Origin of the sequence: Shimazuella kribbensis DSM 45090 (assembly GCF_000428065.1) — a bacterium.
GTDB lineage: Bacteria > Bacillota > Bacilli > Thermoactinomycetales > Thermoactinomycetaceae > Shimazuella > Shimazuella kribbensis.
Map to the genome: position 1 here is coordinate 115343 of NZ_ATZF01000011.1, position 55204 is coordinate 170546.

The window sequence follows — 55204 nt, forward strand, 5'->3', positions numbered from 1 at the left end:
TAGTCGATGGATATAACATCATTCGTGCGAATCCAAATTATAGCGAGAATTTTGAATTGGCACGAGACGAATTGATACATGACCTAATGGAGTATCAGGCTTTCTCAGGGATGAAAACATTTGTTGTTTTTGACGCTTATCGCATAAAAGGGCTACGAAATAAAGATCCAGAAAAGCGAATAAAGGTCGTTTTTACGGATAAAGAAGAAACAGCAGATGCTTGGATAGAGCACTTTGTTCGTAAATACAAAGATGAAAAACGTCATATCTATGTTGCTACATCAGATTTTCTGGAGCAACGTATGATATTTGGACAAGGTGCTTATCGTATATCAGCGAGAGAATTTATCGAAAGGCTTTCTAAATCTAAGGAAATTATTACAAAACAACTCAAATATAAACATACTTCAAAAACGGCAAAAAACCCTCTCTGGGAAAGTATTCCTGAAACCCTTCGCCAAAAATTGGAGAATTTGCGAAGAAAAAAATAGATCAAAAATTGACGTTTTTGTTTCAATTCAATATAATAAGAACTGCCATTTTGAAATGCGACTTGGTCAGGGGGAAATATTTTGAGCATTGACCTACTATCTAGCAGTCCTAAGGATTTGGATAGGAGAGTCCTTTACCATCAGTTGGGCGATGAGGAACTAGTTAGAGATATACGTGTAGGAGACCAGGAAGCTCTAGAGTATCTCATTCATAAGTACAAAAACTTCGTTAGAGCAAAAGCCCGGTCGTACTTTTTAATTGGTGCGGACCACGAGGATATTGTGCAAGAGGGCATGATTGGCCTATACAAAGCCATTCGCGACTTTCGAGGGGACAAGTTAGCTTCTTTTAAAGCGTTTGCAGAATTATGTATTACAAGACAAATCATTACCGCTATCAAAACGGCAACAAGACAAAAACATATACCGCTTAATTCTTATGTATCACTGGACAAGCCAAGTCACGACGACTCCGATCGGACGCTTTATGATACTTTAACAGGTGGGCGTACCAATCCAGAGGAAATATATATAAATCGAGAAGAGCATAGCGACATCGAAGATAAGATTTCCCAGATTTTAAGTGATTTAGAGCGTAGAGTGCTTATGCTATACTTAGATGGTCGATCCTATCAAGAAATCGCTGTCGATTTGAATCGACATGTAAAGTCGATCGATAATGCTTTGCAACGGGTCAAGCGTAAGCTAGAGAAGTATTTGGATATTGAAGAGATTTCACTCTGATGGATTGATTCCGTCATTCTACACATTCGACAAAAACGGACAAAATCCTTTTCGACAGATAAGAAACTTATGTTATCTTATTTGATATTTTATACCTCACTTTAAAATGGCAAAGCACATGCCATATTTTCTTTATCTTAATAAAAAAATTACTTAAACAGTTAAATTTGGAGCGGAGACGAGAGTGAGATGCTATGTCTCCTTATTTTTTTAAAAATAAGGAAATGTATATCTGCATTGTTAGACTTACATGTATTTGACCTGAGAACGCTATTATGTTAACCTAATTTGGGTATTTTCTATCGATATCACTGATTTAAATACTATATAAAGGAGGTGCCATAATGCGAGTTAATGTTACACTTGCATGTACAGATTGCCGCGAACGCAATTATGCGCTAACCAAAAACAAACGGAAACATCCTGATCGGATGGAGCTCCGCAAGTATTGCCCCCGTTGCAACTCACATACGCTACATCGGGAAACGAAGTAAATTGGGGTGGGAAGATAGATGGCTGTACTCACAAATATTGGACGCGGAATTAAGAGAAGCGTAAGTGGAACAACTGGCTTCTTTCGGTCTAGTTACCAAGAGTTTAAAAAAGTAAAATGGCCTACTCGCAAGGAAATGGTCAAATATACGACTGTTGTGATTGCCGCTGTTGTAATCCTAACCATCTTTTTCTTCCTTGTAGATATGGGAATCGCACAGTTGATTCAATTGGTTACAAAGTAGTAAGATGGACGCCATAAGGGGGGACAGGGGTTTTTTTCCCTAAAAGTATGGAAAAGAATTGGTATGTGGTTCACACATATTCCGGCTACGAAAACAAAGTAAAAACCAACTTGGAGAAACGACTAGACTCCATGGGAATGCAAGACAAAATCTTCCGTGTCATGGTGCCAATGGAGGAAGAGATTGAGCACAAAGATGGCAAGAAGAAAACTGTCATGCGAAAGGTTTTCCCAGGTTATGTACTTGTGGAAATGGTAATGACAGATGACTCGTGGTATGTTGTTCGTAATACTCCAGGTGTAACAGGTTTTGTCGGTTCAGCTGGTGCGGGCTCCAAGCCAACTCCTCTCTTGCCTGATGAAGTCCAAACGATTCTAAAGCAAATGGGAGTCGAAGAAGTTCGAACTGTCGTCGATTTTGCTATAGGCGAAAGTGTGAAAGTAATCGAAGGATTATTTGAAAACTTCGTTGGTCAAATCGAAGATGTTGATAGCAATCGAGGGAAGCTCAAAGTTTTGGTCGACATGTTTGGGAGAGATACACCCGTAGAACTCGACTTCGGACAAGTGGAAAAACTTTAGCATCCAAAAAAACTTTCCTTTTTGCTTGGAATATGTTATTTTAGTAGATGTTTGCCTGATCGGTTTGTTGTTACCGTGGGAGGGTGAAACCCGCGACCCTACTATCCCATTTTATATGGGTGGGGCTACCACATTTGAAGGAGGTAAGAAGCATGGCCAAAAAAGTGATTAAAGTGGTCAAGCTACAAATCCCAGCTGGTAAAGCGAATCCAGCACCACCTGTTGGACCTGCTCTAGGTCAAGCTGGTGTGAACATCATGGGTTTTTGTAAAGAGTTTAACGCACGTACTTCAGAACAGGCTGGTTTGATCATTCCTGTAGTGATCACCGTTTTTGAAGATCGTTCATTTACTTTTGTGACCAAAACTCCTCCAGCTGCCGTTCTTTTGAAAAAAGCAGCAGGAATTGATTCTGGTTCTGGCGAGCCAAACACCAAAAAAGTGGCGACACTTTCACGTGATAAAGTTCGTGAGATAGCAGAAACAAAAATGCCTGATCTAAATGCAGCTGATGTAGAAGCAGCAATGCGTATGGTTGAAGGTACTGCACGTAGCATGGGTATTGTTATTAAAGACTAATGATCCAAGCCGCGAATCATTAGTCTGGTGGGAGGATTTTCCGCTATCACCACATAGGGAGGTAATTGAAGTGGCAAAACACGGTAAAAAGTATCAAGAAGCGATTCAAAAAGTGGATCGTGAAAAAGTTTACGAACCAGTAGAAGCTTTGGAACTGGTTAAGTCTATCTCTACTGCTAAATTTGATGAAACAGTAGAAGCTGCATTCCGTCTTGGGATCGATACCAAAAAAGCGGATCAGCAAGTAAGAGGGGCAGTGGTTTTACCTCACGGAACAGGAAAAACCAAACGCGTACTTGTTTTTGCTAAAGGCGAAAAAGCAAAAGAAGCAGAAGCTGCTGGAGCTGACTTTGTTGGAGATGAAGAGCTTGTTGCGAAAGTTCAACAAGGTTGGTTAGATTTCGATGTAGTAGTAGCTACTCCTGATATGATGGGGCAAGTTGGTCGTCTAGGACGAATCCTTGGACCAAAAGGCCTTATGCCAAACCCAAAAACAGGTACAGTTACGTTTGAAGTAGAAAAAGCAGTGAATGAAATTAAAGCTGGTAAGATTGAATATCGTGCGGATAAAGCAGGAAATATTCATGCAGCAATCGGTAAAGTGTCTTTCTCTATCGAACAACTTTCCGAAAACTTGCAAGCATTGTCTGATGCGCTTACCAAAGCAAAACCAGCTGCTGCAAAAGGAACCTACATGAAAAATGTCAGTGTTTCTTCCACCATGGGACCTGGTGTGCAAGTAAGTTCCGCTACTTTAAGCGCTCGTTAATCAATAACTGTTCTTAATTTAAATAAGAAGATGTTCTCATCTTTCTTACCGTAGACAGTAGGTGCACATGTTGCTTAATTTCCTACCGAGGTGAAAGCCACTGGCCTTCGTCCGTCTACGAAGGCTTTTTCTTTTGGTTTTCACCCGTCTGCGAGTTTTTACTCCACCCAAGGAGGTGTCTTGAATGTCCAAAGTACTAGAAAAAAAGCAACAAGTGGTAGCAGATGTAAAAGAAAAATTGACTGCTAGTGTAAGTACAGTAGTAACTGATTATCGTGGTCTTTCTGTTGCTGAGGTAACAGAACTACGAAAACAACTACGTGAAGCTGGTGTAGAATATCGAGTATTGAAAAATACTTTGGTACGCCGTGCTACTGGTGAAATTGGTCTTAGTGATATGGATCAATTCCTTACCGGACCTACAGCTATCGCTTTTAGTAAAGACGATGTGGTTGCTCCAGCAAAAGTTCTTCATAACTTTGCAAAAGAGCATAAAAACCTTGAAATCAAAGGGGCTATCGTTGAAGGTGCAATAGTAGGACCTGAAAAAGTGGAAGAGATCGCATCTCTACCTTCACGTGAAGGTCTGCTATCTATGTTGCTTTCCGTACTACAAGCTCCAGTTCGCAACTTCGCTTATTCCGTAAAAGCAGTTGCAGAGCAAAAAGAACAAACCGAAACTGCTTCCGCAGAGTAGGAATTCAAAAGCTAGACTTATTTTTCTAGCGAAATAGTTGTAACTTGAAATAATTAAAATTTAATCATAAACCTTTTGGGAGGTTCTACTATGTCTAACGAACAAATCTTAGAAGCGGTAAAAAATATGACCGTTCTAGAATTAAACGAATTGGTAAAAGCAATTGAAGAAGAATTTGGAGTAACCGCTGCAGCACCTGTTGTACAAGGTGGCGGAGCAGGAGCTGGAGAAGCAGCTGCTGAGAAAACTGAATTCGACGTAATCCTTACAAGTGCTGGTTCTTCCAAAGTTGGAGTTATCAAAGCAGTACGTGGTATCACTGGTCTTGGCTTGAAAGAAGCAAAAGCTCTTGTAGATGGTGCTCCATCCCCAGTTAAAGAGGGCGTATCCAAAGAAGACGCTGACAAAATCAAAGAAGAACTCGAAGCTGCTGGTGCTAGCGTAGAAGTGAAGTAATCGAATGGACTCGCCTGATACTGGCGAGTCTGTTTTCCTATTAGGGGGTCAAAGGTGTCTAATCATTACTATTCGTCGAAACCGGAATCTAAACACGAGAATCGAATGATTAAAGCAGAATTATGTGGAAGTGAACTGGCTTTTCGATCAGATGCTGGTGTTTTTTCTAAAAAAGGAGTCGATTTTGGAAGTAGGCTTTTAATCGAATCTGTTGTACTACGTGGTGATGAATATATCTTGGATCTAGGCTGTGGTTATGGTCCTGTTGGTATTGCTCTTGCTAAAGCAAATCCAAAACTCAAAGTACAGATGGTGGATATAAATGAACGGGCTACAACATTAGCAAGAGAAAATGCGAGATTAAATCATGTCACGAGTCAAATAGAAGTAAAGATCAGCGATGGCTTTGAACAATTACAAAATCAAAAATTTGATGCGATTCTATGTAATCCTCCAATTCGAGTAGGAAAGGCGTTTATCTTTGAATTATTTGCAAAGGCTCGGAATCATTTATCAGCAGATGGATCATTGTGGATAGTGATCCGAAAACAGCAAGGTGCAGCATCAGCAAAAGAAGAGTTAAGCCGATTATTTGGTACGGTTGAACTGGTTACTCAAAAAAAAGGTTATTGCATATTTCTTGGTAGGTAAGAAATTATTAATTTCTACCTTATCTGAGGTGCATAAGTGCAACTAAACCTCTGTCTACGCCTGATGGCTTGCCAATCTCCAAGTTTTCTTTACAAAAAACAATTGACACGTATAGAGGCTTGTGCTAGTGTTATAACTTGCAGAAATCCTTTTAAAACGTTAAACAGTTTTGTGTTGGTTTATTTTTCCTTTTTTATGGTTATGATAGGTTAATAGGTTTTCTTTTAAGGTATCATCCGAGGTAATTTTTTTACCCATTTTCTTTTGGTTCTCTTGGATAGGGTATGAGGGGGGAGCTCATTTTGCTAGGTAAACTTGTCCAGTACGGTCGACGTAACCGTAGAAGTTACGCTCGAATTAATGAAATACTAGATTTGCCGAATCTGATAGAAATTCAACAACAATCATATGAGTGGTTTCTAGAGGAAGGCTTGCGTGAGATGTTTCAGGATATTTCTCCGATTGAGGATTTTACGGGGAATTTAGTACTTGAATTCATCGATTACAAATTAGGCGAACCAAAATATAACTTGGAGGAATCAAAAGACCACCAAGTTACTTATGCTGCTCCACTGCGTGTAAAAGTGCGTCTAATCAACAAAGAGACAGGCGAAGTAAAAGAACAAGAAGTATTTATGGGTGACTTTCCTTTGATGACGGAAACAGGCACCTTTATTTACAATGGGGCGGAACGTGTTATTGTTAGTCAGCTTGTACGTTCTCCTAGTGTGTATTATAGCACGAAATTAGACAAGAATGGTAAACCAACATATACTGCCACAGTAATTCCAAATCGTGGCGCATGGCTAGAGCTTGAAACGGATGCAAAGGATATTATTTATGTTCGGATTGACCGTACCAGAAAGATTCCTGTCACGGTTCTTTTGCGCGCCCTAGGATATAGTTCGGATGCAGAAATCATTGATCTTCTGGGTGAAGATGAATATATTCGCAATTCATTGGATAAAGACAATACAGGAAACACCGAAAAGGCACTCATCGAAATCTACGAGCGCTTACGTCCAGGTGAACCACCAACAGCTGAAAATGCTCGCGATCTACTATACTCAAGATTTTTTGACCCAAAGCGCTATGATCTTGCGAATGTAGGTCGTTACAAGATGAATAAAAAGCTACATATCAAAAACCGACTTTTGAATCAAAAACTTGCGGAGCATATTGTAGACAGCGAGACGGGTGAAGTATTAGCAGAAGCTGGACAAGTGTTAGAACGTCGTCTATTGGATAAAGTTATCCCTTATTTAATCGGCGAAGCACCGTACGGTCTGCAAGAATATACAGTTCGCGGCGGAGTACAGATGGAACCAAAAGCGACGGAAGGTTTGGTTCGCCTACAATCTGTAAACATTCACTCTGCTAAAAATGATGACCAAATTATCAAAGTTATTTCGAATGCAGAAGTAGACCAAGAAATCAAGCATATTACACCAGCAGATATCATTGCTTCTATCAACTATTTCATTAATTTATTGCATGGTGTTGGTCTGACAGATGATATCGATCACCTTGGTAATCGTCGCCTTCGTTCAGTAGGAGAGCTTTTGCAAAACCAATTCCGTATTGGTTTATCTCGTATGGAACGAGTAGTAAAAGAGAGAATGTCTATTCAAGATGCAAACGCAATTACACCACAGGCACTGATCAATATTAGACCTGTTATTGCATCTATTAAAGAGTTTTTTGGTAGCAGTCAGCTATCCCAATTTATGGACCAAACCAATCCATTGGCTGAATTGACTCATAAACGTAGATTGTCAGCTCTAGGGCCTGGCGGATTGACTCGGGAACGTGCAGGGATGGAAGTGCGTGACGTTCACCACTCTCACTATGGAAGAATGTGTCCAATTGAAACGCCAGAGGGACCTAATATTGGTCTGATCAACTCTCTATCTTCTTATGCACGAATTAATAACTTTGGTTTTATTGAGACACCTTATCGCCGGGTTGACCCAGAAACAGGTCGGGTGACGGCTCAGATTGATTACCTAACAGCTGATGAAGAAGATAACTATTACGTAGCACAGGCAAATGCACAGATTGATGAAGAAGGAAACTTCCTGCAAGATTCCGTTACGGTTCGTTATCGAGATGAAACAATTGCTGTTCCAAAAGATCGAGTGGATTATATGGATGTTTCTCCTAAGCAGGTTGTATCTGTAGCGACTGCATGTATTCCGTTTTTAGAGAACGATGACTCCAACCGTGCTCTGATGGGATCAAACATGCAACGTCAGGCTGTTCCACTCTTAAAACCTGAGTCTCCATTTATTGGAACGGGTATGGAATACAAATCTGCTCGGGACTCTGGTGTTATGGTTCTGGCTCGTCGTGCTGGTATAGTAGAACGAGTAACAGCAGATGAGATTTTAGTTCGCCATGAAGCAGAAGTCGAGGGTCGTACTGTCAAAGGTGACCTTGATCGCTATCGTTTGAGTAAGTTCATTCGCTCCAACCAAGGTACCTCTGTGAACCAACGTCCAGTTGTGAAAGCAGGAGACCGTGTTGAGGTTGGGGATACCTTAGCAGACGGTCCGTCTACCGAACAAGGCGAAATGGCATTAGGACGTAATGTGGTTGTTGCCTTTATGACTTGGGAAGGGTACAACTACGAGGATGCTATTCTACTAAGTGAAAAACTAGTGAAAGAGGATGTTTATACCTCTATTCATATCGAAAAACATGAGTCAGAAGCAAGAGATACCAAATTAGGACCAGAAGAAATCACCAGAGATATTCCTAACGTTGGGGAAGAAGCTTTGAAAAACTTGGACGAGCGCGGAATTATTCGTGTAGGTGCAGAGATCAAAGCTGGGGATATCCTTGTAGGAAAAGTTACTCCAAAAGGAGTGACAGAACTCACAGCAGAAGAAAGACTTCTTCATGCGATCTTTGGAGAAAAAGCTCGTGAAGTAAGAGATACTTCCTTGCGAGTTCCCCACGGTCAAGATGGCATCGTGGTGGACGTAAAAGTATTTACCAGAGAAAATGGCGATGAACTACCACCTGGTGTAAATCAACTTGTTCGAGTATACATCGCTCAGAAAAGAAAGATTTCCGAAGGTGACAAAATGGCTGGTCGACATGGTAACAAAGGGGTTATCGCCCGGATCATGCCAGAAGAAGATATGCCATTTTTACCAGATGGTACACCAGTTGAAGTTGTCTTGAATCCACTAGGGGTTCCATCACGGATGAATATTGGACAGGTTTTAGAAGTTCACCTTGGTATGGCAGCCAAAACATTAGGTTTGCATATTGCAACTCCAGTATTTGATGGCGCCACGGAGAATGACGTATTTGAGACTTTGATCGAAGCTGGTTTAGAACCAGATGGTAAATTTGTTTTACATGATGGCCGGACAGGCGAACCAATGGAAAATCGTGTAACCGTTGGTGTGATGTATATGATTAAATTGGCTCACATGGTTGACGACAAAATCCATGCCCGTTCAACTGGGCCATACTCCCTTGTTACGCAACAACCTCTTGGTGGTAAAGCGCAGTTTGGTGGACAGCGTTTTGGAGAGATGGAGGTATGGGCACTCGAAGCGTATGGAGCTGCATATACATTGCAAGAAATATTGACAGTGAAGTCGGATGATGTGGTAGGTCGTGTCAAAACTTATGAATCGATCGTCAAAGGTGAAAATGTACCAGAACCGGGTGTTCCAGAGTCATTCAAAGTATTGATTAAGGAGCTTCAGAGTCTCGGGATGGATGTTAAAATTTTGGCCGAAAACGAAGAAGAGATTGAAATGCGTGAGTTAGATGATGAAGATGAGCCATCTAATGATCGACTTGGTTTTGAACTGGATGAGCAGGAAAATCGCTCTACCATGGAATCCTAAGGGAGGAATGGCCCGATGCTCGATGTTAACAACTTCGAATATATGAAAATAGGTTTAGCCTCTCCCGAAAAGATCCGGTCTTGGTCTCGCGGGGAGGTCAAAAAACCAGAAACAATTAACTACAGAACATTAAAACCAGAAAAAGAAGGGTTGTTCTGTGAAAAGATTTTTGGCCCACAAAAAGATTGGGAGTGTCACTGCGGTAAATACAAACGTGTCCGTTACAAGGGCGTTGTTTGTGATCGATGTGGTGTAGAAGTTACTCGTGCAAAAGTACGTCGTGAGCGTATGGGGCATATCGAGCTAGCTGCTCCTGTTTCACATATTTGGTACTTTAAAGGTATTCCAAGCCGCATGGGATTGGTCTTGGATATGTCTCCACGGTCTTTAGAGGAAGTCATTTACTTTGCGTCTTATGTTGTAGTAGACGCAGGTGCTACTCCTCTGGAAAAGAAACAACTCTTATCCGAAAAAGAGTTTCGTAGTTACCGTGAGAAGTATGGTAATGGTTTTGTAGCGATGATGGGAGCAGAAGCAATCAAACGCCTTCTTGCTTCTATCAATCTAGATAAAGAAGTAGACCAATTAAAAGAAGAATTAGTCACAGCACAAGGACAGCGTCGGAATCGTGCAGTCAAACGTCTGGAAGTATTGGAAGCTTTTCGTTCTTCAGGAAACAGTCCTGATTGGATGATCATGGATGTACTCCCTGTTATACCACCTGAAATTCGCCCTATGGTTCAATTAGATGGTGGACGTTTCGCTACTTCTGATTTGAATGATTTGTATCGCCGTGTAATCAACCGTAACAACCGTCTCAAACGATTATTGGACCTCGGTGCTCCAGATATTATCGTGCAAAACGAAAAACGTATGTTACAAGAGGCTGTAGATGCGTTGATCGACAATGGACGTCGTGGACGCCCTGTTACAGGCCCTGGAAACAGACCACTAAAATCTCTTTCTCATATGCTCAAAGGGAAACAAGGACGTTTCCGTCAAAACCTTTTGGGTAAACGTGTTGACTACTCTGGACGTTCCGTTATCGTCGTAGGACCTAACCTAAAAATGTATCAATGCGGTTTACCGAAAGAGATGGCTTTGGAACTATTTAAGCCTTTTGTGATGAAAGAGCTAGTAGCAAAAGGTTTAGCACATAACATCAAGAGTGCGAAACGCAAAGTAGAACGTATTCATCCAGAAGTTTGGGATGTCTTGGAAGAAGTTATTAAAGAACATCCTGTGTTACTGAACCGTGCACCTACACTTCACCGCCTTGGTATTCAGGCGTTTGAACCAATTTTGGTGGAAGGTAGGGCGATTCGTCTACACCCACTAGTTTGTACAGCTTACAATGCTGATTTTGATGGTGACCAAATGGCTGTTCACGTACCGTTGTCAGCGGAAGCACAAGCAGAAGCGCGTCTACTTATGTTAGCTGCACAAAACATCTTGAACCCAAAAGATGGAAAACCAGTTGTTACTCCTTCTCAAGACATGGTACTAGGTTGTTACTATCTAACCATTCAAAAGACAGGAGAAAAAGGCGAAGGCAGTGTTTTCTATTCGATAGCAGAAGCGATTAGTGCTTATCATCATGGTTATGTTTCCTTGCACACTCGCATTGCAATACCAGTGAAATCATTACAGAAAACCACTTTTACTGAGGCACAACAATCTTCATTACTTGTTACAACGCCAGGTAAATTGATCTTTAATGAGATTCTTCCAGAGAATTTCCCATATATCAATGAGCCAGGGAAGAAAAACTTTACCGCTACACCTGAGAAATATTTCATCTATGAAAAAGGTGTGAATATTCCTGAGTTTATCCAAACTTTGGAGGAACCTGGAGCACTGACCAAGAAAGATCTAGGTGCTATTATTGCAGAGTGTTTCCGTCGTTTTGGCACGATGATGACTTCTGTTATCTTGGACCGCGTGAAGGCGCTTGGATATTCATACTCCACCAAAGCTGGTATCACCATGTCTGTATCAGACGTTATGGTTCCAGAAGCGAAGAAAGATATCTTGGCAGAAGCAGAAGAACAAGTTAAAACTGTCGTTAAGCAATATCGTCGTGGTTTGATCACCGATGATGAGCGATATGAGCGTGTTATTTCCATCTGGAGTAAAACGAAAGATCGCATTACGGAAGTATTGATGGGCAACATGGGTAGATACAACCCAATCTATATGATGGCATTTTCCGGTGCTCGTGGTAACGTCTCTCAGATCACTCAGCTTGCTGGTATGCGGGGTCTGATGGCCAACCCAGCTGGTAAAATTATTGAGCAGCCTATTCGTACTAACTTCCGTGAAGGTCTGACAGTATTGGAATACTTTATTTCCACCCACGGTGCACGGAAAGGTTTGGCGGATACCGCACTACGTACCGCTGACTCAGGTTACTTGACCAGACGTTTGGTTGACGTTGCCCAAGATGTTATCGTTCGGGATGAAGACTGTGGGACGGATAAAGGGTTACTTGTCAAACGTATCCATGATGGTAACGAAATTATCGAAGATTTGTATGATAGGATAGTAGGGCGTGTTAGTTACCAAACTGTTCGTCATCCACAGACAGATCATATCATCATTAGTCCTAACGAATTAATTGATGAAGAAATAGCTACCGAAATAATGGAAGCAGGAATTGAAACAGTTGTTATTCGTTCCGTTCTATCTTGCCGTACCAAACATGGTGTATGTAAAAAATGCTATGGTCGTAACTTAGCACTTGGAACACCTGTAGAGATCGGAGAAGCAGTAGGTATTATTGCGGCTCAATCAATTGGAGAACCTGGAACCCAGTTGACCATGCGTACCTTCCACACTGGAGGGGTAGCAGGAGACGATATCACCCAAGGTTTGCCCCGTATTCAGGAGCTATTTGAAGCGCGTAATCCGAAAGGTCAGGCTATCGTTGCAGAGATCGACGGGAAAGTCATTGAAATTCGAGAAGTAAAAGATCGTCGTGAAGTCGAAATTGAAGGCGAAGTTGAGAGCAAGACGCACACGATTCCTTATGGTTCTCGATTAAAAGTGATCGAAGGAGACGAAGTTTCTTCTGGGGATGTTCTGACTGAGGGATCCATTGATCCAAAAGAACTACTGCGAATCAAAGGTGTCCAAGGTGTACAGGCATACATCCTGCAAGAAGTACAAAAAGTATACCGCCTACAAGGGGTAGAAATTAATGATAAACACGTCGAAGTTATGATTCGACAAATGATGAGAAAAGTTCGTATCACAGATGCTGGTACTACGGATCTCCTACCTGGTTCTGTTACAGATATTCATGACTATGAATCCTCTAACAGAAAGACATTACTAGCTGGTGGAGAACCTGCTGTAGCAAGACCAGTGTTATTGGGTATCACCAAAGCATCATTGGAGACAGAGTCATTCCTATCTGCTGCTTCTTTCCAAGAGACTACCCGTGTTCTTACGGATGCAGCAATTAAAGGGAAGGTAGATAAGCTTCTCGGATTGAAAGAGAATGTTATCATCGGAAAATTGGTACCTGCGGGTACTGGTATGACTCGCTATCGCACACTGGATGTTCAATTAGCTAATGAAGTAGCTGAGACGGTTGATGAAAAAGAAACAGTTTTAATTGACTAATTATTAGTGAACAGAGGTTCGTTATGAACCTCTGTTCTTTTTTATGAATTGGTTCAACAATAGAAGAGTATTTGTATGTAAAGCAATGCAGATAGTCTTACTTGTCTTAACTTTTCTTTCGTATTACGATGGAGCTGTTGATTTTCTTATATATAAAAAGAAAACTTTATTTCGAGTCATTAAATTCCTTCTATAATTTTCAATTCAACTCCTTGCTTTACAAATAAATTAGGGAAAGAGGTGTAAAGTGGTAGATGAGGATTAAAATACTTTTAGCAGATGACAATGCATTTATTAGGGAAGGTATGAAAATTATATTAACTACCTATGACGAGTTTGATATCTTAGGCATGGTTAAAGATGGGCAAGAGGCATTTGAATATTGTAAAAACCATGATGTTGATATAGCATTGTTAGATGTTCGAATGCCAAATATGAATGGTGTGGAAGCAACGAAATTAATTGCCGCACACACCACAACAAAACCGTTAATTTTGACAACTTTTGATGATGATGAGTATATTTTAGAGGCTATCAAAAATGGGGCTAAAGGATACTTGCTGAAAAATACTGATCCTGAGCATATTCGTGATGCTATCAGAAGTGTCTACAATGGTCATAGCATTATACAAGATGTGATATTAGAAAAAATAAAGAGCAATTTAACTGTAACAAATGAAGAAGTAACGAAGATCGATACAAGCTCTTTTACCCAAAGGGAACTTAGTATTCTAGCACTCATTTCAAAAGGATACTCCAATAAAGAAATTTCCAAACAAATATTTATCTCAGAAGGTACGATTGCGAATAATGTCTCTTCTATTTTGGGGAAAACAGGGCTAGAACATAGAACACAGCTCGCCATTTATTATTTGACAGGTAAAGTAAGTAAATGAGGAACATTATCGAATCTAGAATTATTCTCAATAAGCTTCTATTACTTGGGTACATTGCCTTTAGCGAAATTGGTTCCAAATCAGTCCAGACATCAGTAATCGTACTCTTGTTACTTTTATATTTTTCGATAAATATGACAATTCCCATCACCAAATGGGAATTAGGTAAAAAATCTTTGGTGATCCTATCCATGGTTTTCATTGGTGTTTGTTTTGTTTTTGTTGACAGTTTTTTCATCATTCTTTTACCCATCAACTTATATGAATATATTGTATATTATATCCGTAAAAAGTGGATTGTTTTGGCGTTGACACTCCTACCGGTGTTATTTGTAACAGAAAGTGATCGGTTAATCTATGTATTGGTGAGTGTGTTTAGTTTTTTGGTGTTTGTTATGGAAATACAGGCGATGCAGAGATTAGAAAATTATGAAGTGCAAAATGACCGAATGAGAATAAAAATACAGAAACTGCAAAAACAGTTACATGATAATGATGAATATATCAAGCAATCAAAGTACACTTTTCAATTGGAAGAAAGAAACCGCCTCTCACAAGATATCCATGATAAGATTGGGCACTCCATGACGAGTGCTTTAATTCAAATGGAAGCAGCAAAGAGTTTATTGGTTAAAGATCGTGAAAAATCAAATGAACTATTACAAAATGCAATTAACATTTCAAAGGATGGCATTGAAAAAATCAGAGTCACACTAAAAGATATCAAACCAGCAACACAACAAATGGGAATACAACGTATTCGATTATTTTTAGATGATTTTACTGCGAAGCAGGGTCTTCAAACTTCTCTTCTCCATAAAGGGGATGTTGAAATGATTTCACCACTTCAATGGAAAGTAATCTATGAAAATATTAGAGAGAGCCTAACCAATACAATGAAATACGCGAACGCTTCTGTAGTTTCGATAGAGATTCATGTATTGAATCGGATGTTGAAAGTGGAAGTGAAAGATAATGGTACTGGTTCAAGCAATATGAAGAAAGGAATAGGAATTTCGGGAATGGAAGAGCGAATCGCCTCGATCAATGGCACGATTATTGTGGATGGTTCGAATGGATTTTCTGTAACGATGTTATTTCCCTTACCATAAGTGCGAAATCTCATGGTAGAAAAATGATAATTCTCATGTATATAGAATGAACTACAGCACTGTTTGTAGTTCATTCTATTTTTTATAATGAAGGCAAGAAATGAAGAGGTGATCGTATGAAAGTCTTAGAAATGAAGGGATTAACGAAAAAATTTGGTGATTTTATTGCAGTCGATAATGTCACACTAACTGTTGCAGAAGGGGAAATTTTTGGGTTTCTTGGTCCTAATGGCGCAGGGAAAAGTACATCCATCCATATGATTTCAGGTTTGTTACGCAGTACTTTTGGACAAATCAACATACTTGGGAAAGACATCGTCAAACATCGTAAATTTGCCAAGATGAATATTGGGATTGTCCCACAAGATTTGGCCATCTACGAAGATTTAACTGTATATGAAAATGTGAAATTTTTTGCCGGTCTATACGGATTGCGTGGCAGTAGATTGAAAGAGCAAGTTGCTGAAGCATTAGAATTTGTAGGTTTAAGCGATAAGCATAATAGTTACCCAATAAATTTTTCAGGTGGAATGAAGAGACGGTTGAATATAGCATGTGCGATTGCACATCGACCAAAGTTACTCATCATGGATGAACCTACCGTAGGAATTGATCCACAAACTAGAAATTACATTCTCGATTCCATTAAAAAGCTGAATAAAATGGGAAGCACGATCATTTATACTAGTCACTACATGGAGGAAGTAGAAGAGATTTGTACGCGAATTGCAATTGTAGATCATGGAAAAGTTATTGTGGAGGGAACAAAAGAACAGTTGCAGGCAGTTGTTACGGATAAAAAAGATATTTGGATCGAAGTGAAATCGAATAAAAATATCAGAGCACAAGAGATTGAAAAAATCAAAGGAGTAGAATCGATACAAATCGATGAGAGAGTGATTAAGATTCATTCTGATATGGATATCAACAATCTTAATCAAATCATCCAATACTTTTTGAGTAATGAAATCGAAATTCGTTCGGTTGAAGAGAAATCATCTAATTTAGAGAATGTATTCTTAACCCTTACAGGAAGAAATTTACGCGATTGATGTCGTTTTCGATTATACAAAGGAGGTTTATCTATTGAATATAGTAAGTATTGCTATAAAAGAAATGAAAACGAGCTTTCGCAATCCAACTACCTTATTCTTTGCATTGGGTTTACCTGTGATATTAATCTTAGCATTGGGTACGATATTCCTAGATTCGTTTAAAAGTACAATTACTATTGGAGACATGAAAGTATTATATATGGAACAGCCGAACACTCCATTTAGCAAAGAATTTCAAATGTTTATGAATGAAGCAAGTAACTCTAAGGTGTTTTTTGAAAAAGCAGAAAATCCAGAGGACAGTAAAAAAAAGGTAGAACAAAATAGTTATGATGGGTATGTGGAACTGAATAAACATGGGATTTACTTTTATCAAAACGATAACAAGACGATAGGGGGAAATGTGATCCAAGGTATGTTGAACACTTTTGTTGATCAGTCCAATCTGGCTAATTCAGCAAAGGTCGATCAACTGGTGCTGATGACAATGGACATGAAAGATGACTATATAAAAGAGACAACAATCTATTCAAACAAACAACCAAGAGCGATTGATTACTTTAGTGTAAGTATGACCACAATGATGATTCTCTTCGGAACTGCAAATGCTATCCATTTGATCAGTGAAGAAAGAAAAAGAAATACAGCAGATAGGTTGATTGTTGCACCAATCACCAAATTAGAAATTTTTCTAGGTAAGATCTTTGGAAGTGTATTCATTAACACATTTTATTTCCTAGTTGTTATCGTAATCAGTAAATATATATTCAATGCAAACTGGGGAGCAAATCTGGGTGTAGTGATTTTCGTGCTCATAACAGAAGTATTTTTAGCGACTAGCCTGGGGGTCATTATTGGTTCCATCACAAAATCAGCCAAAGTTGCCAATTCGGTTATTCAAGTAGTCGCAATAGTTACCACTATTTTTAGCGGAACTTTTTACAAAATGGAAGATATAAGTGGAGTATTTTATTTGAATCCATTGAACTGGGTCAATGAAGCAATCCTAGACCTCATCTATGCCAATGATTTTTCAACTGCTACTCTTGCCATTGTACTCAATATTGTTGTATCCCTACTATTTCTTTTGGTTACCATTACTTTGCTACACAGACGGGAGGGACTGTAATTGAAAGATATCATTTGGCTAGTCAAACATAATTTTCAAGTTATCTTTCGTAATAGAAAAAGCATAATTATCTATTTAGGTATGCCGATATTGGGATTACTCTTATCGCTTGTTATACATCAAAACAATGAGCAACCTACCTTAAACATCGGAATTGTCAATCAAGATCAAAACCGAATGACCACAGATACAATAAAGATGCTTCAAAGCTTTAAAAATGCAAAGGTAAGTCATATTAAGTCAGAGGAGACTAGCAAAAAATTAGATGATGGGGAATTAGATAGTGTTATCACCTTTCAGAAAGGTTTTTCGCAAAGTGTACAAGCTGGGGACCCGATGTATATCGAAATTACCTCTGTAAAGGGGACGGAAGTCACAAGCTTAGTAACGTCCTATCTATATCAATATATTAATAACATAGCAAGAATCAGTGTTTTGTCTAAAGGAGATCAAGCAACTTTTGAAAAATTGTATACTGATTATCATCAATCTACTCTCAAACTTAACGTTCACTCAATTGAAGACACTTCGAAAATAAACAGTCTTACTTATCAAATCATGGGAAAACTTATCATCATTATGCTTTTTACAGCAGCTAGTTTATCAGGGATTATTCTTATAGAAAAAGAAAATAGAACGTACTTCCGATTATTAACAACATCAATCAATGCAACAAAATATGTTATATCGAATGTTATCGTGAATGTAGCCATAATGACTTTACAAATACTCCTTGTTATTGTTGTAATAAAAGCATTTGCTATTGCTCCTGATTTCCCTGTATGGCAAATGGCAATTACTCTTGTTCTTTTCTCTTTCGTATCTGTTGGATTTTCTTTAGTCACAGTGGCTTTAGCTAATGGGTCAGCTAATTACAGAGCCATGCTCACTTTCTTTATTGTACCAACTTGTTTAATAGCTGGATGTTTTATGCCGCTGAGTTCCATGCCTGATATCATGATAAAGATAGCAAACTTTCTTCCCCAACGATGGGTATTAGATACGTTGACCCAGCTACAATCAGATCATACCTTTGGGAGTATATATTTGAACATTATGGTATTACTAGCTTTCGCTCTAGCCTTCTCTTTGATAGCTATTTACAAATTTAGTAAAAATAATGTGGTGAAAAAGTTTATCTAAGAGTGATTCATCTCAAGAAAATTCCCTGTACTTTTTAATTCGAGGGAGTTTTTTTAGTAGCTTGTGATAAAAATGATATACTATTGGAGACGATGGAAAATTTTAGTATTAAATATTCTATTGAGCAAAGAGGCATGTGAAAAATTAAACTACTTTTTTAATGAATATAAAAAAGATGTATGTTTATATGGATGCATATAAGTATTGACTTTTTCGTTTCATGGTGGTAAGATTTCTCCTGTGCTTGTATGAGTATCACTTTGGAGGGCTGTCCTTATGTCTTATGAAAAAGTGAAACAAGCTAAGCAACTCATTATTGGAGTAAAGCAAACGAGAAAAGCGATTGAACGACAGATGGTTTCCTTTGTCGCATTGGCAAAAGATGCTGATCTCATTCTGACTCATCCCATCCAGACACTCTGTGAGCAAAAGGATGTAGCTTACTCCTATGTGTCTTCTATGAAGGATCTAGGGAAAGCTAGTGGGATTCAAGTAGGGACAGCTGCTGTAGCCATATTGAAAGATTAGGTGCTGACTTTTAGGAATGGTATCGTGTAGACGTCGACTATATGCGATATAGGTTTCTAATGGTTACTCTATTTTTTTCGCAAATTACGATCCACCTGGATCTGTTGTTTTAAATAGAAATAAATCCGAGGAGGTGGAAAGAATGCCAACAATCAATCAGTTAGTACGCAAAGGGCGTAAAAACAAGATCGTGAAGTCCAAATCTCCTGCATTGCAAGTGAACTTTAACAGTTTCCGCAAGGAGAGCACTCCACAAAGTTCACCTCAAAAACGTGGGGTTTGTACTCGTGTAGGAACCATGACACCTAAAAAACCTAACTCCGCATTGCGTAAATATGCGCGTGTTCGTTTGAGCAATGGTATTGAGGTGACTGCTTATATTCCTGGTATTGGTCACAACTTACAAGAGCACTCCGTTGTACTCGTTCGCGGTGGTCGTGTAAAAGACTTACCTGGTGTACGTTACCATATCGTTCGTGGTGCGCTTGATACAGCAGGTGTACAAAACCGTGGACAAGGTCGTTCCAAATACGGAACAAAACGTGCGAAGAAAAAATAATGTTTTAAAATACACATCCATAGAGAAAAGGAGGGGAATCCAATGCCACGTAAAGGTCCTGTAGAACGTCGTGATGCATTACCAGATCCAATTTACAACAGCAAACTCGTTACCCGTCTAATCAATCGTCTTATGTACGATGGAGAAAAGGGGAAGGCACAGCGTATCTTGTATGATGCGTTTGAGTTGATCAAAGATCGTTCTGGAAATGACCCAATGGAAGTTTTCGAACAAGCTTTGAAAAACGTAATGCCTGTCTTGGAAGTAAAAGCACGTCGAGTTGGTGGTGCGAACTACCAAGTACCGATTGAAGTAAAGCCTGAGCGTCGTACAAGCCTAGGTCTTCGTTGGTTAGTATCTTATGCTCGTCTTCGTAATGAAAAGAGCATGCAAGAACGTCTTGCTAACGAGATCTTGGACGCTGCTAATAATGGTGGTTCAGCTGTGAAGAAGAAAGAAGACGTACACCGGATGGCAGAAGCAAACCGTGCGTTTGCTCACTATCGCTGGTAATTTACGTTCCAAGCTAACTACTTGGACACATCAACTACTTAGGTTATATGAAGGGAGAAGTTTTTCATGGCACGTGAATTCTCCTTGAAAAATACACGAAATATCGGCATCATGGCTCACATCGATGCGGGTAAAACAACGACAACCGAGCGTGTTTTGTTTTATACTGGTCGTGTTCATAAAATTGGTGAGGTGCACGAAGGTGCAGCTACCATGGACTGGATGAAACAAGAACAAGAACGTGGGATTACGATTACTTCCGCTGCGACAACTGCACAGTGGAAAGGTCATCGTATCAACATAATCGACACTCCGGGGCACGTTGATTTTACCGTAGAGGTAGAGCGTTCCCTTCGTGTATTAGATGGAGCAGTTGGGGTTTTTGACGCAAAAGGCGGAGTAGAACCTCAATCAGAAACGGTTTGGCGTCAGGCGGATCGCTATAATGTACCGCGGATCGCATATATCAATAAAATGGACATCATTGGTGCAGACTTCCTTGGTTCCGTTGAACAAATGAAGGATCGTCTTGCAGCAAACGCTGTACCAATCCAACTTCCGATTGGTTCGGAAGACACATTCTTGGGTATGATCGATTTGATCAACATGAAAGCCATCATTTATACCGATGATCTAGGTGCTACTTCGGAAGCTAGAGAAATTCCAGAAGAGTACAAAGAACAAGCAGAAGAGTACCGTTCCAACTTACTCGATGCGGTTGCTGAGTTAGATGATGACTTGATGGAGAAATACCTAGAAGGTGAAGAATTAACCATAGATGAGATTAATGCAGCGCTTCGCAAAGGTACTTGTGAAGTGAAAATTACTCCTGTTCTATGTGGTTCTTCCTACAAAAACAAAGGGGTACAACCTTTACTTGATGCAGTAGTAGCTTACCTACCATCTCCACTCGATGTTCCAGCTATCCAAGGGGAGCTTCCTGATGGTACAGAGGCAGTACGTCATTCCAGTGACGAAGAGCCTTTCTCTGCTCTTGCATTCAAAATTGCTACAGACCCATTTGTTGGTAAATTAACCTTCTTCCGTGTTTACTCTGGTTCTCTAGACTCTGGTTCCTATGTTCAAAACACAACCAAAGGAAAACGGGAACGTGTTGGACGTATCTTACAGATGCATGCTAACACCCGTGAAGAAATCGGAACTGTATATGCAGGAGATATTGCTGCAGCAGTTGGGCTAAAGGTTACTACTACTGGCGATACACTCTCTGACGAAAAGAATGAGATCATTCTTGAATCCATGACTTTCCCAGAACCAGTTATTGAAGTTGCTATCGAACCAAAAACGAAAGCAGACCAAGATAAAATGGGTGTGGCTCTTGCAAAACTAGCTGAAGAAGATCCTACTTTCCGCACACACACAGATGAAGATACAGGCCAAACAATTATCGCTGGTATGGGTGAACTTCACCTAGAGATCATTGTAGACCGTCTGAAGGAAGAGTTCCGTGTGGAAGCTAACGTGGGTGCACCACAAGTAGCATTTAAAGAAACCTTCCGTTCAGCTGCTAAAGTCGAAGGTAAGTTTATTCGTCAGTCTGGTGGTAAAGGACAATTCGGTCACGTTTGGATCGAATACGAGCCGCTACCAGAAGGTTCTGGTTTTGAATTCGTAAACAAAATCGTCGGTGGGGTTGTTCCAAAAGAATACATCCCAGCTGTACAAAAAGGTATCGAAGAATCTATGCTTAATGGTGTTCTCGCAGGTTTCCAATTGGTAGACGTGCGTGCTACTATTGTAGATGGTTCTTACCATGATGTTGACTCCTCTGAGATGGCATTTAAGATTGCTGGTTCCTTGTCTTTGAAAGCTGCAAAAAGCAAGTGTAACCCCGTAATTCTTGAGCCAATCATGAGAGTGGAAGTAACTGTACCTGAAGAATACATGGGTGATGTGATGGGTGATGCTAGCTCCCGTCGTGGCCGTGTAGAGGGTATGGAAGCTCGTAGTGGTGGACAAGTTGTTCGTGCAATGGTTCCACTTGCTGAAATGTTTGGGTATGCAACTAACCTACGTTCTCGTACCCAAGGTCGCGGAGTATTCTCCATGCAATTCGACCACTTTGCAGAAGTACCAAAAAGTGTAGCAGAAGAAATTATTAAAAAAGCTACTACTGTCTAAAGTGATAGATAAGAAAGGATACATTCCTTCTTATCTACATAGAAGAAGATCTTTAAATCTAAGTTACTTTTAAAAGAATCTAGTAGAACTGGTCTCTATTAGTTTCCTATATAAGTTTTAAAATAAAAATTTACTCTTCTTACTTTGAAGGAGGATTCCTAAAATGGCAAAAGCCAAGTTTGAACGTACAAAACCACACGTTAACGTTGGTACAATCGGTCACGTTGACCATGGTAAAACAACTCTTACCGCTGCAATCACAACTGTTCTTGCACAAAAAGGTGGAGCTACTGCCTTTGCTTACGACCAAATTGACAAAGCACCTGAAGAAAAAGAGCGTGGTATCACCATCTCTACTGCACACGTAGAGTATGAAACAGACAACCGTCACTATGCACACGTTGACTGCCCAGGTCACGCTGACTATGTAAAAAACATGATCACTGGTGCTGCACAAATGGACGGAGCTATCTTGGTAGTATCCGCTGCTGACGGTCCAATGCCACAAACTCGTGAACACATCTTGCTTTCTCGCCAAGTAGGTGTATCTCATATCGTTGTGTTCTTGAACAAAGTAGACATGGTTGACGATGAAGAGCTTCTTGAATTGGTAGAAATGGAAGTTCGTGAACTTCTTGACGAATACGAATTCCCTGGCGATGACATCCCAGTAATCGCTGGTTCTGCTCTAAAAGCTCTTGAAAACCCAGCTGATGGAGAATGGGCAGATAAAATTCATGAATTGATGGCTGCTGTTGATTCTTATGTTCCAGAACCAGTTCGTGACACTGACAAACCTTTCTTGATGCCAGTTGAGGATGTATTCACCATCACTGGTCGTGGTACTGTTGCTACCGGTCGTGTAGAAAGCGGTGCTGTAAAAGTTGGGGAAGAAATTGAAATTATCGGTATTACTGATACTCGTAAAACCGTTGTAACTGGTGTAGAAATGTTCCGTCGTCTTCTTGACTCCGCTCAAGCTGGTGACAACATTGGTGCTCTACTTCGTGGGGTAGAACGTAAAGATATCCAACGTGGTCAAGTACTTGCTAAACCAGGTAGTGTGAAACCACACACCAAATTCAAAGCTCAAGTTTATGTTTTATCTAAAGAAGAAGGTGGACGTCATACTCCATTCTTCTCCAGCTACCGTCCTCAGTTCTACTTCCGTACAACGGACGTAACTGGTGTTATCCAACTTCCAGAAGGTGTCGAAATGTGTATGCCTGGAGATAACATTGAGATGGAAGTTGAATTGATCGCACCTATCGCGATTGAAGACGGAACTCGTTTCACCATCCGTGAAGGTGGACGTACCGTTGGTGCTGGTGCAGTTACCGTAATCGAAAAATAGATTTTATGGCAAAAGCTGTTCTCCTATTAGGGTGGGAGAACAGCTTTTTTGTTGTGAAAAAATGGATGATATTTTCTTATAAAAGTTAGTAATGAATAATTTATATAATTTTATTTGTCTTTGAATTACAAGTATTGCATTCTGAATTATTAATGTGTAGTATAAATTGACCAAATAAAATGGGGGTGCATTCGTGCTAAGAAAAATAGCTGCCATGTCTGTCCTTGCATTGTTATTCACACTCTTTACGTATCAAACTTCATTTGCTGCTACGGATTTAAGTAGTTATTACAACTATAAAAATCCATATACGACCAATGTTTATGGAACAACGACAAAGTGTTCAGCAGATGATCGAATTGTTTATTCCGCTCCAGTGAAAAATTCGAGCGGTAAAGTTTATGGAACAGTCTATTTGCATTATAGCAACAACTGTCATGCTGCTTGGGGAAAAGTAGTTCTTGTCAATCCAGCACCTTATAACACATATGCTTTAGCGTCCTTAACTCGCTATAAATATGGCAAGTTGAGTTATTCAACATCTTGTGATTACAGTGATGGTGGAAATGGCGTAGTTGATAAAGGACAAACATCTTGCTATACAGGTATGCTGTTTGATCAGTCAACTTTTGGATATGTATCAGAAGCAGATGCACATGTATATGGTAGTAATTTAGGTGGAAGTATTGCATATGGTAAAACTGCTAGGTATTAAAAAAGAAGTATACCATTTATATTAAGGAAAGCGTATTTTCACTCAGGCCGCCAATTGGCGGTTATTTTATTTTCCCAAGAATATAATCAAACACACAATAGAGAGTGAAATTTTTGGAATCATGGATAGGAATCTGTTTCCTATTGTTGAGTTTAATCAAGTATTCCTAAATCCCAACTTTATTCTTTCTCAGCACAAAAAAAGAGGCATCATTGTATACCTCTTAGTATTCATATATGGTTAATCTTTTACAATCTGTACATAGCAAGGTTGCTCATCTGAAGGATATAGTTTGAAATCGGATCTAACACAGTGCACATAAAGACGACCTGTTGTAACTTTAAATACATTTTCGTCATGTTCTTCAAAAACTCCACCATGATCAAGGATAGCATAAAGAGCTGGTGTTTCTTGATCTTTATATGTGATAACACATTCATTTAACCTTTTTTCCGCTGGCATAGGAGCTCCTTTGTGATACTTTATTTTGCTAAAGTTAGAATATACTTTCTTCACATTTTCGTCAAACAAATCAGATATTAAGGAAGAGGAAGTATTCTGAGCTATTTCTAGGATTTAGAAGTTTTATGGAAATAACAACAACATGTACGTTATAGTTATGCAGGAGGTTAGAAAATGCTGTTATTTTCTAGAATGGATATATAAGTTGGTTTTCGGTCTGTGATTATTTAGAGAGTAGGGGAGTAGCATGAACAATCGTTTCTATGTAGGTCTAGTCATCTCTATATTTAATCTTGTTTTTTACGCAGCTGCATTAGACTTGCTTTTTCAATCAGGTATTTATTCGATGTTATTTGATTTAGATCTTGTTAAGAAATTGGGCAGCACAAGCACCATTGTAGGCGTAGGTTGTTTAATCATTGCTATTATAGTGGAAGTGATCGGATTTAAAGTGATCAGGAGAGGAACGGTGTTAACAGACCAAAATAATAGTACTAGAAAATAATCACCTTCTATCTATTTTTGCTTTTTCTTGTCCGTACAACAGGTACTAGAAGGTTGCTTTCGAACTCATTTTATAAACTTAATAATTTGTTCGTCTTTTTGTAACAAATCAATTCGATTTAACCGTGTTGCTAGTCCTTTGTTTGTATACAATGCATGTAGTTGTTTATAACAGGCACGATACGATTGGCTATTGGGCTAAAGGTGCCACCTTCTTCTTTTGCAATGAGATGGTGTATGGTAAATAAAAATATTGTTTCCACCACATCATTCACATTGTTTTAACTCCATTATCTTCCCCTATTCATACAAGATGTTTATTTATTAGTTATTGTGACAGTGGTTTAGTGTATCTAGTATCTATCTAGTAGATTTTATCCAATAGTAGGCAAACCTATTTTTTCTCTTGCATCCTATTTCCTTTTTCTATATAATAGCCAATGTTGCACTGTGAACAGCGATGATGCGAAAGGTTGCCGACACACCCGGCCCCTTTGCCATGGTCGGGCGGAAAATTTTCGCGGAGAAGTTCATTTATTAAAATGAGCGAAGGAGGGTTAAGAATGGCAAAACAAAAGATTCGCATTCGACTGAAGGCGTATGACCACCGTGTTTTGGATCAATCGGCAGTGAAGATTGTCGACACTGCAAAACGTACGGGAGCTAGTGTATCGGGACCGATTCCACTACCTACGGAAAAAGCAGTTTACACCATTTTGCGGGCGGTTCATAAATATAAAGATTCACGCGAGCAGTTTGAGATGCGCACGCATAAGCGTTTGATTGATATTGTGAATCCTACTCAACAAACTGTTGATGCGCTAATGAGACTCGACCTGCCATCCGGCGTCGACATTGAAATCAAACTATAATTGAACCATTTCAAAATGGCAGGAGGTGTATCAAGTGAAAGGAATTCTAGGGAAAAAAGTTGGGATGACCCAATTGTTTCGTGAAGATGGTACAGCTGTAACAGTTACTGTTGTAGAAGCTGGCCCATGTGTTGTTCTTCAAAAGAAAGATGAAACGACTGACGGATACGAAGCGATCCAACTAGGGTTTAAAGAAAAGAAGGAACATCGTTCCAATAAACCAGAGCTTGGACATGCGAAAAAAGCAAATGCGAAAGCACAGAGCTTTATCAAAGAAATCCGCGGTATGAATCCAGAAGAATACGAATTAGGTAGTGTGGTCAAAGCTGACCTCTTTAACGAGGGAGAGCTTGTTGACGTAACAGGTACCTCAAAAGGTAAAGGTTTTGCAGGTGCGATTAAACGTCACAACCAAAGTCGTGGACCAATGAGTCACGGTTCTCACTATCATCGTGGACCTGGTTCCATGGGTGCTATTGCTCCAAACCGTGTTTTCAAAGGACAAACCTTGCCAGGTCGTATGGGTGGAGAGCGTATTACTACGCAAAACCTACAAGTTGTTCGTGTAGATTCTGAAAAGAATTTGCTTCTTATTCAAGGGAATGTACCTGGACCTCGGAACAGCTACTTAGTAATTCGTTCCGCAGCGAAAGGCGTTTAATTATTAGTAGAGAAAGGAGGACAAATCATGCCAAAGTTAACAGTTGTTGATGTAACGGGTTCCCAAGTTGGCGAATTGGAATTGGCTGACGCAGTATTTGGGATTACCCCTAACAAAGCTGTTCTTCATGATGCAGTAGTGATGCAACAAGCATCTTTACGTAGCGGAACCCACGATGTAAAAAATCGTTCCGAAGTGCGCGGTGGTGGTAAGAAACCATGGAAGCAAAAAGGAACAGGACGTGCTCGTGCTGGTAGCACCCGTTCCCCAATTTGGGTTGGTGGTGGTACCGTATTTGGTCCTACACCACGTAGCTATGCTTACAAGTTGCCTAAAAAAGTTCGCCGTCTTGCAATCAAATCTGCGCTTTCTACCAAAGTAGTAGATAACGAAGTTGTTGTTTTGGATGCATTGAACCTTTCTGCTCCAAAAACAAAAGAGATGGTACAAGTATTGAAAAACTTGGGAGCTGAAAAGAAAGCACTTGTTGTGACCAATGGATTGGAAGAACAAGCTGTACGTGCTGCTCGTAATATCCCAGGTGTGAAATTGATTGCTGCTGAAGGAGTAAACGTACTTGATGTGCTAGCGCATGACAAGTTGATTATTACTCGCGATGCAGTAAGTCGTGTAGAGGAGGTGTTTGGCCAGTGAAGGACCCACGTGACATTATCCGTCGTCCCATCGTAACAGAAGCATCTACAGCTTTGATGGAAGAAGGAAAATACGTATTTGAAGTAGATATTCGTGCGAATAAATATCAAATTCGTCAAGCTCTTGAAACTATCTTCGGTGTGAAAGTGGATCGTGTAAACACAATGCGTGTACCAGGTAAAATCAAGCGCCAAGGTCGTTATTCCGGTCGGACACCAGAACGGAAAAAAGCTATTGTTACGCTGAAAGAAGACAGCAAGCAAATCGAAATCTTCGAGAACTAACATTTTTAGTAGAAAAGGAGGGAAATAGCAAATGGGTATTAAAAAGTATAAACCAACTACACCTTCACGACGTCATATGACTGGTTCTACTTTTGAAGAGATTACTACATCTACTCCAGAGAAATCTCTTACTACTTCTTTAGTAAGAAAAGCTGGTCGTAATAACCAAGGTCGTCTTACCATGCGTCATCAAGGTGGCGGTCACAAACGTAAATACCGTATCATCGACTTCAAACGTAACAAAGACGGTGTTCCAGGAAAAGTAGCTACGATCGAGTACGATCCAAACCGTTCTGCTAACATTGCACTTATTCATTATGCTGATGGTGAAAAACGCTATGTATTGGCGCCTAAAGGTCTAAAAGTTGGTATGCAAATCATGTCAGGACCTGAATCTGATATCAAAGTGGGTAATGCATTACCACTCCGCAATATCCCAGTTGGTACTGAAATTCATAATATCGAGTTAAAACCAGGTCGTGGCGGTCAGTTGGTACGTGCAGCTGGTACATCTGCTCAGTTATTGGGTAAAGGTGCTCACAAAGGCGAAGAAGGAAAATACGTTATCATTCGTCTAGCTTCTGGTGAAACTCGTATGATCCTTGCAGATTGCCGTGCTACCATCGGTCAAGTTGGTAACCTTGATCATGAATTGATCACAGTGGGTAAAGCGGGCCGCAGTCGTTGGAAAGGTATCCGTCCAACCGTTCGGGGTTCTGTTATGAATCCTAATGATCACCCACACGGTGGTGGGGAAGGTCGCGCTCCTATTGGACGTAAGTCTCCTGTTACTCCTTGGGGTAAACCAACTCTTGGCTACAAAACACGTAAGAAAAATAAGGCTTCGGATAAATTTATTGTTCGTCGTCGTAAGAAATAATAACCTCTTCCTATCCCGCGGAAGCGATCTTTCGTGGGAGCGTATGTTGGATGATTATGGTATGAGAGGAGGCGTATCGCATGGGTCGTAGCCTGAAAAAAGGGCCTTTTGCAGATGCTCATCTACTAAAAAAAGTAGAGGTTTTGAACGAGAAAAACGAAAAGAAGATCGTGAAAACATGGTCTCGTCGTTCTACCATCTTCCCTGATTTTGTCGGTCACACTTTTGCAGTTCATGATGGACGCAAACACGTGCCAGTCTATGTTAGCGAAGATATGGTTGGTCATAAACTCGGTGAATTTGTTCCTACCCGTACGTATAAAGGACATGCTGGGGACGATAAAAAAACTCGCAAGCGCTAATCATTCTTTTTGAAAGAAAGGAGGGTAAACATGAACGTCGTACGCCAACGCAAGATTAGAAAGCTGATCAAAGCACATGACATCGCAAGCGTTGCAGAGTTGACCGAACATCTACAAGATGCAGGTGTAAAATCAACAGAAGAAGCAGTAGCAAAAGATGTTGAAGAATTAGGATTGATCATCGCTTCTACAAAAGGTGGTACAACCAAATTCGTTTTCCCACCATTTGCAGTAGCTAAAAATATAAGAATTGCACCTCGTAAAGTTCGATTGGTTATGGACCTGATTCGTGGAAAATCCATCGACGAAGCAGCAGCAATTCTTAAATTCACCCCACGTGCTGCATCTCCAGTAATTGAGAAAGTACTCAGTTCTGCTGTAGCAAATGCAGAGCATAACTTCAGTCTAAATCAAGGTAACTTGGTTGTGAAAGAAGCATATGTGGATGAGGGTCCAACGCTTAAACGTTTTATTCCTCGTGCACAGGGACGTGCCAGTCGTATCAACAAGCGGACCAGTCACATTACAGTGGTTGTATCCGAAAAATAATCTTTCAATAAGGAGGGAAGAACTTTGGGTCAAAAAGTTAACCCAGTAGGACTAAGAGTCGGTATTATTCGTGACTGGGAATCCAAATGGTACGGTGGTAAAGATTACGCTACACTACTTCACGAAGATATTCGTGTTCGCGATCATATCAAAAAACAACTGAAGGACTCTTCAGTCTCCAAAGTAGAGATCGAGCGTGCAGCAAATCGCCTGAACGTTTCCATCTATACAGCGAAGCCTGGTATGGTTATTGGAAAAGGCGGAACCGAAGTAGAAAAACTTCGTAACCAACTTACCAAAATGACTGGTAAAAAAGTTCACATCAACATTAACGAAATCAAAAACCCTGAGTTGGATGCTCATCTTGTAGCTGAAAACATTGCAAGTCAATTAGAGCGTCGCGTATCTTTCCGTCGTGCTATGAAACAAGCAATCGGACGTACTCTGCGTTCTGGAGCTAAAGGGGTTCGCACACTTGTAAGTGGTCGTCTTGGTGGTGCTGATATCGCTCGTAGTGAGGGATATAGCGAAGGTACCGTTCCACTTCATACTTTGCGTGCTGATATCGATTATGGTTTTGCAGAAGCACATACCACCTATGGTCGTATCGGAGTAAAAGTATGGATTTATCGTGGTGAAGTACTGCCCACTAAAGGCAAAAAAGGAGCAGTAGAAGGAGGCGAGTAACGCATGCTAATGCCCAAAAAGGTGAAGTTTCGTCGTCCTCACCGTGGCAAAATGCGCGGGAAGGCAAAAGGCGGAACGGAAGTAGCTTTTGGCGAATATGGCTTAAAAGCACTGGAACCATCTTGGATAACTAACCGTCAAATTGAAGCAGCGCGTATTGCGATGACTCGTTATATCAAACGTGGTGGGAAAGTATGGATTAAAATTTTCCCAGACAAACCAGTTACTCAAAAACCTCTTGAGGTGCGGATGGGTAGCGGTAAAGGTTCCCCTGAAAAATGGGTAGCTGTTGTAAAACCAGGTAAAATCATGTTTGAATTAGCGGGAGTACCAGAGGAAGTAGCACGTGAAGCAATGCGTCTAGCAGCTCACAAACTTCCAATTAAAACGAAATTTGTTAAACGTGAAGAAGTAGGTGGTAACGAATGAAAGCAGCAGAGCTAATCGAGTTGACCACCACTGAAATCGAACAAAGACTGACGCAGTGCAAAGAAGAATTGTTTAACCTTCGTTTTCAATCTGCAACAGGGCAATTGGAAAATCCTAATCGTTTAGGACAAGTCCGCAAGGACATTGCTCGTTGCAAAACTGTCCTTCGCCAGCGTGAACTGGATAGCGAAAGGAGGAATCAGGGTTGAGCGAACAACGTACAACACGTCGGAAAGTGCGTGTCGGTAAAGTGGTCAGCGACAAAATGGATAAAACAATTGTAGTTACAGTAGAAACTTACAAAAAGGATCGACTGTACGGCAAACGTGTAAAACATACCAAAAAGTTTAAAGCCCATGATGAAAACAACCAAGCAAAAACAGGTGACATCGTCAAAATCATGGAGACTCGCCCATTGTCAAAAGATAAGAATTGGCGTCTCGTAGAGATCGTAGAAGAGGCTGTCATCATCTAGGGAGTTCTCTTAAGGAAGGAGGAAAGACCGATGATTCAACAACAGTCACGTCTTCGAGTTGCAGATAACTCCGGTGCAAAAGAAATCATGTGCATTCGTGTGTTAGGTGGGTCGATGAAGTCTACTGCTAGTATCGGTGATATCATCGTTGCTTCGGTGAAACAAGCTACACCCGGAGGCGTTGTTAAGAAAGGCGATGTAGTTAGATGTGTAGTAGTTCGTACTACTCGCGCTAGCCGTCGTCCTGATGGCTCCTATATCCGTTTCGATGAAAATGCAGCAGTCGTGATTAAGGATGACAAAAGCCCACGTGGTACTCGTATCTTTGGACCGGTTGCCCGTGAGTTGCGCGATCGCGACTTTATGAAGATTATCTCCTTGGCACCAGAAGTGCTCTAAGGACAGATCGTGAGAGATAAGGAGGTGCGCATGAGTGAAAAGCGAAAAACGCCCCAATAAACTTCACATCAAAACTGGTGATACGGTTATCGTGATGCGTGGGAAAGAAGCTCCATACTTCCAAGATGGCAAAAAGGTGTACACGAAAGGTCGTGTCATCAAAATGCTTCCAAAAGAAGGAAGAGCACTTGTTGAGGGAGTCAACATGGTGAAAAAACACTCCCGACCAACACAAACAAATCCGCAAGGTGGAATTGTCGAGAAAGAAGCGCCAATCGAAGTATCCAACTTGATGATTGAAGATCCAAAAACAAAACAACCAACCCGTATTGGCTATAAGTTTATCGATGGTAAAAACGGTGAACAGAAAAAAGTACGGTTTGCGAAAAAGTCAGGCGAAATCCTGGATAAATAGTATTAAGGAAGGGAGGTACATTCCTTGACTGCTCGGTTAAAAGAAACATACACAAATGAAATTATTTCTTCTTTGATGAATAAGTTCGAGTACAAGTCAGTCATGCAAGTCCCAAAGGTGGAAAAAATCGTCATCAACATGGGTGTTGGTGAAGCTGTACAAAACTCCAAAGTATTGGACAATGCAGTGGAAGATTTGACTTCTATCTCTGGACAAAAACCAGTTATTACTCGTGCGAAAAAATCAATCGCTGGATTTAAACTTCGTGAAGGCATGCCAATCGGTGTGAAGGTAACCTTGCGTGGTGCGCGTATGTACGATTTCTTAGAAAAATTGATCAACATCTCGCTACCTCGTGTTCGTGACTTCCGTGGTATTTCCCCTAAATCTTTTGATGGACGTGGAAACTATACACTTGGAGTGAAAGAACAACTCATCTTCCCTGAGATCTCATATGACAAGATTGATAAAGTACGAGGTATGGACGTAGTTATTGTAACTACAGCTAATACCGACGAAGAAGCATTTGCATTACTATCCGAAATGGGGATGCCATTTCGTAAATAAAGAGGCAAAGGAGGGAATCCGTTGGCCAGAAAATCGATGATCGTCAAATCACAGCGCAAACCGAAATTCGAGGTGCAAGGATATACTCGTTGCGAACGCTGTGGACGACCTCACTCTGTATTACGCAAATTTCGACTATGTCGTATCTGTTTCCGTGAATTGGCCTACAAAGGGCAGATTCCCGGCGTAAAAAAAGCAAGCTGGTAATGCTGCTGAAAGGAGGGCTCACACATGGTGATGACAGATCCCATTGCGGATATGCTGACTAGAATTCGTAACGCAAACATGGTTCGCCATGAGAGTGTTGAACTACCTGCCTCTCGTGTGAAACGCGAGATTGCAGAAATTCTAAAACAAGAAGGATTTATTCGCGATGCTGAATACATCGAGGATAGCAAACAAGGTATCCTTCGCATTTTCTTGAAGTACGGTCAAAACAACGAAAAGGTAATCACTGGTTTGAAAAGAATCAGTAAACCTGGACTTCGTGTATATGCCAAATCTACTGAAGTACCTCGTGTACTACGTGGACTTGGAATTGCGATTCTATCAACCAATAAAGGAATCGTAACGGATAAAGAAGCACGTCAACAACGCGTTGGTGGAGAAGTGCTAGCATACATCTGGTAATGATGGAGGTGAACCAAACATGTCTCGTATCGGGAAAAAACCGATTACTGTTCCTGCTGGTGTTGAGATAAACTTGGAAGGCAGTCAGTTGACAGTAAAAGGACCCAAAGGTACTTTGACTCGCAATCTGCACGCAGATATGAAGATCAATATCTCTGAGAATGAGTTGTTGGTTGAGCGTCCTAGCGATCATCGTACCCACCGGGCACTGCACGGTACAACTCGTAGCATCATCTCCAACATGGTGGAAGGTGTTTCTACTGGTTTTGCTAAAACCCTTGACCTAGTTGGTGTTGGGTACCGTGCATCCAAAAAAGGAACCAATGTAGTGCTGAACGTTGGATATTCTCACCCAGTTGAGATTACACCAGCAGAAGGTATCGAACTAGATGTTCCTACTCAAACTCAAGTGATCGTTAAAGGGATCGACAAAGAAAAAGTCGGTGCTATGGCAGCTAATATTCGTTCCGTTCGTGAACCTGAGCCATATAAAGGTAAAGGTATTAAATACTCTACAGAGCGAATTCGTCGTAAAGAAGGTAAAACTGGTAAGTAGAATTTTTAATTTAGAAGGGAGTGAACCAGACCGTGATTCAAAAAGCAGATCGCAATGCAAAGCGGAAAAAGCGTCACCTTCGGGTTCGGAAAAAACTTTTTGGCACGGCTCTTCGTCCTCGCCTCAATGTATTCCGTTCATCCAAGAACATCTATGCACAACTTATTGATGATGAAGCAGGCGTAACCCTTGTTTCCGCTTCTACGATGGATAAAGAGTACCAAGGCGCAGGTGGTGGAACCGTTGATGCAGCTAAAAGTATCGGCGAGTTGGTTGCCAAACGTGCTGTCGAAAAAGGATACAACAAAGTTGTCTTTGATCGTGGAGGATACCTCTATCATGGTCGTGTAAAAGCCTTAGCGGATGGGGCAAGGGAAGGAGGTCTTGACTTCTAATGAAACAGAACAAAGGAAACAAAAGAGATAGAGAACAGTCCGAGTTTACAGAAAAACTGGTTAACATCAACCGTGTTGCAAAAGTTGTAAAAGGTGGACGTCGTTTTAGTTTCAGTGCACTTGTAGTAGTTGGTGATGGGAAAGGCCGCGTTGGTGCTGGTATCGGTAAAGCGGCAGAAGTACCAGAAGCAATTAAAAAAGGCGTAGAAGCAGCGAAGAAAAACCTTATTACTGTTCCGCTAACTAGAAATACGATTCCTCATGAAATCGTAGGTCGTTTTGGAGCAGGTAAAGTTCTTTTGAAGCCAGCTAGCCAAGGTACTGGTGTTATCGCTGGTGGTCCTGTACGTGATGTACTAACTGTTGCTGGTGTTGGTGATATCTTGACTAAGTCAACTGGTTCAAACAACCCAATCAACATGGTACGTGCAACGCTCGCTGGTCTGTCTAGTCTTAAACAAGCGGAGCAAGTAGCAAAACTACGCGGCAAAACCGTTGAAGAGCTACTCGGATAAGGAGGGATAACCGTGGCAAACAAATTAGCGATTACCCTCAGACGGAGTATGATTGGGCAGTCGGAACGTGTTCGGGTAACCCTTCGTACATTAGGCCTTACCAAACGTGAACAAACTGTGGTCAAGCCTGATGATGCTTCGATTCGAGGTATGGTAAATCAAGTTGTTCATCTTGTAGATGTAAAAGAAGTGACTGAATAATTGCTTTGACTTAATACAAGAGGAGGTGCAAAGCATGAAATTAAACGAGCTAAAACCAGCACCTGGCTCTCGCAAAGAGTCAAGACGTGTAGGTCGTGGAACTGGTTCCGGTTCTGGTAAAACCTCTGGTCGTGGACACAAAGGTCAAAACGCTCGCTCTGGTGGTGGTGTTCGACCAGGTTTTGAAGGTGGTCAAAACCCTATCTACCGTCGTTTGCCAAAGCGTGGATTTACCAGCCCAAATCGCAAAGAATATGCGATTGTCAATCTAGACACGTTGAGCCGTTTTGCTGAGGGGACAGAAGTTACTCCTGAGCTATTGGTGGAGCAAGGTATCGTGAAGGATTTGAAGTCCGGACTTAAGATTCTTGGAAACGGCGAGCTAAACGTAAAGATTTCTGTTAAAGCTCATAAGTTTTCAGAAACTGCAGCTGAGAAAATCAGAGCCGCTGGCGGAGCAACGGAGGTAATCTAACATGTTTGCGACCCTTGGTAACATTTTTAAGGTAGAAGACCTCCGCCGTCGAATATTTTTTACTCTTATCATGTTAGTAGTATTTCGAGTAGGTAGTTTTATCCCTGTTCCAAACACAAACCCTGCTGTATTACAGCAACTTGCTGATAAAAGTCAAGGAGTATTCGGCCTGATCAATGCTTTTTCTGGTGGAGCCTTCAGTAATTTCTCTATCTTTGCGATGGGGATTATGCCTTATATTACTGCTTCGATCATTGTTCAACTACTCACGATGGATGTAATTCCTGCATTTGCTCGTTGGGCAAAAGAAGGGGAGACAGGTAGACGTAAAATTACACAAGCGACACGTTATTTTACGATCACTTTGGCTTTGATCCAATCGATTACTTTGTCCTTAGGATTTGATCGTTTGTTAGGAAATGGATTTATACAGAACCCTAACTTTTGGACTTACGCACTTATCTCTCTAACATTAACAGCGGGTACAGCTTTCTTGATGTGGGTAGGGGAGCAAATCACAGAAAAAGGGATTGGGAACGGTATCTCTATTCTTATTTTTGCTGGTATTGCTGCTAGCATCCCTACTCATATCAGTCAGATATACAGTAGCTTGTTTACCAAGAATGCACCGATTGCCATTGGTGTATTAAAAACTGTCGGATTACTTATTGTGGTTGTGCTAGTCATTGTGGCTGTTATTTACATCCAACAAGGTGTACGTAAAATCCCAGTCCAATATACCAAGCGTGTGGTAGGACGTAAGATGTATGGGGGGCAATCGACTCACTTGCCTTTTAAAATCAATGCGGCAGGTGTTATCCCAGTAATCTTTGCATTATCACTTTTGCTTTTCCCACCAACTATCGCAAGTTTTTGGGCAGGAAATGCAGTAGCAGATTGGATTCGGGTGAACTTTGACTATACACAAGCTCCACTAGGTATGATTCTTTATGTGCTTCTAATTGTTGGATTTACGTATTTCTATACTTTTGTACAGATCAATCCAATGCAATTATCGGATCAGATGAAGAAAAATGGTGGTTTTGTTCCTGGTATTCGTCCTGGTAAAGCGACAGAATCTTATCTCACAAAAGTATTAAATCGCCTTACGCTTCCAGGGGCATTTTTCCTTGCAGCAGTTGCCATTCTTCCAGTCTTTATCATTTCTCTGTCAGGTCTTCCACAATCTGTGCAGATCGGTGGTACTTCCTTGTTGATCGTAGTTGGGGTAGCACTAGAAGTAATGAAGACGATCGAGAGCCAACTAATCAAGCGCCACTACAAAGGATTCATGAATAGCTAAGACAAAGAAACTGACATACACGAAAGACCTATTTGGGTCAAACTTGATACGTGTGGCCGTCCTTCCGGAGGGATGAGATGTGAATATCATACTGATGGGATTACCTGGTGCAGGAAAAGGAACACAAGCAGCGATCATTGTTGAGAAACTGCATATTCCTCATATTTCCACTGGGGACATGTTTCGTGCCGCTGTAAAAGAAGAGACACCTCTTGGAATAGAAGCTAAATCTTACATGGATCAAGGGGCTCTGGTCCCTGACCGTGTGACGATTGGTATTGTCCGAGATCGGTTAGGCAAAGATGATTGTGAAAGTGGTTTTCTACTAGATGGATTTCCACGTACTGTTCCACAGGCCGAAGCTTTAGATGATTTGCTTCGAGATATCGGGAAAGAAATTGACCATGTCATTTACATCGAAGTACCTCAGAATGAATTGCTAAGCCGATTGACAGGTCGTAGAATTTGTCGAGAGTGTGGAACAACCTTCCACCTTCAGTTTGCTCCACCTAAACAAGAGGGAGTATGTGACCGCTGTGGTGGTTCTCTTTACCAGCGAGAAGATGATCAAGAAGAGACCGTTGCAAAGCGGTTGAAAATTAATCAAGAACAGACAGAGCATTTGATTCGTTACTACACAGCAAATGAAAAGCTTGTGCGAGTGGATGGAGAAAAACCGATAGAACAAGTAACAGAAGCTATCTTGTCTAACATTCGGAGTACGTCTAATGATTACAATTAAATCAGAGAATGAAATCGCAAAAATGCGTCAAGCAGGTAGGTTAGTCGCTTTAACGCATCGTGAATTGAAAAAATATATTCATCCAGGAATTACGACTTTGGAACTAGACCAGCATGCAGAGAAGTTTATTCGTAGTTTTGGAGCAACACCTTCTTTCAAGGGGTATAACGGCTTCTCTGGAAGTGTATGCACTTCCGTTAACGAAGAACTTGTGCATGGGATTCCAGGGCCTCGTAAACTCCGAGATGGAGACATTATTTCAATTGATATTGGTGTTTATTATGAAGGGTTTCATGGCGATTCTGCTTGGACATATCCAGTTGGTACCATTTCACCTGAGGCTGCCCGTCTTCTAGCAGTGACAGAAGCCTCTTTAATCGAAGGTCTGAAAGTACTGAAGGCAGGTATACGTCTTGGAGATATGGGAAGTCGCATTCAAGCAATTGCAGAAGATGCAGGCTTTTCTATCGTTCAAGAGTATGCAGGACATGGAATTGGAAGAGAGTTGCACGAACAACCTACTATTCCAAACTATGGCATTGCTGGACGTGGACAAAGAATAAAAAGTGGAATGACGCTGGCGATTGAACCAATGGTAAATATGGGATCTCGATTCGTTCATACATTAGATGACGGATGGACAGTAGTAACCGATGACGGTTCTTGGTGCGCCCATTTCGAGCATACTACCCTGATCACAGATCAAGGCTATGAGATTCTAACCCTAGCAGAAGGTGACTTCGAATGAAGGCCTTAAAAGAGGCAGCAAGTCGAATTCATTTAGGGCAGATAATAATGGTCTTATCTGGACGGGAAGCAGGAAAAAATGCTGTTGTCGTTCGTTTGGATGATTCTTATGTCTGGCTCGCAAATGGCAAAGATAGAAAGTTTGGGAAGCCAAAACGTAAGAATAGACGTCATATACAACCTACCAAATTTATTTGCGAAGATGTTTGCGAAGCGATACAATCCAGTGGAACTGTAGATGATGCAAAATTGGTGTTTGCCCTAAATCAGTACAAAAAGCTGAATTTGAAGGGGGGGAAATCTGTTACAGAGCATAGAAAAAACACCTAACGAGATTGAGGTGGAAATGGCTGAGCTTGACTAAGATCCATGATTAGGTTAACTTAGTTGTGATCTGTAAGTCATTTGAAAGCTAGTGACTTATTCATATGAGGCGATGAAGCGAAAGCTCAGCTATTTACTATGTTTTTGGTGGCAGAGTAACTTATTGGCCAAAGAAGATGTGATTGAGGTTGAGGGTATTGTAAAAGAACCCCTACCTAACGCCATGTTTAAAGTGGAGTTAGAGAACGGTCATGAAGTTCTCGCTCATGTATCTGGTAAGATTCGCATGCACTTCATTCGGATATTGCCAGGAGACAAAGTGACAGTTCAACTTTCTCCATACGACTTATCCCGTGGGCGTATTACCTATCGGTATAAATAGTCTAAAGGTTAGAGTGGAGATTAGAAGTTACAGCAAAACAGAAACTTCTATTTGTCCCTCTAAAATAGGAGGTTTGGAGAAGTGAAGGTTCGACCATCCGTAAAACCCATTTGCGAGAAATGCAAAGTCATCAAACGCAATGGAAAAGTAATGGTGATTTGTGAAAATCCAAGGCACAAACAAAAGCAAGGTTAGGAGGTGTAGAGATAGATGGCACGTATAGCAAGTATTGACTTACCTCGTGAAAAACGGGTAGAGATCGCTCTCACCTACATCTACGGTATCGGACGCCCAAAAGCGAATGAAATCTTGGCTGCAACTGGAATCAATCCAGATACTCGTGTACGTGATCTTACAGAAGAAGAAGTTTCCAAACTACGTACTTACATCGATAAAGGTGTAGTAGTAGAAGGTGACCTTCGTCGTGAGATTGCTCTTAACATCAAACGTTTGATGGAGATCGCATCCTACCGTGGTATTCGTCATAGAAGAGGTTTACCTGTTCGTGGTCAAAGTTCGAAGACCAATGCTCGTACACGTAAAGGTCCACGTCGTACTGTAGCGAACAAGAAGAAATAATAAGTAAGGAGGGATACAAGTGGTAAAACGTAAAACATCCAACCAACGCGTGAAACGTCGTGTGAAAAAACACGTTGAATCTGGCGTGGTACACATCCGCTCCACTTTTAACAACACGATCATCACTATCGCTGATCCACGTGGTAATTCTATCGCTTGGGCTAGTGCTGGTACGATGGGCTTTAAAGGTAGTCGTAAAAGCACTCCTTTTGCTGCTCAAATGGCTGCGGAACAAGCTGCTAAAACAGCAATGGAAAGCGGTATGAAAAGTGTTGAAGTAATGGTAAAAGGTCCAGGAGCTGGACGTGAAGCAGCGATTCGATCACTACAAGCTGCGGGATTAGAAGTGAACTTGATTAAAGACGTAACTCCAATCCCACACAATGGTTGTCGCCCACCAAAGCGTCGTCGTGTATAGTGAGTCGTGACTGTTGGTTTATTTTACCGGTAGTTTGTGTATAATGGATGGGACATGAGTCGTCATCATCTCTATACTTTTAAAAATACCGAATAATGCCCGGAACGCGACGTTCTGAAGGAGGGGCCGTATGATAGAAATTGAAAAACCTAGGATCGAAGCGGCAAAAATGAGCGACGATCATCGATACGGAAGATTCGTGGTGGAACCCCTAGAACGTGGATACGGAACAACATTGGGTAATTCGCTGCGCCGTATCTTGCTCTCCTCTTTACCCGGCGCTGCTGTCACATCTGTGCAAATCGATGGGGTTTTGCACGAGTTTTCCACTATTGCGGGTGTGGTAGAGGATACAACTGAGATTATCTTAAATCTAAAAAAGCTATCTCTGAAGATTCATTCCGATGAGGAAAAAGTATTAGAAATTGATATTGAGGGCGGTTCTGGGGGAAGAGCTGTTCTTGCTGGAGATATCCGAGCGGATAGCGATGTTGAGATTTTGAATCCAAATCTTCATATTGCAACGCTTGCAGGGGGCTCCCATTTACATATTCGCATGACAGCGAATCGTGGACGTGGTTATGTACCTGCTGAGCGAAACAAGTCTGAGGACTTGCCAATTGGTGTTATTCCTATCGATTCTATTTATACACCGATCGACAGAGTTAACTTTCAAGTTGAAAATACGCGTGTTGGACAAGTTACCAACTATGACAAACTAACTTTGGAAGTTTGGTCTGATGGTAGTTTGCACCCAGACGAAGCAGTTAGCTTAGGGGCTAAAATCTTAAATGAACATCTTATGCTTTTTGTTGGTTTGACTGAAGAAGCACAAGGTGCGGAGATTATGGTTGAAAAAGAAGAGGATAAGAAAGAAAAAGTAATGGAAATGACCATCGAAGAACTTGATCTATCTGTCCGTTCTTATAACTGCTTGAAACGTGCTGGTATCAACACCGTACAAGAGCTAACACAAAAGTCTGAAGAAGATATGATGAAAGTACGTAACTTAGGACGTAAATCCCTAGAAGAAGTGCAAGAAAAACTAGTGGAACTCGGACTTGGATTACGTGAAGAAGATTAATCCTAAGTAGCGGGGGAGGGAAATAATCATGGCATACTCCAAGTTAGGACGTAACAGCAGTGCGAGAAAAGCACTTCTTCGTGACCTTGTGACTGACTTGATCCTAAACGAGAGAATCGAGACAACCGAAGCAAAAGCTAAGGAACTCCGTTCGATTGCTGACAAGTTGATCACACTTGGAAAACGCGGCGATCTCCACGCTCGTCGTCAAGCATCTGAGTTTGTTCGTACCAATCGTTCCTATACAGAGAACGAAGGGGAAGAAACTACTCATCACAAAAACATTGATGCAGTTAAAAAGTTGTTTGAAGATATCGCACCACGTTACCAAGAGCGCAATGGTGGATACACTCGTATTTTAAAACTAGGACCACGTCGTGGCGACGGTGCTCCAATGGTTTTCATTGAACTTGTAAAGTAATAGAATTTTTAAAGGGGAGGGCAGGATCGGACCGGTCCACCCTTTTTTATTTCAATAAAAACAGTTTCTTTATCTTATGTAGGAATGTAGCTGTATTTAGAACGCTTGCCAATCGGCAAGTTTTCTTATATAAATAGTGTGAATAGAGATCTTATTTACGAATGAAACAGAGTCTCTATCTGTCTAAAAGGAAAGAACAAGCCACATCAGTAAGTTTCACTTGGGAGTATTTGTATGGGAACAGATATCACTTTACAAAACGTATGGTTTCACTACTATCCAAACACTCAGGCTAAAGAGAATTGGGCCGTTAAGGATGTCAGTCTTACCTTTTCACAGGGTGAGTATATCAGTATTATTGGCTCCAATGGTTCTGGTAAATCGTCTTTAGCGTGCCTTTTAAATGGGCTATTTATCCCCTCAGAGGGTAAACTTTTTATCAATGGCACGGCAATCGACAGTGATCAAGATCGCTGGGAAATGAAACGTCGAGTAGGGATGATTTTCCAAAATCCAGATAATCAGATTGTTGCGCCTTCTGTACTTGATGATATCGCTTTTGGTATGGAAAACTTAGGTGTAACGAGAGAAGACATGCAAATTCGTATTCAGCAAGTTCTTCAGCAAGTTGGGCTGACAGGTTTTGAAAAAAAAGAACCTCATCATTTATCAGGTGGTCAAAAGCAAAGATTGGCAATTGCAGGTATACTAGCCATGCAGCCGGATGTAATCTTATTTGATGAATCTACATCGATGCTAGATCCCGATGGTCGTAATTCCATTTTACAGTTGATGAGTGAGCTGCATGATGTTGGTATTACGGTTATACATATTACACATCAGGCATCAGAAGCATTTCGTGCCGATCGCATTATTGTACTCCATCAAGGAAGCGTGATGCTTGATCTCCCAAAGAAATCACTTTATGCAAATGCTGCACAACTTGATCAATGGGGTTTGGATGTACCTCTAAGCATACAACTTCATCAAGCATTGCGGAAAAAAGGCTGGCAGGTATCCGATAAAGTAGAGAGTGAAGAACAATTGGTGAGTGAATTATGGACATTGATGTAAAAGAACTTTCGTATGTATACCAAAAAGGAACTCCCTTTGAAGAGCAAGCCTTAAGTAATGTTTCTCTTGCTATTCCACATGGGAAAATACAAGCGATCGTTGGAAAGACAGGTTCGGGGAAATCAACACTTATCGGTCTTCTATCGGGTTTATTGCGGCCCTCTTCTGGAAGTATCACGATAGGTGATTATCATGTAACATCCAAAACAAAGAAAATCCCCTTCCGGTCTAAGGTAGGGGTTGTTTTTCAATATCCAGAACAACAACTATTTGCTGAGACGGTATTTAAAGATATTGCTTACGGGCCTAGTAATCAAGGAGTTTCTTTGAAAGGGATAGAAGATCGTGTGCAGCAGGCAATAAAGATGGTGGGGCTTGATGAAACACTGCTTTCAAAATCTCCTTTTGGTTTAAGTGGTGGACAGATGAGGAGAGTGGCTCTCGCTGGTGTACTAGCGATGGAACCCTCTATTCTGATCCTAGACGAACCAACAGCAGGGCTTGATCGAGCAGGAAGTGAACAATTGCTCTCATTGATCCAGTCTTTGCATGAAAAAAATCAAGTAACCATTATTTTAGTTACCCATCAGATGGATGAAGTAGCACGACTAGCAGATCAAGTATTGGTAATGGATAAGGGAGAATCTGCGTTTTATGGAACACCAATCGAGCTTTTTTCGGACAAAGAGAGGTTAAGAGAATTTGGTTTGGAGCTTCCAACAATAACAAAATTAATCAATCACCTTAATCATCGGATTAATTCTCCTATTCCAACTTCTATATTTGAATTGGATCAACTTGTTGCATACCTAGAGAAAAGGCGAAAGGAGACTGAAAATGAGTAGGATTGTAATCGGACAGTTTATGCCGGGTAATTCGATCCTCCATCGGTTTGATCCTCGGGCAAAACTCCTATTTGTATTTCTGTTCTTCTTTCTCATCTTTTTCGTAAATAATATATCTACCTATCTTGTAATCTATCTTTTTGTTTTCTTCTGTATTGGACTATCACAAATACGAATTCGTCTTTTTCTTGGGTCTATTAAGCCGGTCTTGTTTATTATTATATTTACCTCTATTTTGCATTTGGTCATGACCAAAGGAGGAACTATTCTTTTAACTACCCCATTTTTTACGGTATATGAAGAAGGAGTTCGACAAGCAGCTTTTATTTCTTCTCGTTTTCTTATACTAGTAGTCATGGCGTCCTTGTTAACTTTTACAACGTCTTCCCTTGATCTCACGGATGCGCTGGAACAACTCATGGGGCCACTTCGCAAAATTCGTGTACCTGTCCACGAACTGGCTCTGATGATGTCGATTGCCCTTCGCTTTATTCCTACTTTGTGGGAAGAAACCGAAAAAATCAAAAATGCTCAGTTAGCACGAGGAGCAAATCTGGAGAGTGGCAATATATTTAAACGATTAACAGCCTATATTCCTATTTTTATTCCATTGTTTCTTTCTTCTTTTCGTAGAGCGGAGGAGTTAGCAATGGCGATGGAAGCACGGGCTTACCGGGGCGGTATTGGTCGAACCAAATTTCGTCTGTTAGAGTATAAAAGAAAAGATTACATGTTGATAGTGATCTTTCTTCTTTTAGTAATTGGTATAGGATGGCTTCGTTCATGAGGAAAATTAAATTGATTATCGCTTATGATGGCACGGATTTCTCCGGTTTTCAGCGACAACCGGGACGTCGCACGATACAAGGGGTAATGGAAGAGACACTCAGTAGAATATTAGGCGAAGAGATTATTATTGAGGGATCAGGTCGAACCGATGCAGGTGTACATGCTTTGGGGCAAGTATGCCACTTTGTCACGACAAAGCCAGTTCCAGCAGGGCGATTTCCCTATATACTCCGTCATACTCTTCCTCCTGATCTTATTGTGGCAGACAGTGAAGAAGTAGGTGCCGATTTTCATGCTAGAAAAAGTGCTCATTGGAAAACTTATCGTTATCAAGTAGAAACTGGGGCAGTACCAAGACTTCACATGCGGCGATTTGCTTATCATTATCCTGCGCCAAACATCAACCTGAGTGCAATGAAGCAAGCTGCTGCACATTTGATAGGTAAGCATGATTTCACCTCTTTTTGCTCTGCTAAGACAGAGATAGAGGATAAAGTACGGACCATTTATGATGTGACTGTATGGGAAGAAGAGGCTTTCCGTTATGTCGAAGTAACCGGAAGTGGATTTCTTTATAATATGGTACGGATCATCGTAGGTACATTACACGATGTGGGTAAAGACAAGCTCAAAGCAAAGGATATTCCCCAAATAATAGCAGCATGTGATCGCCAAGCAGCTGGGTCGACCTTTCCTCCGGAAGGTTTACACCTTGTGAAAGTTGGATACAAGCAAAGAAATAAAAGTCTTCTTTGAGGAAGGCTTTTTTGTTTTTAAAAGCTATTTATAAAGAGTGTGTCTCCTTGGCAAATCGAAAATTACTAGTAAAAAATGATAAAGACTTTTTATTATTCAGTTTATAATTTATACTTGAAATAGTAATCGTTCCCTACCCTTCCTAGAAGGGAGAGAGGAGAAGTATCATGGACAGGAAGACTCGCGTTCTGAAGGTTCTGACCGAACGTCTGGAGGCGATCTCTCAGGAATCGCCCACCAACTCCCTGATGTATATTAAAATTTCATATAAATAGAGGAGATAGCTCTTTACTTATTGTAGAAGGGCTATTCTTTTTCCAAAGTTAATTTCTTTCGATCAAACATAGATAATTTCATATGTATTGTTAGATAGTTATCTGGAAGAATGACTATCATGCGTGAAACTCGACTCCTCAGGCGGCCGTTGTTAACAATGGCATGTGATCTACCATAAAAAGAGGTTTAATCTAAGTAAATGGTTCTATCATAATTAGAGTAGAAAGATATTTATAATTATAATGTTTTCGATATTAACACTATTAAATCCTTAATAGATCTGATAGATTAGTAGTTGTCTCATCCCTGTGTTTGCTGGAGGTAAGCAAAAAATATGTACACTCTGAATGATAAATTCGGCTGTTTTGAGGGTAAAAGATTGATCTTGTTCGATTTGGATGGACCAATCGCAATGCAGCCTAAGGGTCATAAGTCTGCTAGGTTGGATGAAGATGAGAGATACGTTCAACTACTAGGCGACTACCCGCTCACTCATCCTCATGAACTATTGGTGAAACTTGTCAAAGAGGAAAATCCTGTATTGCAGGATGTAGAGAGGCTTGTTACAAGCAAAGAACGATTGTCTGCCGAGTCCGCAATCCTGACACCGTTGGCCAAAGAGTTTGTAGAAACACTTGAACAGCTACACTTTGGGTTGGCTGTTACCAGCAACGGGAGTATCGAAGCGGTAGACAGGTTTCTAGAGAAAAACAGCGTGACGTCTTTTGGGGAGCATGTCTATACACGTACTTCAGATCGGATCTTGCTCAAGCCAGATCCGGATTGTATCCAAAGAGCAATTGCAAACACGGGAATTGCTGCATCTGACAGCCTGATGATTGGTGATTCATGGTCAGATGTAGTTGCAGCGAAGTCTGCAGGAGTTGCTTTTCTCGGGTTTGCTTGGACAGAAGAGAAGAAACAAGAGTTGCTTGAAGCTGGAGCACAATTGCTCGTGAGTTCATGGGAAGAGCTACTTCGTCAGCGATAAGGGAAACAGGCACTGCTTTGAAACCGGTAAGGATTTAAAAGCAGTGCCTGCTTATATTTAATAAAATTGTACAGGGATACTGGATTGTCCAGTATCCCTGTTTTGTCTTCTCAGGTAAAGACTTAGGAGTTGATCATCTGAAGCGCCTTATCCAGCAGCTCCTGATCCCCATCGTTAAGAGGGCGACTATCTACCCGCCATTGGATCAAGTGAGGTGCCAAACCCTTAGGACCTTTCCTATAAGCATTAAGGGTGCTTGCAGCGTCTCGTAGAGGGGTTGAACCTTGTACAAGAAGCATTGCAATCTCACTATATTCGATCGTTTGACTCATGTTCTATCTTTCTGTGTTGGGTGATAGGATAGCATCTATATTGTAAGACATTTAGGTTTGGAAAGTGTTATGAGCAGTGTAAGGTAGCGTAAAGGTTTTGTTAATTGTGAAGGACACCAAGTTTCTGGTGTCCTTTTTCTTGTCAATCACAAATACTTTTGTCATCGATTTCTATCTGGGATTGTATCTCCATAGTGTGATGATTAGAATAAACTTCTCTTACTTTGCTTATATCCCTGTTGTTTACACACCATACCTTATGATAAAAGCTAAATTGGTGTTGGGTTGTGGGGATAGTGTTTTTCTTAATGATCCGATTACTGGGCAGGGCAGCAACCTAGTTTCGTATGGTGCAGAACAATTAGCTGAAACGATATTAGAAAGCAAACATTTAGCTTGGAATCTTAATATTGGGGAGTCTTATTGAAGTCGAGTAAAACAAAGTGTAGAGGCAGTAACGAAATGGACAAATGCGATGACTCTTCCAATGCCAGAACATGTTATGCAATTCATGTTTGCATGTGCACAGGATCAAGCAAAAGCTAACGAATTTGCTAAATGGTTTGATGATCCAACCATAGCACATGATATCTATTTCCCTCCTAAACCATAAAGAATGATATAAAATAGTAAGTTAGTATTATGATGGCTTTTATTTTTTTGCAAGATTACTTGTTCTCTAATCGGCAGGATTATTAACATTTTTTTGATTAATCGGCGAAAAACCAAATAGATGTTGATCTGTTTGGTTTACATTATACGCCTCTATGCGAGCTCATTATTTTTTCAGTCCGGTTTCTTATCTACGTAGATAAGAAACCGGACTGTCCGGAACCGTGGACTGATCAACCGGACTTCGCTGGTCAGATCGAAGTGGAGATCCACGCAATGTAGGCCACAAGAGTCAGGAAGGCGATGATGCTCCATTCCATCCACCCAGAGGCTTCCCACCAGAACTTCAGATCCTTGTGGAAGTCCCATCGAATCTCCATCAACCACAGAGGGAGGAGAATGCAGGGAATCACAAGGGCAAGTGTACTGAAGCCGAAGAACAGAATGAGAGACCAGAACAGAGTGGTCAATACGAATACGAGTGCCCACCTGTAAATAAGGTTCTGGTGCAGAGACAGGACAAACTTCGACAGGGCGGTCGGGATCATGTTCCACTCCATAGAGTTTGGTTCGGACAATTAATACTTATAGTATAATGGAGTATCCATTTTTGTAAACTTTATATCATCACCTGAGCAAGTAGGAGAAATTTCGTTCTCATCACTCCATATCTTTTCCATACTTTTGGTACTAGTTCTCTGCAATGCAAGTTAAATTTTACCTCACATGAATGAAAGGCTGGTTCATTTTTTATCTAATATGTAAAATATCTGATGGACTAGAGCAGCAACCCTGTTAAAGAGGGGATGGAAAATGAGCATGACAACTATTTTTATTACTGGTATCCTTATCTTAGTCTTTATTTATGCGATTATTATCGCAGTCGTTCTCATTTACGCGAAATCTTCAGGGAAAGATCCAAAACCAACCATTACTACTTTGATTGTAGTATTGGTGATATTTTTGCTCGTTCTCGTTTACATATATAGCGATTATATGAATACGAACTAGAACGTAAAATAATTTTCTTTGTTATATCAAAAATTAGTATCTTTGGCTATTCCATTGACATTAGACCCTTTATTGAGGTATGATCGTATTTGGTATTTTCCGCTTGCCCCGTGGAAAATCATGTTCGGCAAAAATCGATTGTCCGATAGATACTACCTTTCTACCCTTTGCTTCGGGGAGTAGAAAACACAACAAACCTTACTTAAGGAGTGAATCAAATGCGCACCACCTATATGGCTAAGCCACAAGACGTGGATCAAAAGTGGTATGTGGTAGACGCAGCAGGTAAGACTCTTGGTCGCCTAGCTACCGAAGTAGCTACCTTGCTTCGTGGAAAACACAAACCAACCTACACCCCTCATATTGACACTGGTGATTTCGTTATCGTTATCAATTCTTCTCAAATTACCCTAACAGGTAAAAAATTAGAGCAGAAAAAATACTACCGTCACTCTGGATTCCCAGGTGGATTGAAATCCATCTCAGCTGGAGACCTTCGTGCAACTCGCCCAGAACGCATGATAGAGGCAGCTGTAAAAGGCATGCTTCCTAAAGGACCACTTGGTCGTAGCCAGTTGAAAAAATTAAAAGTATACGCAGGTGCTGAACATCCTCATCAGGCTCAACAGCCAGTTGAATATCAGCTTCGCGGTTAATAGGAGGACACTTACGTGGCACAAGTACAATATCGCGGTACCGGACGCCGTAAAGAATCCGTAGCACGTGTACGTTTGGTAGCTGGTGATGGTCGTATCGTCATCAACAAACGTAATATCGATGATTTCTTTAATCTTGAAACACTAAAAGCAATCGTTCGTCAACCATTAGTACTAACAGATACCGTTAACCAGTATGACGTATTGGTTACTGTTGAGGGCGGTGGATACACTGGACAAGCTGGAGCAATCCGTCATGGTATCTCCCGTGCGCTTCTAGAAGTAGACGCTGAACTTCGTCCAGCTTTGAAAAAAGCAGGTTTCCTAACCCGTGACCCACGAATGAAAGAACGTAAAAAATACGGCTTGAAAGCTGCTCGTCGTGCACCTCAGTTTTCCAAGCGTTAAATATCAACACTTCAAGGGCTCTCAACTATTTTGGTTGGGGGTTCTTTTTTGTGCAAATAGGGGACTTGATCGTCACTCAGAATTTAAAAAATTCTTTCCGTACGGAAAATAATGTAATATGGTATAGATATTACTTCGTTCGGAGTAAAGGAAAAAGAAGGTGACCTATGGGTAAATTCTATGCTGTGAAAAAAGGAAGAGAAATTGGTGTATTCCATACTTGGGAAGAATGTAAGCGACAAGTAACTGGATTTCCGAGTGCTTCATACAAATCATTTGCTAGTTATGAAGAAGCTGAATTATTTGCCTTTGGCGAGGGGAATAAAGAAGATATACCATTAGATTTTAAAGCTGAAATAACGGCTTATATAGATGGTAGTTACAATGATAAGCAAAAATATTATAGCTTCGCGAGTATCATTTTTGATGGAAATAAAAAATTAACGTTTGCAGCAGCAGAGAACAACATAGAAATTTTGGATCAAAGGAACGTGGCAGGTGAAATCAAGGCTGCTATTCAAGTAATAGAGTATGCTTTGAGTCAAAATGCCAAATCCATCGAGATATTTTATGACTATGCTGGTATCGAAAAATGGGCTACGAATGAATGGAAAGCTAAAAACACCTTCACGCAAAATTATGTAAAATTTATCCAACGAGTAAGTCCGCAAATCAAGATAGTATTTTCAAAAGTTAAGTCGCATTCGGGCAACAAATATAATGATGAAGTGGATCTACTTGCTAAGGAAGTATTACAAAACCCAAGTAAAAAAATAGAAGGTTTTTATGATTTAAAGACAGAAGATAATAGTACTTAGAAAAAAAGTTATTATTTAAATAGAGTTGGTTTTGTCAAAGTCTTATGCCAGCCCTCTTATTTTAAATTAAATATAATCCACTTTCCTTTAGGGAAAGTGGATTATTTATTTGGTTACTTAGTATGAGTAATCACCTTATTCGGTCACATCTGGGTCCATAATAGACGTAAAAAATACGGCTTTATTCAAACTAATTCTGTTAATCAGTATGAAATGAGTATTATTTAAATGAAATCAAAGAAAATGGACTTTGTATGGTGACATTCGTTAAAACGTCTAGTTCTTGAACCCGCTTATTACAGTAAGAAGAATTTTCTTTTAAAAACGTATCGATATAAGCAGGATGGCACATCACTTCTAATGTTCCCTTATCTTCTGCCTTTTGATGAAGATCAGTGAAAAACTCCGTAGCTACATTTTCTCCATAGAAACCATCTAGAAATACATCGGATAATAAAGGAATATCCTCTACTTTCTCCCTAAACGCATTTCTGACAGGTAAGTTATACTTTTGTGCCAACTCCCTTACTACTGGTGTGAGATATGGCCATGCATGGATATGATGATGGCTGTCCATATGAGCAGGTGAAATCCCAAAAGAAAGGAACTTTTGAATTTGATTATCCCACTCTCTCCTTACATCTTCTAATATCACACCTGAGTTATTAGCGTAATTTTTATCCACCTTAAAGAAACCATGTTCATCAACAAGTGAGGGGACATTTTGATTTACTGGTTTTCCAAAAGTAAGAACAAGGTGTATTCCTACTCGAAGCTGAGGATATTGCTTCGCTAACTCTACCGCATGTTCTGTTCCTGGTGTATGAACCATCATGGTTGTCGAATTCACAATACCAAAACGGTGAGCATCAATGATTCCGTGGTTAACCCCTCTGGAAAAGCCAAAATCGTCAGCATTAACAATTAGTGGAATCACAGTATACGCTCCTCTCCAATTTTAAATCCATTTAGATGCAAAATGTAGGTTAGTAATTACGTTCAATAACAAAATTTGCACGATCCCCGCGAAAAACGGCTTTCGAATATTCTATTGGAGTTTCATCTTCTAAATAAGCATAGGATTCCATTGAGAAACAAGGTGTATTTACAGGAATACTCAGTTTATCTGCAATTTCATCATCTGCTAAAAATAATTCTAGTTGTTCCACCGTTTTTTTTATTTTAAGACCGAATTGTGCCTCCAATAACTGGTACAGCGATTTTTGGCATTCCTCTTTATTTAAACCTGGGGTTTTATACCAAGGTAAATAAGCAATTTCATATTGAAGTGGCTCTTCATCCGCATAACGGATTCTTTCCAGTTTATTGATTGGATCGCCTTCCTTTAGCTGAAATTGGTCTGCTTGAAACTCATCAGCAGGAACCACTTGAAGACTTAAAACTTTAATCAAAGGCTTTTTCCCTTGGGACATCAATTGCTCTGAGAATTTTACCTCTGTCATGGATAAAGTTTGTTTTACTTTACTATCGGAGACAAATGTTCCCCTCCCTTGCTCGCGGTAAATGTAACCTTCCATGCTTAACTGTTGTAGAGCTGTCCGAATAGTTGTCCGGCTAACCCCGAATTTTTTGCAGAATTCAGCCTCTGTAGGCAACAATGTGTTTGGTTTAAACTTTTTTTCCTTTATTAGTCGTAGGATTTCTTCTTTGACTTTTGTGTGTAAAGATTTTCCTTCATTTTCAAGTTCCATAAAATTTCCCTTCTTCTGTGCTTGTTTGTCTTTATATAGTATTGGATTTGCTATTTCCATATATAAAGGTAAATACGGATTTTATTTTTCATGGACGATAATATTTGTTAATTATAATAACAAATAAATTATTTGTAGGGAATATCAAATATTTGTTATTACAATTCGGTATAGACAATGATTATTTGTTATGATAAATTTCTAGTTAATTAAGGAATACAACTTATAGGGATGAAGGAGGATATTATGAGTTTAAAAGTCGTAGTTATAGGTGGTGGTTCTAGCTATACACCGGAGATTATTGAAGGATTTATTCATAGATACGAATCATTCCCCATTACGGAACTAACACTTGTAGACATAGAAAAGGGATTAGAAAAGTTAGAAATTGTCGGAGCATTGGCAACCCGTATGATTAGGAAATCAGGCTATCCAATTAAATTATCGTGGACACTTAATCGAAAAGAAGCACTTCAAAATGCAGATTTTGTTACCACTCAAATTCGTGTCGGTGGATTAGATGCTAGAGCAAAGGACGAAAGAATTCCATTAACCCATGGAGTAATTGGCCAGGAAACAAATGGACCAGGGGGCATTTTTAAAGCCTTTCGTACCATTCCTGTTTTAATGGATATTTGCCGGGATATTCATGAAGTCTGCCCTAACGCTTGGATGATTAATTTTACAAATCCAGCGGGCATAGTGACGGAAGCTTTATTGAAATACAGTCCGCATAAAAAAGTGATTGGGGTTTGTAACATCCCAATTAACATGAAAAACAGCGTTGCTGAAATGGTGAATTGCGAAGCAAAGGATGTAGAAATTGAGTTTATCGGGATGAATCATTTTGTATTTGGGCGAAAAGTTTTAATTAAAGGAATAGATCAAACAGAAGAAGTGATGGATAAGCTCATCCATAAAGAGATTGATTATTCACCTGCTAATATTGTTTCGCTTGGATGGTCGAAAGAATTTATTCAATCCTTAAAGCTTTTGCCAAATCCATATCATCAATATTATTTTCAAATAGAAGATGTTTTGGAAAAAGATTTGAAAGCGTTTGCAGAAAATGGGACAAGAGCAGAAATAGTAAAAGAGGTTGAAAAGGAGCTTTTCATTAAATATCAGGATAAAGAACTGCAAGAAAAGCCAAAAGAGCTAGAAAAAAGAGGCGGAGCATATTACAGTGATGCAGCATGCAGTCTCATGGATAGCATTTATAACAATACAGGTGATGTTCAAACCGTTAATATTTTCAATCAGGGAGCTACTACAGGTCTGCCTAATGATTCGGTTATTGAAGTAAATGCACTTATTACAAAGGATGGACCTAAACCGATCACAGTTGGGGAATTACCTTTATCTGTTAGAGGCATTATTCAACAAATGAAAGCTTTTGAGCAGCTTGTCATCGAAGCAGCTATTTCTGGAGAGTACTTAAAAGCTTATCAAGCAATGATAATGAATCCGCTTGTACCAAGTGAAAAGAAAGCCAAAATTCTCTTGGATGAACTTTTAGAAGCACATAAAGATTACTTACCACAATTCTCGATAAAATAAGGAGGTTTTTTGATGAGTAAAGTAATGCAGGTAATGGAAGAAAAATTCATGCCGATTGCTGGCCGCATTGGTTCTCAGCGGCATTTAGTAGCGATTCGCGATGGGTTTATTATGATCATGCCCCTTATTATTGTTGGTTCTTTAGCAGTCTTAATTAATAACTTTCCTTCAGAGGCTTTTCAGAATTTCATGATCGGATTATTTGGAGAGCAGTGGAAGTCAGTAGGGGGGAATATTTGGAATGGCTCCTTTGCCATTTTAGGTTTGCTAGTAGCAGCATCGATAAGTTATAAACTTGCCAGTTCTTATGAAGTGGACGGATTGTCTGCAGCTTTGATTTCCGTGGCTTCCCTTATTATTCTAACTCCTGTTACGAAGGACTGGGGCATTTCATATGAATGGACTGGAGCACAAGGCCTGTTTGTTGCCGTTATTATGGCTCTTGTTGTAACAGAATTATTCCGGGTTTTGATTAAATCGAAATTAACCATAAATATGCCCGAAGGCGTACCTGAAGGTGTTGTAAAATCGTTTAAAGCATTATTACCAGCAATGATCATTTTAATACTAGTAGGATTGTTGCAAGCATTGCTTACGGTTTTGGGAAATACAAGCTTACACCAGATTGTCTTTGAAAGTATTCAAAAGCCATTGCAGTCGCTATCCAACTCATTGCCAACAGCTATTATTATTGCTTTCCTAAACCATTTGCTTTGGTTCTTCGGATTGCATGGTACAAACATTATAGAACCCTTTATGGAATCAATGTATTTGCCTTTGATTGAGAAGAATCAGAGCTTGTTTGCTGCTGGTACGAGTGCTTTTGATGTACCTTATATTGTCACCAAACCTTTCTTTGATTCTTATGTATACATTGGTGGATCGGGAGCAACGCTATCTCTTATTCTTGCAATCTTTATTGTTGTTAAGTCAGCGCATTATCGTTCCATTGCAAAACTTTCCTCACCTGCGGGATTATTCAATATAAACGAACCTGTTTTATTCGGGTTACCGATCGTATTAAACCCAGTAATGTTCATACCGTTTATTCTCGTTCCAATCGTCTTAACGATTACTTCTTATTTTGCGATTAGCTTAGGATTTGTACCGAAAACGGTAGCTATGATACCTTGGTCCACTCCGCCGTTTATTAGTGGATATTTAGTATCAGGAGGATCATGGTTGGGAGTTGTTCTTCAAATCATTAACTTTACCATTGCAACATTGATATATCTTCCATTCATCAAAGCGGCGGACTTCGTGCAAATGAAAAACCTAAATAAGGTTGGATAGGAGAAATACAATATGGATTCAGCAATACCAAGTTTAGAAGAGATTTCTTTCCAAATTATTCTTCACGCGGGAAATGCTCGGTCTTCTTCTATGGAAGCGATTCATCTGGCCAAGGAAGGCAAGTTTGAAGAAGCTGCTGCAAAAATAGCAGAAGCGGAAAAGGAATTTTTGGAAGCTCATCATTCCCAGACCAAGTTACTGCAAAAAGAAGCAAGCGGTCAAGGACAATCTCCTACTGTACTTCTTATTCATTCCCAAGACCATTTAATGACTGCTATGACAGTTAAAGAAATGGCGCAGGAGTTCATTGAACTTTATGAAAGAATAAAACAATAGGAGGAATGATTCGTGAAAATTATATTAGTGTGCTCAGCCGGAATGTCTACAAGTATGTTAGTCCAAAAGATGAGGAAGGCTGCTGAAAGCAAAGGTGTAGCTGCAACGATTGATGCAACATCAGAAGCAGATTTAGGAAATCATCTAGATAGTACAAATGTTATCCTAATCGGCCCCCAAGTTCGTTATCTTGCTTCAAAAATTAAAACGAAGGCAGAACCACATGGTATCCAAGTAGATATTATCAATCCGATGTATTATGGAACAATGAATGGAGAAAAGGTACTAGAGCAAGCACAAGGTTTATTAGAAGGTTAAAGGAAACTGTATCAAAATGCTTGAAAGCTGTGTGGTGTACCTCTGATTTCAAACGTGAATTTGGTTAAGCAAAAACCTCTAGCTCTTATGGATTAGAGG

The 55204-nt window shown here is 40.3% G+C and carries 74 protein-coding genes, 2 pseudogenes and 1 other annotated feature (1 of these 77 only partly in view); of the genes and pseudogenes, 71 read left to right on the forward strand and 5 right to left on the reverse strand.

Features of this window, described 5'->3' with window-relative positions; translation table 11 throughout:
* From A3GQ_RS0114550 to A3GQ_RS0114660, 23 genes are all read left to right on the forward strand, one after another.
* A protein-coding gene (locus tag A3GQ_RS0114550) for an NYN domain-containing protein (RefSeq protein WP_028777674.1) crosses the window boundary here: on the forward strand, positions 1–491 show its 3' portion. The gene continues 16 nt to the left of window position 1, outside the view; the window shows 491 of its 507 coding nt (coding positions 17–507); its start codon lies off the left edge, out of view; the stop codon is at positions 489–491.
* A gap of 81 nt (positions 492–572) precedes the next feature.
* Entirely contained in the window at positions 573–1235 is a 663-nt protein-coding gene (sigH, locus tag A3GQ_RS0114555) for an RNA polymerase sporulation sigma factor SigH (protein WP_028777675.1), read from the forward strand.
* A gap of 344 nt (positions 1236–1579) precedes the next feature.
* The gene (gene rpmG / locus A3GQ_RS26330; protein WP_083964250.1) at positions 1580–1729 is read left to right on the forward strand and encodes a 50S ribosomal protein L33; all 150 of its coding nucleotides are present in this window, start codon (positions 1580–1582) and stop codon (positions 1727–1729) included.
* An 18-nt stretch (positions 1730–1747) separates the two neighbouring features.
* Positions 1748–1972 (forward strand): preprotein translocase subunit SecE, encoded by a 225-nt coding sequence (secE, locus tag A3GQ_RS0114560; protein WP_028777676.1) that lies wholly within the window; start codon positions 1748–1750, stop codon positions 1970–1972.
* A gap of 47 nt (positions 1973–2019) precedes the next feature.
* Entirely contained in the window at positions 2020–2553 is a 534-nt protein-coding gene (gene nusG / locus A3GQ_RS0114565; RefSeq protein ID WP_028777677.1) for a transcription termination/antitermination protein NusG, read from the forward strand.
* A 152-nt stretch (positions 2554–2705) separates the two neighbouring features.
* Positions 2706–3131 carry a 50S ribosomal protein L11 gene (rplK, locus tag A3GQ_RS0114570; protein WP_028777678.1) on the forward strand — a complete coding sequence of 142 codons (426 nt, stop codon included), beginning with the start codon at positions 2706–2708 and terminating at the stop codon, positions 3129–3131.
* Between the two features lie 70 nt (positions 3132–3201).
* Positions 3202–3900, forward strand: coding sequence for a 50S ribosomal protein L1 (gene rplA / locus A3GQ_RS0114575; protein WP_028777679.1), 699 nt, complete (start codon positions 3202–3204; stop codon positions 3898–3900).
* A gap of 30 nt (positions 3901–3930) precedes the next feature.
* Positions 3931–4040, forward strand: a sequence feature (ribosomal protein L10 leader region).
* A 44-nt stretch (positions 4041–4084) separates the two neighbouring features.
* On the forward strand, positions 4085–4597 hold the full coding sequence (gene rplJ / locus A3GQ_RS0114580; protein WP_028777680.1) for a 50S ribosomal protein L10: 513 nt from the start codon (positions 4085–4087) through the stop codon (positions 4595–4597).
* A gap of 90 nt (positions 4598–4687) precedes the next feature.
* The gene (rplL, locus tag A3GQ_RS0114585; RefSeq protein ID WP_028777681.1) at positions 4688–5053 is read left to right on the forward strand and encodes a 50S ribosomal protein L7/L12; all 366 of its coding nucleotides are present in this window, start codon (positions 4688–4690) and stop codon (positions 5051–5053) included.
* Between the two features lie 54 nt (positions 5054–5107).
* A complete protein-coding gene (locus A3GQ_RS0114590; RefSeq protein WP_028777682.1) occupies positions 5108–5704 on the forward strand; it encodes a class I SAM-dependent methyltransferase in 597 nt (198 codons plus the stop codon).
* Positions 5705–5988: 284 nt separating this feature from the next.
* The gene (gene rpoB / locus A3GQ_RS0114600; protein ID WP_037465082.1) at positions 5989–9573 is read left to right on the forward strand and encodes a DNA-directed RNA polymerase subunit beta; all 3585 of its coding nucleotides are present in this window, start codon (positions 5989–5991) and stop codon (positions 9571–9573) included.
* Between the two features lie 15 nt (positions 9574–9588).
* Positions 9589–13200 carry a DNA-directed RNA polymerase subunit beta' gene (gene rpoC / locus A3GQ_RS0114605; RefSeq protein WP_028777684.1) on the forward strand — a complete coding sequence of 1204 codons (3612 nt, stop codon included), beginning with the start codon at positions 9589–9591 and terminating at the stop codon, positions 13198–13200.
* Between the two features lie 254 nt (positions 13201–13454).
* The gene (locus tag A3GQ_RS0114610) at positions 13455–14096 is read left to right on the forward strand and encodes a response regulator transcription factor (RefSeq protein ID WP_028777685.1); all 642 of its coding nucleotides are present in this window, start codon (positions 13455–13457) and stop codon (positions 14094–14096) included.
* 8 nt (positions 14097–14104) lie between these two features.
* Positions 14105–15208, forward strand: a complete 1104-nt coding sequence (locus A3GQ_RS0114615; RefSeq protein ID WP_028777686.1) for a sensor histidine kinase — start codon at positions 14105–14107, stop codon at positions 15206–15208.
* 116 nt (positions 15209–15324) lie between these two features.
* Entirely contained in the window at positions 15325–16260 is a 936-nt protein-coding gene (locus A3GQ_RS0114620; protein WP_028777687.1) for an ABC transporter ATP-binding protein, read from the forward strand.
* Between the two features lie 34 nt (positions 16261–16294).
* Positions 16295–17392 (forward strand): ABC transporter permease, encoded by a 1098-nt coding sequence (locus tag A3GQ_RS0114625; RefSeq protein ID WP_028777688.1) that lies wholly within the window; start codon positions 16295–16297, stop codon positions 17390–17392.
* Positions 17393–18535 carry an ABC transporter permease gene (locus A3GQ_RS0114630; RefSeq protein WP_028777689.1) on the forward strand — a complete coding sequence of 381 codons (1143 nt, stop codon included), beginning with the start codon at positions 17393–17395 and terminating at the stop codon, positions 18533–18535.
* 276 nt (positions 18536–18811) lie between these two features.
* Entirely contained in the window at positions 18812–19063 is a 252-nt protein-coding gene (locus tag A3GQ_RS0114635; protein WP_028777690.1) for a ribosomal L7Ae/L30e/S12e/Gadd45 family protein, read from the forward strand.
* Between the two features lie 142 nt (positions 19064–19205).
* The gene (gene rpsL / locus A3GQ_RS0114640) at positions 19206–19622 is read left to right on the forward strand and encodes a 30S ribosomal protein S12 (RefSeq protein WP_028777691.1); all 417 of its coding nucleotides are present in this window, start codon (positions 19206–19208) and stop codon (positions 19620–19622) included.
* A gap of 42 nt (positions 19623–19664) precedes the next feature.
* On the forward strand, positions 19665–20135 hold the full coding sequence (rpsG, locus tag A3GQ_RS0114645; protein WP_028777692.1) for a 30S ribosomal protein S7: 471 nt from the start codon (positions 19665–19667) through the stop codon (positions 20133–20135).
* 66 nt (positions 20136–20201) lie between these two features.
* Positions 20202–22277, forward strand: a complete 2076-nt coding sequence (gene fusA / locus A3GQ_RS0114650) for an elongation factor G (RefSeq protein ID WP_028777693.1) — start codon at positions 20202–20204, stop codon at positions 22275–22277.
* A gap of 163 nt (positions 22278–22440) precedes the next feature.
* Positions 22441–23631, forward strand: a complete 1191-nt coding sequence (gene tuf / locus A3GQ_RS0114655; protein ID WP_028777694.1) for an elongation factor Tu — start codon at positions 22441–22443, stop codon at positions 23629–23631.
* Between the two features lie 193 nt (positions 23632–23824).
* Positions 23825–24346 (forward strand): DUF2690 domain-containing protein, encoded by a 522-nt coding sequence (locus tag A3GQ_RS0114660; RefSeq protein ID WP_028777695.1) that lies wholly within the window; start codon positions 23825–23827, stop codon positions 24344–24346.
* Between the two features lie 240 nt (positions 24347–24586).
* On the opposite strand, the gene A3GQ_RS0114665 is transcribed toward A3GQ_RS0114660, so the two are convergent.
* The gene (locus A3GQ_RS0114665) at positions 24587–24808 is read right to left on the reverse strand and encodes a hypothetical protein (RefSeq protein WP_028777696.1); all 222 of its coding nucleotides are present in this window, start codon (positions 24806–24808) and stop codon (positions 24587–24589) included.
* Between the two features lie 247 nt (positions 24809–25055).
* On the opposite strand from A3GQ_RS0114665, the gene A3GQ_RS0114670 reads away from it, so the two are divergent.
* Positions 25056–25313, forward strand: a complete 258-nt coding sequence (locus tag A3GQ_RS0114670; RefSeq protein ID WP_028777697.1) for a hypothetical protein — start codon at positions 25056–25058, stop codon at positions 25311–25313.
* Positions 25314–25443: 130 nt separating this feature from the next.
* Here the strand turns inward: A3GQ_RS0114670 and A3GQ_RS27165 are convergent, their stop codons facing one another.
* Positions 25444–25587, reverse strand: a complete 144-nt coding sequence (locus tag A3GQ_RS27165; protein WP_156877743.1) for a hypothetical protein — start codon at positions 25585–25587, stop codon at positions 25444–25446.
* Between the two features lie 288 nt (positions 25588–25875).
* Between A3GQ_RS27165 and rpsJ the strand changes: the two genes are divergently transcribed.
* The 37 genes and pseudogenes from rpsJ (at position 25876) to A3GQ_RS24520 (ending at position 46049) form a co-directional block, all read left to right on the forward strand.
* Positions 25876–26184, forward strand: a complete 309-nt coding sequence (gene rpsJ, locus A3GQ_RS0114680; RefSeq protein ID WP_028777698.1) for a 30S ribosomal protein S10 — start codon at positions 25876–25878, stop codon at positions 26182–26184.
* Positions 26185–26218: 34 nt separating this feature from the next.
* Positions 26219–26845, forward strand: a complete 627-nt coding sequence (gene rplC / locus A3GQ_RS0114685; protein WP_028777699.1) for a 50S ribosomal protein L3 — start codon at positions 26219–26221, stop codon at positions 26843–26845.
* Positions 26846–26872: 27 nt separating this feature from the next.
* On the forward strand, positions 26873–27499 hold the full coding sequence (gene rplD / locus A3GQ_RS0114690) for a 50S ribosomal protein L4 (RefSeq protein ID WP_028777700.1): 627 nt from the start codon (positions 26873–26875) through the stop codon (positions 27497–27499).
* On the forward strand, positions 27496–27783 hold the full coding sequence (gene rplW, locus A3GQ_RS0114695; protein ID WP_028777701.1) for a 50S ribosomal protein L23: 288 nt from the start codon (positions 27496–27498) through the stop codon (positions 27781–27783). Before rplD ends, rplW begins: the two co-directional genes overlap by 4 nt.
* Before the next feature lie 31 nt (positions 27784–27814).
* On the forward strand, positions 27815–28663 hold the full coding sequence (rplB, locus tag A3GQ_RS0114700) for a 50S ribosomal protein L2 (protein WP_028777702.1): 849 nt from the start codon (positions 27815–27817) through the stop codon (positions 28661–28663).
* Positions 28664–28743: 80 nt separating this feature from the next.
* A complete protein-coding gene (gene rpsS, locus A3GQ_RS0114705) occupies positions 28744–29025 on the forward strand; it encodes a 30S ribosomal protein S19 (RefSeq protein ID WP_028777703.1) in 282 nt (93 codons plus the stop codon).
* Between the two features lie 30 nt (positions 29026–29055).
* A pseudogene (locus A3GQ_RS28080) lies at positions 29056–29235 on the forward strand (hypothetical protein); the annotation flags it as partial.
* An 18-nt stretch (positions 29236–29253) separates the two neighbouring features.
* Positions 29254–29574: pseudogene (gene rplV, locus A3GQ_RS0114710) on the forward strand (50S ribosomal protein L22); the annotation flags it as partial.
* A gap of 24 nt (positions 29575–29598) precedes the next feature.
* Entirely contained in the window at positions 29599–30261 is a 663-nt protein-coding gene (gene rpsC, locus A3GQ_RS0114715; RefSeq protein WP_028777705.1) for a 30S ribosomal protein S3, read from the forward strand.
* A 3-nt stretch (positions 30262–30264) separates the two neighbouring features.
* A complete protein-coding gene (gene rplP, locus A3GQ_RS0114720; protein WP_028777706.1) occupies positions 30265–30690 on the forward strand; it encodes a 50S ribosomal protein L16 in 426 nt (141 codons plus the stop codon).
* Positions 30687–30899 (forward strand): 50S ribosomal protein L29, encoded by a 213-nt coding sequence (rpmC, locus tag A3GQ_RS0114725; RefSeq protein WP_028777707.1) that lies wholly within the window; start codon positions 30687–30689, stop codon positions 30897–30899. The genes rplP and rpmC overlap by 4 nt, the downstream gene beginning before the upstream one ends.
* Complete coding sequence (gene rpsQ / locus A3GQ_RS0114730) at positions 30896–31165, forward strand: 30S ribosomal protein S17 (protein ID WP_028777708.1); 270 nt, start codon at positions 30896–30898, stop codon at positions 31163–31165. The genes rpmC and rpsQ overlap by 4 nt, the downstream gene beginning before the upstream one ends.
* A gap of 30 nt (positions 31166–31195) precedes the next feature.
* Entirely contained in the window at positions 31196–31564 is a 369-nt protein-coding gene (gene rplN / locus A3GQ_RS0114735) for a 50S ribosomal protein L14 (protein ID WP_028777709.1), read from the forward strand.
* Between the two features lie 34 nt (positions 31565–31598).
* Entirely contained in the window at positions 31599–31979 is a 381-nt protein-coding gene (gene rplX / locus A3GQ_RS0114740) for a 50S ribosomal protein L24 (protein WP_028777710.1), read from the forward strand.
* 24 nt (positions 31980–32003) lie between these two features.
* The gene (gene rplE, locus A3GQ_RS0114745) at positions 32004–32546 is read left to right on the forward strand and encodes a 50S ribosomal protein L5 (RefSeq protein WP_028777711.1); all 543 of its coding nucleotides are present in this window, start codon (positions 32004–32006) and stop codon (positions 32544–32546) included.
* A gap of 21 nt (positions 32547–32567) precedes the next feature.
* Complete coding sequence (locus A3GQ_RS0114750; RefSeq protein ID WP_028777712.1) at positions 32568–32753, forward strand: type Z 30S ribosomal protein S14; 186 nt, start codon at positions 32568–32570, stop codon at positions 32751–32753.
* Between the two features lie 24 nt (positions 32754–32777).
* On the forward strand, positions 32778–33176 hold the full coding sequence (rpsH, locus tag A3GQ_RS0114755; RefSeq protein ID WP_028777713.1) for a 30S ribosomal protein S8: 399 nt from the start codon (positions 32778–32780) through the stop codon (positions 33174–33176).
* A gap of 19 nt (positions 33177–33195) precedes the next feature.
* Positions 33196–33732, forward strand: a complete 537-nt coding sequence (gene rplF, locus A3GQ_RS0114760; RefSeq protein ID WP_028777714.1) for a 50S ribosomal protein L6 — start codon at positions 33196–33198, stop codon at positions 33730–33732.
* A gap of 32 nt (positions 33733–33764) precedes the next feature.
* Entirely contained in the window at positions 33765–34127 is a 363-nt protein-coding gene (rplR, locus tag A3GQ_RS0114765; protein ID WP_028777715.1) for a 50S ribosomal protein L18, read from the forward strand.
* Complete coding sequence (gene rpsE / locus A3GQ_RS0114770; protein WP_028777716.1) at positions 34127–34642, forward strand: 30S ribosomal protein S5; 516 nt, start codon at positions 34127–34129, stop codon at positions 34640–34642. The genes rplR and rpsE overlap by 1 nt, the downstream gene beginning before the upstream one ends.
* A 12-nt stretch (positions 34643–34654) precedes the next feature.
* Positions 34655–34843 carry a 50S ribosomal protein L30 gene (gene rpmD, locus A3GQ_RS0114775; RefSeq protein ID WP_028777717.1) on the forward strand — a complete coding sequence of 63 codons (189 nt, stop codon included), beginning with the start codon at positions 34655–34657 and terminating at the stop codon, positions 34841–34843.
* Positions 34844–34877: 34 nt separating this feature from the next.
* Positions 34878–35318: a 50S ribosomal protein L15 gene (gene rplO, locus A3GQ_RS0114780; RefSeq protein WP_028777718.1), complete on the forward strand. Its 441-nt coding sequence runs from the start codon at positions 34878–34880 to the stop codon at positions 35316–35318.
* Between the two features lies 1 nt (position 35319).
* The gene (secY, locus tag A3GQ_RS0114785; protein ID WP_028777719.1) at positions 35320–36621 is read left to right on the forward strand and encodes a preprotein translocase subunit SecY; all 1302 of its coding nucleotides are present in this window, start codon (positions 35320–35322) and stop codon (positions 36619–36621) included.
* A gap of 79 nt (positions 36622–36700) precedes the next feature.
* Entirely contained in the window at positions 36701–37363 is a 663-nt protein-coding gene (locus tag A3GQ_RS0114790) for an adenylate kinase (RefSeq protein ID WP_028777720.1), read from the forward strand.
* Positions 37350–38111 carry a type I methionyl aminopeptidase gene (map, locus tag A3GQ_RS0114795; RefSeq protein WP_028777721.1) on the forward strand — a complete coding sequence of 254 codons (762 nt, stop codon included), beginning with the start codon at positions 37350–37352 and terminating at the stop codon, positions 38109–38111. The genes A3GQ_RS0114790 and map overlap by 14 nt, the downstream gene beginning before the upstream one ends.
* The gene (locus A3GQ_RS24515) at positions 38108–38440 is read left to right on the forward strand and encodes a KOW domain-containing RNA-binding protein (RefSeq protein ID WP_051271852.1); all 333 of its coding nucleotides are present in this window, start codon (positions 38108–38110) and stop codon (positions 38438–38440) included. The genes map and A3GQ_RS24515 overlap by 4 nt, the downstream gene beginning before the upstream one ends.
* A 157-nt stretch (positions 38441–38597) precedes the next feature.
* Positions 38598–38816 (forward strand): translation initiation factor IF-1, encoded by a 219-nt coding sequence (gene infA / locus A3GQ_RS0114805; protein WP_028777722.1) that lies wholly within the window; start codon positions 38598–38600, stop codon positions 38814–38816.
* 81 nt (positions 38817–38897) lie between these two features.
* On the forward strand, positions 38898–39011 hold the full coding sequence (gene rpmJ, locus A3GQ_RS0114810; protein ID WP_028777723.1) for a 50S ribosomal protein L36: 114 nt from the start codon (positions 38898–38900) through the stop codon (positions 39009–39011).
* A gap of 15 nt (positions 39012–39026) precedes the next feature.
* Positions 39027–39395 (forward strand): 30S ribosomal protein S13, encoded by a 369-nt coding sequence (rpsM, locus tag A3GQ_RS0114815; protein WP_028777724.1) that lies wholly within the window; start codon positions 39027–39029, stop codon positions 39393–39395.
* Between the two features lie 19 nt (positions 39396–39414).
* A complete protein-coding gene (gene rpsK, locus A3GQ_RS0114820; protein WP_028777725.1) occupies positions 39415–39813 on the forward strand; it encodes a 30S ribosomal protein S11 in 399 nt (132 codons plus the stop codon).
* Between the two features lie 130 nt (positions 39814–39943).
* Positions 39944–40897 (forward strand): DNA-directed RNA polymerase subunit alpha, encoded by a 954-nt coding sequence (locus tag A3GQ_RS0114825; RefSeq protein ID WP_028777726.1) that lies wholly within the window; start codon positions 39944–39946, stop codon positions 40895–40897.
* A 28-nt stretch (positions 40898–40925) separates the two neighbouring features.
* Positions 40926–41318 (forward strand): 50S ribosomal protein L17, encoded by a 393-nt coding sequence (rplQ, locus tag A3GQ_RS0114830; RefSeq protein ID WP_028777727.1) that lies wholly within the window; start codon positions 40926–40928, stop codon positions 41316–41318.
* A 234-nt stretch (positions 41319–41552) separates the two neighbouring features.
* The gene (locus tag A3GQ_RS0114835; RefSeq protein WP_028777728.1) at positions 41553–42392 is read left to right on the forward strand and encodes an energy-coupling factor transporter ATPase; all 840 of its coding nucleotides are present in this window, start codon (positions 41553–41555) and stop codon (positions 42390–42392) included.
* Positions 42377–43237 carry an energy-coupling factor transporter ATPase gene (locus A3GQ_RS0114840; protein WP_028777729.1) on the forward strand — a complete coding sequence of 287 codons (861 nt, stop codon included), beginning with the start codon at positions 42377–42379 and terminating at the stop codon, positions 43235–43237. Before A3GQ_RS0114835 ends, A3GQ_RS0114840 begins: the two co-directional genes overlap by 16 nt.
* Positions 43230–44024: an energy-coupling factor transporter transmembrane component T family protein gene (locus A3GQ_RS0114845; protein ID WP_028777730.1), complete on the forward strand. Its 795-nt coding sequence runs from the start codon at positions 43230–43232 to the stop codon at positions 44022–44024. Before A3GQ_RS0114840 ends, A3GQ_RS0114845 begins: the two co-directional genes overlap by 8 nt.
* The gene (gene truA, locus A3GQ_RS0114850) at positions 44021–44782 is read left to right on the forward strand and encodes a tRNA pseudouridine(38-40) synthase TruA (protein WP_028777731.1); all 762 of its coding nucleotides are present in this window, start codon (positions 44021–44023) and stop codon (positions 44780–44782) included. The genes A3GQ_RS0114845 and truA overlap by 4 nt, the downstream gene beginning before the upstream one ends.
* A gap of 610 nt (positions 44783–45392) precedes the next feature.
* Positions 45393–46049, forward strand: coding sequence for an HAD family hydrolase (locus A3GQ_RS24520; RefSeq protein ID WP_051271855.1), 657 nt, complete (start codon positions 45393–45395; stop codon positions 46047–46049).
* A 122-nt stretch (positions 46050–46171) separates the two neighbouring features.
* Here A3GQ_RS24520 and A3GQ_RS0114870 read toward each other — a convergent pair whose 3' ends face one another.
* A complete protein-coding gene (locus A3GQ_RS0114870) occupies positions 46172–46381 on the reverse strand; it encodes a hypothetical protein (RefSeq protein WP_028777732.1) in 210 nt (69 codons plus the stop codon).
* Positions 46382–46520: 139 nt separating this feature from the next.
* Between A3GQ_RS0114870 and A3GQ_RS0114875 the strand changes: the two genes are divergently transcribed.
* From A3GQ_RS0114875 to A3GQ_RS24525, 6 genes are all read left to right on the forward strand, one after another.
* Positions 46521–46808: a hypothetical protein gene (locus tag A3GQ_RS0114875; RefSeq protein WP_028777733.1), complete on the forward strand. Its 288-nt coding sequence runs from the start codon at positions 46521–46523 to the stop codon at positions 46806–46808.
* 60 nt (positions 46809–46868) lie between these two features.
* Entirely contained in the window at positions 46869–46994 is a 126-nt protein-coding gene (locus tag A3GQ_RS28255) for a hypothetical protein (RefSeq protein WP_281170837.1), read from the forward strand.
* An 812-nt stretch (positions 46995–47806) separates the two neighbouring features.
* On the forward strand, positions 47807–48004 hold the full coding sequence (locus A3GQ_RS0114890) for a hypothetical protein (RefSeq protein ID WP_028777735.1): 198 nt from the start codon (positions 47807–47809) through the stop codon (positions 48002–48004).
* 218 nt (positions 48005–48222) lie between these two features.
* Positions 48223–48660, forward strand: a complete 438-nt coding sequence (gene rplM / locus A3GQ_RS0114895) for a 50S ribosomal protein L13 (RefSeq protein ID WP_028777736.1) — start codon at positions 48223–48225, stop codon at positions 48658–48660.
* 15 nt (positions 48661–48675) lie between these two features.
* A complete protein-coding gene (gene rpsI / locus A3GQ_RS0114900) occupies positions 48676–49068 on the forward strand; it encodes a 30S ribosomal protein S9 (protein ID WP_028777737.1) in 393 nt (130 codons plus the stop codon).
* A 167-nt stretch (positions 49069–49235) separates the two neighbouring features.
* Complete coding sequence (locus A3GQ_RS24525; protein ID WP_051271857.1) at positions 49236–49886, forward strand: ribonuclease H1 domain-containing protein; 651 nt, start codon at positions 49236–49238, stop codon at positions 49884–49886.
* A 220-nt stretch (positions 49887–50106) separates the two neighbouring features.
* Here the strand turns inward: A3GQ_RS24525 and chbG are convergent, their stop codons facing one another.
* Both chbG and A3GQ_RS0114915 read right to left on the reverse strand, forming a co-directional pair.
* The gene (gene chbG, locus A3GQ_RS24530) at positions 50107–50823 is read right to left on the reverse strand and encodes a chitin disaccharide deacetylase (RefSeq protein ID WP_037465086.1); all 717 of its coding nucleotides are present in this window, start codon (positions 50821–50823) and stop codon (positions 50107–50109) included.
* A 49-nt stretch (positions 50824–50872) separates the two neighbouring features.
* Positions 50873–51598, reverse strand: coding sequence for a GntR family transcriptional regulator (locus tag A3GQ_RS0114915; RefSeq protein ID WP_028777738.1), 726 nt, complete (start codon positions 51596–51598; stop codon positions 50873–50875).
* 246 nt (positions 51599–51844) lie between these two features.
* Here A3GQ_RS0114915 and A3GQ_RS0114920 point away from each other — a divergent pair, with 246 nt between their 5' ends.
* Genes A3GQ_RS0114920 through A3GQ_RS0114935 form a run of 4 tightly spaced genes read left to right on the forward strand, consistent with a single transcriptional unit; the run spans position 51845 to position 55105 of the window.
* Positions 51845–53158 (forward strand): 6-phospho-beta-glucosidase, encoded by a 1314-nt coding sequence (locus A3GQ_RS0114920; RefSeq protein ID WP_028777739.1) that lies wholly within the window; start codon positions 51845–51847, stop codon positions 53156–53158.
* A 12-nt stretch (positions 53159–53170) separates the two neighbouring features.
* The gene (gene celB, locus A3GQ_RS0114925) at positions 53171–54451 is read left to right on the forward strand and encodes a PTS cellobiose transporter subunit IIC (protein WP_028777740.1); all 1281 of its coding nucleotides are present in this window, start codon (positions 53171–53173) and stop codon (positions 54449–54451) included.
* Between the two features lie 12 nt (positions 54452–54463).
* The gene (locus A3GQ_RS0114930; RefSeq protein WP_028777741.1) at positions 54464–54787 is read left to right on the forward strand and encodes a PTS lactose/cellobiose transporter subunit IIA; all 324 of its coding nucleotides are present in this window, start codon (positions 54464–54466) and stop codon (positions 54785–54787) included.
* Positions 54788–54799: 12 nt separating this feature from the next.
* Positions 54800–55105, forward strand: coding sequence for a PTS sugar transporter subunit IIB (locus A3GQ_RS0114935; protein WP_028777742.1), 306 nt, complete (start codon positions 54800–54802; stop codon positions 55103–55105).
* The last annotated feature ends 99 nt before the right edge of the window (positions 55106–55204 follow it).

Coding starts and splice junctions, on each gene's coding strand:
- A3GQ_RS0114870 (WP_028777732.1), bottom strand. CDS start 46,381: ATGAGTCAAACGATCGAATATAGTGAGATTGCAATGCTTCTTGTACAA.
- rpmG (WP_083964250.1), top strand. CDS start 1,580: ATGCGAGTTAATGTTACACTTGCATGTACAGATTGCCGCGAACGCAAT.
- rplD (WP_028777700.1), top strand. CDS start 26,873: ATGCCAAAGTTAACAGTTGTTGATGTAACGGGTTCCCAAGTTGGCGAA.
- rplB (WP_028777702.1), top strand. CDS start 27,815: ATGGGTATTAAAAAGTATAAACCAACTACACCTTCACGACGTCATATG.
- A3GQ_RS24515 (WP_051271852.1), top strand. CDS start 38,108: ATGAAGGCCTTAAAAGAGGCAGCAAGTCGAATTCATTTAGGGCAGATA.
- rpsH (WP_028777713.1), top strand. CDS start 32,778: ATGGTGATGACAGATCCCATTGCGGATATGCTGACTAGAATTCGTAAC.
- rplK (WP_028777678.1), top strand. CDS start 2,706: ATGGCCAAAAAAGTGATTAAAGTGGTCAAGCTACAAATCCCAGCTGGT.
- A3GQ_RS0114665 (WP_028777696.1), bottom strand. CDS start 24,808: ATGCCAGCGGAAAAAAGGTTAAATGAATGTGTTATCACATATAAAGAT.
- A3GQ_RS0114670 (WP_028777697.1), top strand. CDS start 25,056: ATGAACAATCGTTTCTATGTAGGTCTAGTCATCTCTATATTTAATCTT.
- rpsS (WP_028777703.1), top strand. CDS start 28,744: ATGGGTCGTAGCCTGAAAAAAGGGCCTTTTGCAGATGCTCATCTACTA.
- rplO (WP_028777718.1), top strand. CDS start 34,878: ATGAAATTAAACGAGCTAAAACCAGCACCTGGCTCTCGCAAAGAGTCA.
- rplQ (WP_028777727.1), top strand. CDS start 40,926: ATGGCATACTCCAAGTTAGGACGTAACAGCAGTGCGAGAAAAGCACTT.
- rpsL (WP_028777691.1), top strand. CDS start 19,206: ATGCCAACAATCAATCAGTTAGTACGCAAAGGGCGTAAAAACAAGATC.
- rpoC (WP_028777684.1), top strand. CDS start 9,589: ATGCTCGATGTTAACAACTTCGAATATATGAAAATAGGTTTAGCCTCT.
- map (WP_028777721.1), top strand. CDS start 37,350: ATGATTACAATTAAATCAGAGAATGAAATCGCAAAAATGCGTCAAGCA.
- A3GQ_RS28255 (WP_281170837.1), top strand. CDS start 46,869: ATGCCAGAACATGTTATGCAATTCATGTTTGCATGTGCACAGGATCAA.
- tuf (WP_028777694.1), top strand. CDS start 22,441: ATGGCAAAAGCCAAGTTTGAACGTACAAAACCACACGTTAACGTTGGT.
- rpsJ (WP_028777698.1), top strand. CDS start 25,876: ATGGCAAAACAAAAGATTCGCATTCGACTGAAGGCGTATGACCACCGT.
- A3GQ_RS0114840 (WP_028777729.1), top strand. CDS start 42,377: ATGGACATTGATGTAAAAGAACTTTCGTATGTATACCAAAAAGGAACT.
- rplP (WP_028777706.1), top strand. CDS start 30,265: ATGCTAATGCCCAAAAAGGTGAAGTTTCGTCGTCCTCACCGTGGCAAA.
- A3GQ_RS0114835 (WP_028777728.1), top strand. CDS start 41,553: ATGGGAACAGATATCACTTTACAAAACGTATGGTTTCACTACTATCCA.
- celB (WP_028777740.1), top strand. CDS start 53,171: ATGAGTAAAGTAATGCAGGTAATGGAAGAAAAATTCATGCCGATTGCT.
- A3GQ_RS0114635 (WP_028777690.1), top strand. CDS start 18,812: ATGTCTTATGAAAAAGTGAAACAAGCTAAGCAACTCATTATTGGAGTA.
- A3GQ_RS24525 (WP_051271857.1), top strand. CDS start 49,236: ATGGGTAAATTCTATGCTGTGAAAAAAGGAAGAGAAATTGGTGTATTC.
- rplL (WP_028777681.1), top strand. CDS start 4,688: ATGTCTAACGAACAAATCTTAGAAGCGGTAAAAAATATGACCGTTCTA.
- A3GQ_RS0114930 (WP_028777741.1), top strand. CDS start 54,464: ATGGATTCAGCAATACCAAGTTTAGAAGAGATTTCTTTCCAAATTATT.
- A3GQ_RS0114620 (WP_028777687.1), top strand. CDS start 15,325: ATGAAAGTCTTAGAAATGAAGGGATTAACGAAAAAATTTGGTGATTTT.
- A3GQ_RS0114920 (WP_028777739.1), top strand. CDS start 51,845: ATGAGTTTAAAAGTCGTAGTTATAGGTGGTGGTTCTAGCTATACACCG.
- rpsE (WP_028777716.1), top strand. CDS start 34,127: ATGAAACAGAACAAAGGAAACAAAAGAGATAGAGAACAGTCCGAGTTT.
- truA (WP_028777731.1), top strand. CDS start 44,021: ATGAGGAAAATTAAATTGATTATCGCTTATGATGGCACGGATTTCTCC.
- A3GQ_RS0114610 (WP_028777685.1), top strand. CDS start 13,455: ATGAGGATTAAAATACTTTTAGCAGATGACAATGCATTTATTAGGGAA.
- fusA (WP_028777693.1), top strand. CDS start 20,202: ATGGCACGTGAATTCTCCTTGAAAAATACACGAAATATCGGCATCATG.
- rplJ (WP_028777680.1), top strand. CDS start 4,085: ATGTCCAAAGTACTAGAAAAAAAGCAACAAGTGGTAGCAGATGTAAAA.
- rpmC (WP_028777707.1), top strand. CDS start 30,687: ATGAAAGCAGCAGAGCTAATCGAGTTGACCACCACTGAAATCGAACAA.
- rplF (WP_028777714.1), top strand. CDS start 33,196: ATGTCTCGTATCGGGAAAAAACCGATTACTGTTCCTGCTGGTGTTGAG.
- rpoB (WP_037465082.1), top strand. CDS start 5,989: ATGAGGGGGGAGCTCATTTTGCTAGGTAAACTTGTCCAGTACGGTCGA.
- A3GQ_RS0114845 (WP_028777730.1), top strand. CDS start 43,230: ATGAGTAGGATTGTAATCGGACAGTTTATGCCGGGTAATTCGATCCTC.
- nusG (WP_028777677.1), top strand. CDS start 2,020: ATGGAAAAGAATTGGTATGTGGTTCACACATATTCCGGCTACGAAAAC.
- A3GQ_RS0114890 (WP_028777735.1), top strand. CDS start 47,807: ATGAGCATGACAACTATTTTTATTACTGGTATCCTTATCTTAGTCTTT.
- secY (WP_028777719.1), top strand. CDS start 35,320: ATGTTTGCGACCCTTGGTAACATTTTTAAGGTAGAAGACCTCCGCCGT.
- A3GQ_RS0114825 (WP_028777726.1), top strand. CDS start 39,944: ATGATAGAAATTGAAAAACCTAGGATCGAAGCGGCAAAAATGAGCGAC.
- secE (WP_028777676.1), top strand. CDS start 1,748: ATGGCTGTACTCACAAATATTGGACGCGGAATTAAGAGAAGCGTAAGT.
- rpsG (WP_028777692.1), top strand. CDS start 19,665: ATGCCACGTAAAGGTCCTGTAGAACGTCGTGATGCATTACCAGATCCA.
- rpsM (WP_028777724.1), top strand. CDS start 39,027: ATGGCACGTATAGCAAGTATTGACTTACCTCGTGAAAAACGGGTAGAG.
- A3GQ_RS0114915 (WP_028777738.1), bottom strand. CDS start 51,598: ATGGAACTTGAAAATGAAGGAAAATCTTTACACACAAAAGTCAAAGAA.
- A3GQ_RS24520 (WP_051271855.1), top strand. CDS start 45,393: ATGTACACTCTGAATGATAAATTCGGCTGTTTTGAGGGTAAAAGATTG.
- rplN (WP_028777709.1), top strand. CDS start 31,196: ATGATTCAACAACAGTCACGTCTTCGAGTTGCAGATAACTCCGGTGCA.
- rplM (WP_028777736.1), top strand. CDS start 48,223: ATGCGCACCACCTATATGGCTAAGCCACAAGACGTGGATCAAAAGTGG.